The 56,959-nt window shown below is 66.8% G+C and carries 53 protein-coding genes and 1 tRNA gene (1 of these 54 cut by a window edge); 16 read left to right on the plus strand and 38 right to left on the minus strand.

Going from position 1 to position 56,959, the window contains the following annotated elements; translation table 11 throughout:
• Positions 1-274: 274 nt before the first annotated feature.
• Positions 275-1,672 carry a class II 3-deoxy-7-phosphoheptulonate synthase gene (locus BIU82_RS06600; RefSeq protein ID WP_171906513.1) on the minus strand — a complete coding sequence of 466 codons (1,398 nt, stop codon included), beginning with the start codon at positions 1,670-1,672 and terminating at the stop codon, positions 275-277.
• 67 nt (positions 1,673-1,739) lie between these two features.
• Positions 1,740-2,453: a lysophospholipid acyltransferase family protein gene (locus tag BIU82_RS06605; RefSeq protein WP_070348683.1), complete on the minus strand. Its 714-nt coding sequence runs from the start codon at positions 2,451-2,453 to the stop codon at positions 1,740-1,742.
• A 108-nt stretch (positions 2,454-2,561) separates the two neighbouring features.
• Here BIU82_RS06605 and BIU82_RS06610 point away from each other — a divergent pair, with 108 nt between their 5' ends.
• From BIU82_RS06610 to BIU82_RS06620, 3 genes are read left to right on the plus strand one after another with little or no spacing between them, the layout of a single operon-like run.
• The gene (locus tag BIU82_RS06610) at positions 2,562-3,359 is read left to right on the plus strand and encodes an alpha/beta fold hydrolase (protein WP_070348684.1); all 798 of its coding nucleotides are present in this window, start codon (positions 2,562-2,564) and stop codon (positions 3,357-3,359) included.
• Positions 3,356-4,141: an alpha/beta fold hydrolase gene (locus BIU82_RS06615; RefSeq protein ID WP_070348685.1), complete on the plus strand. Its 786-nt coding sequence runs from the start codon at positions 3,356-3,358 to the stop codon at positions 4,139-4,141. The genes BIU82_RS06610 and BIU82_RS06615 overlap by 4 nt, the downstream gene beginning before the upstream one ends.
• Positions 4,138-4,638, plus strand: a complete 501-nt coding sequence (locus BIU82_RS06620) for a hypothetical protein (RefSeq protein ID WP_070348686.1) — start codon at positions 4,138-4,140, stop codon at positions 4,636-4,638. The genes BIU82_RS06615 and BIU82_RS06620 overlap by 4 nt, the downstream gene beginning before the upstream one ends.
• Here the strand turns inward: BIU82_RS06620 and BIU82_RS06625 are convergent, their stop codons facing one another.
• A complete protein-coding gene (locus BIU82_RS06625; RefSeq protein WP_139146531.1) occupies positions 4,639-5,697 on the minus strand; it encodes an ROK family glucokinase in 1,059 nt (352 codons plus the stop codon).
• A 177-nt stretch (positions 5,698-5,874) separates the two neighbouring features.
• Here BIU82_RS06625 and BIU82_RS06630 point away from each other — a divergent pair, with 177 nt between their 5' ends.
• Entirely contained in the window at positions 5,875-7,683 is a 1,809-nt protein-coding gene (locus BIU82_RS06630) for a long-chain fatty acid--CoA ligase (RefSeq protein ID WP_070348687.1), read from the plus strand.
• Between the two features lie 147 nt (positions 7,684-7,830).
• Here the strand turns inward: BIU82_RS06630 and BIU82_RS06635 are convergent, their stop codons facing one another.
• The gene (locus tag BIU82_RS06635; RefSeq protein ID WP_070348688.1) at positions 7,831-11,226 is read right to left on the minus strand and encodes a pyruvate carboxylase; all 3,396 of its coding nucleotides are present in this window, start codon (positions 11,224-11,226) and stop codon (positions 7,831-7,833) included.
• 292 nt (positions 11,227-11,518) lie between these two features.
• On the opposite strand from BIU82_RS06635, the gene BIU82_RS06640 reads away from it, so the two are divergent.
• Positions 11,519-12,361, plus strand: a complete 843-nt coding sequence (locus BIU82_RS06640; RefSeq protein ID WP_070348689.1) for a ParA family protein — start codon at positions 11,519-11,521, stop codon at positions 12,359-12,361.
• 75 nt (positions 12,362-12,436) lie between these two features.
• Here the strand turns inward: BIU82_RS06640 and BIU82_RS06645 are convergent, their stop codons facing one another.
• The 5 genes from BIU82_RS06645 to gcvH form a co-directional block, all read right to left on the minus strand.
• Positions 12,437-13,030 carry a MerR family transcriptional regulator gene (locus BIU82_RS06645; RefSeq protein WP_070348690.1) on the minus strand — a complete coding sequence of 198 codons (594 nt, stop codon included), beginning with the start codon at positions 13,028-13,030 and terminating at the stop codon, positions 12,437-12,439.
• Between the two features lie 240 nt (positions 13,031-13,270).
• Positions 13,271-13,768 (minus strand): bifunctional nuclease family protein, encoded by a 498-nt coding sequence (locus BIU82_RS06650; RefSeq protein WP_070348691.1) that lies wholly within the window; start codon positions 13,766-13,768, stop codon positions 13,271-13,273.
• Positions 13,768-14,490 (minus strand): MerR family transcriptional regulator, encoded by a 723-nt coding sequence (locus tag BIU82_RS06655; protein WP_070348692.1) that lies wholly within the window; start codon positions 14,488-14,490, stop codon positions 13,768-13,770. Before BIU82_RS06655 ends, BIU82_RS06650 begins: the two co-directional genes overlap by 1 nt.
• Positions 14,491-14,507: 17 nt before the next feature.
• Positions 14,508-14,984: an FHA domain-containing protein gene (locus tag BIU82_RS06660; protein ID WP_070348693.1), complete on the minus strand. Its 477-nt coding sequence runs from the start codon at positions 14,982-14,984 to the stop codon at positions 14,508-14,510.
• A 132-nt stretch (positions 14,985-15,116) separates the two neighbouring features.
• Positions 15,117-15,503 (minus strand): glycine cleavage system protein GcvH, encoded by a 387-nt coding sequence (gene gcvH / locus BIU82_RS06665; RefSeq protein WP_070348694.1) that lies wholly within the window; start codon positions 15,501-15,503, stop codon positions 15,117-15,119.
• Positions 15,504-15,655: 152 nt separating this feature from the next.
• Between gcvH and BIU82_RS06670 the strand changes: the two genes are divergently transcribed.
• From BIU82_RS06670 to BIU82_RS06680, 3 genes are all read left to right on the plus strand, one after another.
• Positions 15,656-16,534 (plus strand): DNA-formamidopyrimidine glycosylase family protein, encoded by an 879-nt coding sequence (locus BIU82_RS06670; RefSeq protein ID WP_070348695.1) that lies wholly within the window; start codon positions 15,656-15,658, stop codon positions 16,532-16,534.
• A 57-nt stretch (positions 16,535-16,591) separates the two neighbouring features.
• Entirely contained in the window at positions 16,592-17,260 is a 669-nt protein-coding gene (locus BIU82_RS06675; protein ID WP_070348696.1) for a hypothetical protein, read from the plus strand.
• Between the two features lie 170 nt (positions 17,261-17,430).
• The gene (locus tag BIU82_RS06680) at positions 17,431-17,877 is read left to right on the plus strand and encodes a MarR family transcriptional regulator (RefSeq protein WP_070348697.1); all 447 of its coding nucleotides are present in this window, start codon (positions 17,431-17,433) and stop codon (positions 17,875-17,877) included.
• A gap of 8 nt (positions 17,878-17,885) precedes the next feature.
• Here the strand turns inward: BIU82_RS06680 and BIU82_RS06685 are convergent, their stop codons facing one another.
• Entirely contained in the window at positions 17,886-18,233 is a 348-nt protein-coding gene (locus BIU82_RS06685; RefSeq protein WP_070348698.1) for a zinc ribbon domain-containing protein YjdM, read from the minus strand.
• A complete protein-coding gene (locus BIU82_RS06690; RefSeq protein ID WP_070348699.1) occupies positions 18,226-19,023 on the minus strand; it encodes an SDR family NAD(P)-dependent oxidoreductase in 798 nt (265 codons plus the stop codon). Before BIU82_RS06690 ends, BIU82_RS06685 begins: the two co-directional genes overlap by 8 nt.
• A 161-nt stretch (positions 19,024-19,184) precedes the next feature.
• Between BIU82_RS06690 and BIU82_RS06695 the strand changes: the two genes are divergently transcribed.
• Positions 19,185-20,387: an MFS transporter gene (locus BIU82_RS06695; RefSeq protein ID WP_070348700.1), complete on the plus strand. Its 1,203-nt coding sequence runs from the start codon at positions 19,185-19,187 to the stop codon at positions 20,385-20,387.
• A gap of 95 nt (positions 20,388-20,482) precedes the next feature.
• Here the strand turns inward: BIU82_RS06695 and BIU82_RS06700 are convergent, their stop codons facing one another.
• From BIU82_RS06700 to BIU82_RS06715, 4 genes are all read right to left on the minus strand, one after another.
• Positions 20,483-21,772 carry an MFS transporter gene (locus tag BIU82_RS06700; protein ID WP_216099002.1) on the minus strand — a complete coding sequence of 430 codons (1,290 nt, stop codon included), beginning with the start codon at positions 21,770-21,772 and terminating at the stop codon, positions 20,483-20,485.
• 5 nt (positions 21,773-21,777) lie between these two features.
• The gene (locus tag BIU82_RS06705) at positions 21,778-22,908 is read right to left on the minus strand and encodes a TIM barrel protein (RefSeq protein ID WP_216099003.1); all 1,131 of its coding nucleotides are present in this window, start codon (positions 22,906-22,908) and stop codon (positions 21,778-21,780) included.
• An 84-nt stretch (positions 22,909-22,992) separates the two neighbouring features.
• Positions 22,993-24,495, minus strand: a complete 1,503-nt coding sequence (locus BIU82_RS06710) for a PLP-dependent aminotransferase family protein (RefSeq protein WP_070348702.1) — start codon at positions 24,493-24,495, stop codon at positions 22,993-22,995.
• A gap of 1,059 nt (positions 24,496-25,554) precedes the next feature.
• A tRNA-Pro gene (locus tag BIU82_RS06715) sits at positions 25,555-25,628 on the minus strand.
• 239 nt (positions 25,629-25,867) lie between these two features.
• On the opposite strand from BIU82_RS06715, the gene BIU82_RS06720 reads away from it, so the two are divergent.
• Positions 25,868-26,644 carry a hypothetical protein gene (locus BIU82_RS06720; RefSeq protein ID WP_070348703.1) on the plus strand — a complete coding sequence of 259 codons (777 nt, stop codon included), beginning with the start codon at positions 25,868-25,870 and terminating at the stop codon, positions 26,642-26,644.
• Positions 26,645-26,672: 28 nt separating this feature from the next.
• Here BIU82_RS06720 and BIU82_RS06725 read toward each other — a convergent pair whose 3' ends face one another.
• The 10 genes from BIU82_RS06725 to BIU82_RS06770 all read right to left on the minus strand — a co-directional run bounded on the left by BIU82_RS06725 (position 26,673) and on the right by BIU82_RS06770 (position 37,556).
• Positions 26,673-27,917, minus strand: a complete 1,245-nt coding sequence (locus BIU82_RS06725) for an HNH endonuclease signature motif containing protein (RefSeq protein ID WP_083292231.1) — start codon at positions 27,915-27,917, stop codon at positions 26,673-26,675.
• Between the two features lie 221 nt (positions 27,918-28,138).
• Entirely contained in the window at positions 28,139-29,689 is a 1,551-nt protein-coding gene (der, locus tag BIU82_RS06730) for a ribosome biogenesis GTPase Der (RefSeq protein ID WP_070348704.1), read from the minus strand.
• Positions 29,686-30,336 carry a lysophospholipid acyltransferase family protein gene (locus tag BIU82_RS06735; RefSeq protein ID WP_070348705.1) on the minus strand — a complete coding sequence of 217 codons (651 nt, stop codon included), beginning with the start codon at positions 30,334-30,336 and terminating at the stop codon, positions 29,686-29,688. The genes der and BIU82_RS06735 overlap by 4 nt, the downstream gene beginning before the upstream one ends.
• 49 nt (positions 30,337-30,385) lie before the next feature.
• Positions 30,386-31,099 carry a (d)CMP kinase gene (gene cmk, locus BIU82_RS06740; protein ID WP_070348706.1) on the minus strand — a complete coding sequence of 238 codons (714 nt, stop codon included), beginning with the start codon at positions 31,097-31,099 and terminating at the stop codon, positions 30,386-30,388.
• Positions 31,099-32,211 (minus strand): prephenate dehydrogenase, encoded by a 1,113-nt coding sequence (locus tag BIU82_RS06745; protein WP_070348707.1) that lies wholly within the window; start codon positions 32,209-32,211, stop codon positions 31,099-31,101. The genes cmk and BIU82_RS06745 overlap by 1 nt, the downstream gene beginning before the upstream one ends.
• A 3-nt stretch (positions 32,212-32,214) precedes the next feature.
• A complete protein-coding gene (locus BIU82_RS06750; protein ID WP_070348708.1) occupies positions 32,215-33,411 on the minus strand; it encodes a pseudouridine synthase in 1,197 nt (398 codons plus the stop codon).
• Between the two features lie 90 nt (positions 33,412-33,501).
• On the minus strand, positions 33,502-34,167 hold the full coding sequence (gene scpB, locus BIU82_RS06755) for an SMC-Scp complex subunit ScpB (protein WP_070348709.1): 666 nt from the start codon (positions 34,165-34,167) through the stop codon (positions 33,502-33,504).
• A complete protein-coding gene (locus BIU82_RS06760) occupies positions 34,164-35,057 on the minus strand; it encodes a ScpA family protein (RefSeq protein WP_253182705.1) in 894 nt (297 codons plus the stop codon). Before BIU82_RS06760 ends, scpB begins: the two co-directional genes overlap by 4 nt.
• A 38-nt stretch (positions 35,058-35,095) precedes the next feature.
• Positions 35,096-35,995, minus strand: a complete 900-nt coding sequence (locus tag BIU82_RS06765) for an AAA family ATPase (protein WP_070348711.1) — start codon at positions 35,993-35,995, stop codon at positions 35,096-35,098.
• A 220-nt stretch (positions 35,996-36,215) separates the two neighbouring features.
• On the minus strand, positions 36,216-37,556 hold the full coding sequence (locus tag BIU82_RS06770; protein ID WP_070348712.1) for a cation:dicarboxylase symporter family transporter: 1,341 nt from the start codon (positions 37,554-37,556) through the stop codon (positions 36,216-36,218).
• 135 nt (positions 37,557-37,691) lie between these two features.
• Between BIU82_RS06770 and BIU82_RS06775 the strand changes: the two genes are divergently transcribed.
• Together BIU82_RS06775 and BIU82_RS06780 are read left to right on the plus strand one after the other, a co-directional pair.
• Positions 37,692-39,407: an ATP-binding protein gene (locus BIU82_RS06775; RefSeq protein WP_070348713.1), complete on the plus strand. Its 1,716-nt coding sequence runs from the start codon at positions 37,692-37,694 to the stop codon at positions 39,405-39,407.
• Complete coding sequence (locus BIU82_RS06780) at positions 39,404-40,114, plus strand: response regulator (RefSeq protein ID WP_070348714.1); 711 nt, start codon at positions 39,404-39,406, stop codon at positions 40,112-40,114. The genes BIU82_RS06775 and BIU82_RS06780 overlap by 4 nt, the downstream gene beginning before the upstream one ends.
• On the opposite strand, the gene BIU82_RS06785 is transcribed toward BIU82_RS06780, so the two are convergent.
• Positions 40,111-41,523, minus strand: coding sequence for an FAD-binding oxidoreductase (locus BIU82_RS06785; RefSeq protein WP_070348715.1), 1,413 nt, complete (start codon positions 41,521-41,523; stop codon positions 40,111-40,113). The two genes, BIU82_RS06780 and BIU82_RS06785, sit on opposite strands and share 4 nt — an antisense overlap.
• Before the next feature lie 154 nt (positions 41,524-41,677).
• On the opposite strand from BIU82_RS06785, the gene BIU82_RS06790 reads away from it, so the two are divergent.
• From BIU82_RS06790 to BIU82_RS06805, 4 genes are read left to right on the plus strand one after another with little or no spacing between them, the layout of a single operon-like run.
• Positions 41,678-42,334, plus strand: coding sequence for a GntR family transcriptional regulator (locus BIU82_RS06790; RefSeq protein WP_070348716.1), 657 nt, complete (start codon positions 41,678-41,680; stop codon positions 42,332-42,334).
• A gap of 10 nt (positions 42,335-42,344) precedes the next feature.
• Positions 42,345-43,865: an MmgE/PrpD family protein gene (locus BIU82_RS06795; RefSeq protein WP_070348717.1), complete on the plus strand. Its 1,521-nt coding sequence runs from the start codon at positions 42,345-42,347 to the stop codon at positions 43,863-43,865.
• On the plus strand, positions 43,866-44,765 hold the full coding sequence (gene prpB, locus BIU82_RS06800; RefSeq protein ID WP_070348718.1) for a methylisocitrate lyase: 900 nt from the start codon (positions 43,866-43,868) through the stop codon (positions 44,763-44,765).
• Positions 44,766-44,797: 32 nt separating this feature from the next.
• Positions 44,798-45,937 (plus strand): bifunctional 2-methylcitrate synthase/citrate synthase, encoded by a 1,140-nt coding sequence (locus BIU82_RS06805; protein WP_070348719.1) that lies wholly within the window; start codon positions 44,798-44,800, stop codon positions 45,935-45,937.
• 87 nt (positions 45,938-46,024) lie between these two features.
• On the opposite strand, the gene BIU82_RS06810 is transcribed toward BIU82_RS06805, so the two are convergent.
• The 12 genes from BIU82_RS06810 to BIU82_RS06865 form a co-directional block, all read right to left on the minus strand.
• Positions 46,025-46,504: an 8-oxo-dGTP diphosphatase gene (locus BIU82_RS06810; protein WP_070348720.1), complete on the minus strand. Its 480-nt coding sequence runs from the start codon at positions 46,502-46,504 to the stop codon at positions 46,025-46,027.
• 30 nt (positions 46,505-46,534) lie between these two features.
• Positions 46,535-47,887, minus strand: coding sequence for a hypothetical protein (locus tag BIU82_RS06815; protein WP_070348721.1), 1,353 nt, complete (start codon positions 47,885-47,887; stop codon positions 46,535-46,537).
• Positions 47,888-47,889: 2 nt separating this feature from the next.
• A complete protein-coding gene (locus BIU82_RS06820) occupies positions 47,890-48,393 on the minus strand; it encodes a sigma-70 family RNA polymerase sigma factor (RefSeq protein WP_070348722.1) in 504 nt (167 codons plus the stop codon).
• A 96-nt stretch (positions 48,394-48,489) separates the two neighbouring features.
• A complete protein-coding gene (gene xerD / locus BIU82_RS06825; protein WP_070348723.1) occupies positions 48,490-49,482 on the minus strand; it encodes a site-specific tyrosine recombinase XerD in 993 nt (330 codons plus the stop codon).
• 2 nt (positions 49,483-49,484) lie between these two features.
• A complete protein-coding gene (locus BIU82_RS06830) occupies positions 49,485-50,147 on the minus strand; it encodes an NUDIX hydrolase (RefSeq protein WP_070348724.1) in 663 nt (220 codons plus the stop codon).
• 26 nt (positions 50,148-50,173) lie between these two features.
• Positions 50,174-51,925: a CTP synthase gene (locus BIU82_RS06835; protein ID WP_070348725.1), complete on the minus strand. Its 1,752-nt coding sequence runs from the start codon at positions 51,923-51,925 to the stop codon at positions 50,174-50,176.
• A 129-nt stretch (positions 51,926-52,054) separates the two neighbouring features.
• Positions 52,055-53,794 carry a DNA repair protein RecN gene (gene recN / locus BIU82_RS06840; RefSeq protein WP_070348726.1) on the minus strand — a complete coding sequence of 580 codons (1,740 nt, stop codon included), beginning with the start codon at positions 53,792-53,794 and terminating at the stop codon, positions 52,055-52,057.
• Positions 53,795-53,797: 3 nt separating this feature from the next.
• Entirely contained in the window at positions 53,798-54,829 is a 1,032-nt protein-coding gene (locus BIU82_RS06845; protein ID WP_070348727.1) for an NAD kinase, read from the minus strand.
• Between the two features lie 27 nt (positions 54,830-54,856).
• Positions 54,857-55,663 (minus strand): TlyA family RNA methyltransferase, encoded by an 807-nt coding sequence (locus BIU82_RS06850; protein WP_070348728.1) that lies wholly within the window; start codon positions 55,661-55,663, stop codon positions 54,857-54,859.
• 31 nt (positions 55,664-55,694) lie between these two features.
• The gene (locus tag BIU82_RS06855) at positions 55,695-55,886 is read right to left on the minus strand and encodes a hypothetical protein (protein ID WP_070348729.1); all 192 of its coding nucleotides are present in this window, start codon (positions 55,884-55,886) and stop codon (positions 55,695-55,697) included.
• A 31-nt stretch (positions 55,887-55,917) separates the two neighbouring features.
• A complete protein-coding gene (locus tag BIU82_RS06860; RefSeq protein ID WP_070348730.1) occupies positions 55,918-56,901 on the minus strand; it encodes an HAD-IIA family hydrolase in 984 nt (327 codons plus the stop codon).
• On the minus strand, positions 56,894-56,959 hold the 3' portion of the coding sequence (locus BIU82_RS06865) for a hypothetical protein (RefSeq protein ID WP_070348731.1). Its footprint extends 1,560 nt past the window's final position; only the last 66 of its 1,626 coding nucleotides appear in the window; its start codon lies off the right edge, out of view — the gene reads right to left on this strand; the stop codon is at positions 56,894-56,896. Before BIU82_RS06865 ends, BIU82_RS06860 begins: the two co-directional genes overlap by 8 nt.

Genomic DNA, 56,959 nt, shown 5'->3' on the forward strand with positions numbered 1-56,959 from the left:
CTCTTCCCCGTTTCCCGAGGCCCTTCAACCCAGCCTTCCGAACCCAGGCTGCCCCGGTCGCTGGATTAATCCCGCAAGCTTTAGCAGCCGCCGTCGTGTCCTGCAGACGATCAAACACTACGAAAAATGCGTCCTTATGTTCCTGCCGGTACCAGCCAGAACCTGATGAATCACCGCTTAAACGAACCACGGTCGTTGCAACTCCCGAAGTCAGGGTGTTGCAACGACCGCTAGAACCCGCCCGGATTCCGGGGCCTCATGTGTACGTTCGCGCTTAGTGCTTGGCCAGTGCCCCTGCAACGAGGAAGGCCATTTCCAGCGACTGCATGTGGTTCAGGCGCGGGTCGCAGACGGACTCGTAGCGGTCCAGGAAGGCGTCCTGGTCGATCGGGTCCGCGCCTCCCAGGCACTCGGCGACGTCGTCGCCGGTCATTTCCACGTGCAGGCCGCCCGGAACGGTGCCCAGCGACTGGTGCACTTCGAAGAAACCGCGCACCTCGTCAATGACGTCGTCGAAGTTGCGGGTCTTGTAGCCGTTGGGCGAGGTGACCGTGTTGCCGTGCATCGGGTCGGTCACCCAGAGCACCTGGGCGCCGGAGGCCGTGACCCGTTCGACGACGGCGGGCAGCTTCTCGCGGATGTTCTTCGCACCCATGCGGGTGATGAAGGTGAGGCGGCCCGGTTCGCGGTTCGGGTCCAGCTTGTCGATGAGGCGCAGGGCGTCGTCACCGCTGGTGCCCGGGCCGAGCTTGACGCCGATGGGGTTGCGCACGCGGGACAGGAAGTCCACGTGGGCGTGGTCGAGCTCGCGGGTACGTTCGCCGATCCACAGGAAGTGGCCGGAGGTGTCGTACGGCAGGCCGGTGCGGGAGTCGATACGGGTGAGGGCGCGCTCGTAGTCCAGGAGCAGGGCTTCGTGGCTGGCGAAGAACTCCACGCGCTTCAGGGCTTCGAAGTCCGCGCCGCAGGAGTCCATGAAGCGGATGGCGCGGTCGATGTCCCGGGCCAGGGATTCGTAGCGGGCGTGGGCCGGGTTCTCGGTGAAGCCCTTGTTCCACTGGTGCACCAGGCGGAGGTCCGCGAAGCCGCCCTGGGTGAACGCCCGGATGAGGTTCAAGGTCGAAGCGGAGGTGTGGTACGCCTTGAGCATGCGGCCAGCATCGTGGGCGCGGGATTCCGGGGTGAAGTCGTAGCCGTTGACGATGTCGCCGCGGTATGCGGGCAGCGTGACGCCGTCACGGGTTTCCTCGTTGGAGGAGCGCGGCTTGGCGAACTGGCCGGCCATGCGGCCCATCTTGATGACGGGCATCGCCGCACCGTAGGTCAGGACCACGGCCATCTGCAGGATGGTCTTGACGCGGGCGCTGATCTTGTCAGCGGTGGCGCCTTCGAAGGTTTCCGCGCAGTCACCGCCCTGGAGCAGGAAGGCACGGCCCTGGGCCGCAGCGGCGAGCCGCTCACGCAGGATGTCCACTTCGCCGGCGAAGACGAGTGGCGGCAGCACCGAAAGTTCCTTGACGGAAGCGTCGAAAACGTCCTTGTCCGCCCAAGTGGGCTGCTGCGAGATCGGCAGCTCACGCCAGTCGTCCAGGCCCGGATAGTCAGCGGCGCCGCTCTGCGCGGTGCTGGTCATGGGGCCGGTCATGGAAGGTGCGGGAATTAGCTCAGTCACCCTACAAGACTAGTGGCCCGCCGGGCGCTTTGGGGCACGGCTGCCGTAACCCGGACGCACGGTGCCGTCATACTTTCCCGGGGCGCCCGCCGTCGTCCTCTTTGCCCGCGAGCCGGGCCTTCACATCGGCCGCGTACTCGTCCACGTACTCCTGCCCGGAGAGCCGCATGATCTCGTACATGATGCGGTCGGTGACCTCGCGCTGGACGGTCCGGTCTTCTTCATTTCCGTAGTGTTCGCTGAAGTCCAGGGGCTGGCCGATGATCATGCCGATGCGCCGGATGTTGGGAATCCTCTTGCCGATGGGCTGGACCTTCTCGGTTCCGATCATCGCCACCGGGATCACCGGCACCCGGGTCTGCAGCGCCAGCTTCGCCACGCCGGCCTTGCCACGGTAGAGGCGGGCGTCGGGGCTGCGCGTGCCTTCCGGATAGATGCCCAGCAATCCTCCGCCGTGCAGGACACCGCGTCCGGCCTGCAGCGATACTTCCGAAGCCGCACCGCCGGACCGGTCCATGGGCAGCTGCTTGCTCAGCCGGAAGAACAGGGCAGTCAGGCGGCCCTTGATGCCGGTCCCCGTGAAGTACTCGGACTTGGCCAGGAAGATCACCGGCCTCCGCACCATCAAGGGAAGGAAGATCGAGTCCGAGAAGGACAGGTGGTTCGACGCCAGGATCGCGGCACCGCGCTCTGGAATGTTGTCCAGGCCCTTGATCCACGGACGGAACAGCAGTTTGAGGATCGGACCGATGAAGATCCGTTTCATGACCCAATAGAACACCGTGGTTCCTCCCCGGCGGCATATGAATATGGCCGGACGCTTCCGTTCGGCGCTCACTGCCACCCTAACTCGTGTGTGAATTGACCGGAACAGTGACACGATGGACCCATGACGGAAACCAGCGCGAACCCCGTGCCTTCCGGACCGAAGCCGTTCCGGTACGCCGGGCACGGAGCCAACGCCGGCACCGGAATCGCACTCTGCCACGGCTTCACCGGCAGCCCGCTCAGCATCATGCCCTGGGCAGAACACCTGGCCTCACTGGGCTTCGCGGTCACCGTGCCGCTGCTTCCCGGCCACGGCACGCACTGGAAGGACCTCGCCCGCACCTCCTGGAAGGACTGGTACGGCACCTTCGAAGACAGCTACCTCGAGCTCGCGGCCGGAACGTCCCGCTGCTTCGTCGCCGGCCTATCCATGGGCGGGGCCGTGGCGCTGCGGACCGCTGCCCGCCACCCGGTGGCGGGGGTCGCCGTCGTGAACCCGGGACTGAGTTTCTACGACCGCCGGGTGCGATACATCGCCGCGCTTAAGCACGTCATGCGCACCACGGTGCCGGTGCAGGAGGAAAACCCGACGGCGCCGCACACCGACGACGGCGACTACTCCCTCACGCCGCTTGCAGCGGTGCACGAGCTGAAGAAATTGTTCCGCTCCACCTACCGGGCCCTGCCGGCCCTCACGGCACCGGCTTTGGTCTTCAAATCGGCGGAGGACGCGGTGGTGCCGCCGAGTTCCGTGGAGATGGTCCGCAAGCGCATCGGAAGCAGGGAATTCACGGTCCGCCCCCTGCCGCACAGCGGGCATGTGGCCACGCTGGACGTGGACGCGCCGCTGATCTTCGAAGAATCAGCCGCCTTTTTCCTGCGCCATGCCGCGGACAGAGTAGCCTCGGAGTCATCATGAATTCCCTCCCTGATTTCTCTCCGTTTTCGAGCAGCTTCACCGGCTCCGGGCCCAGCATCGGAGTGGTGATGAGCCATGGATTCACGGGCAGCCCGCACAGCATGCGGCCGTGGGCACGGTACCTCGCCGAAGAGGGTTTCGCCGTGCGCCTGCCATTGCTTCCCGGCCACGGCACCACCTGGCAGGACATGGCCACCCGGCGCTGGCAGGAATGGCACAACGCGGTGGACGCCGCCTACCTTGAACTGCAGTCCGAATGCGACTACGTCTTCGCCGCAGGCATGTCCATGGGCGGCGCCTTGGCACTGCGGATCGGCGCCACCCGGCCGGTGGCCGGGACGATCGTGGTCAACCCGGGCCTGGTGCTCGACGATCCCCGGGCCGTGGTGGTGGGACTCCTCAAGCACGTCATGAAGTCCACGCCGGCCATCGCCAACGACATCCGAAAGCCGGGAGTCGATGAAGGCGCCTACCCCCGCACCCCGGTGGCCGCCGCCCATGAACTGAAGAAAATGTACAAGGACACCTGGGCCCTGCTCCCCCGGATCTCCGCGCCGGTACGTGTCTTCCGCTCCTCGGTGGACCATGTGGTGTCCGATGCCAGCATCCGGCAGCTGCGGCGGCTCGTGACGGCTCCCGTAGAGCTCACGGTCCTGGAAAACAGCTACCACGTGGCAACCCTCGACAACGACGCCCCGGGAATCTTCCAGGCGTCTGCCGAGTTCATCCGGAAGACCGTTGCAGAACTCACGGCCTCCTCACCCGAAGGACAGCACCCATGAACAGGCCCGGACCGGATTCGGCGGACCAGAGCGCGAACAAGGACGACGACGCCGTCTGGCTTGACCTTGTCGCGAGGCTCGAAGCCATGCCGGAGGAGCTCCCGGAAACCGCGGACGACGCCCCCGGGGAACCCGAAACGCCCCGCACCGGCAGCTTCAGCGATTTCGATCCCTTGGGGCTTTCGCGCACCTTCTCCGGCCCGGAAGCCAGCAATCCCGCAGCCCCCGGCCCCCGCGACTACGAGGTGGCCGACGACGAGGAAGGCTTCATCCCGGAGGAACCGCCAAGCCTCGCCGGCACCGAGCCGTTGACCATGCTCGCCTGGCTGGGTGCCATCGGCGGGCCCTTGGGCCTCCTGTTCACTGCCATGTTCTGGCGTTCGGCTCCCCTGCCGGCCGTCCTGGGCATGGTGGCGGCATTCCTCGCCTCCGTGGTCTACCTGATCATGCGTTTACCCCGTGAAAAGGATGACTACGACGACGGCGCCCGCGTCTGACTAGCCGTGCCGCCTGCCGCTGACCCGGGAGAGGTCCGCGGCGCCGATCATCCCCGCCTTGGGGCCGAGTTCCGCCAGCTTGATCGCGGCCGGCGGCCGGAAACCGCGGCCGGTCAGGTTCCGGGCGAAAGCCTGCCGGGCCGGGCCGGCCAGCAGCTCACCGGCGTCGCACAAGCCACCGCCGATCACGAAGGTCCCCGGATCAAGGGCTGCTGCAAGGTTGGCCAGGCCCAGGCCAAGCCACTGCCCCACTTCTTCGAGCAGTTCCTTCGACGCCGGGTCCCCCGCCTTGGCCAGCTGGGACACGGTCAGGCCGGTGATGTCATCCACCACGCCACCGCTGGCCTTCAGCAGTTCGTGCGCCAGGGGTGAGTTACGCCGTGCAAGTTCGCGCGCTTCCCGGCCCAGGGCGTTGCCGGAGGCGTATTGCTCCCAGCAGCCGCGGTTGCCGCATTCACAACGGTGCCCGCCGGGGACGGCCACCTGGTGGCCGAATTCTCCCGCCACTCCGAACCGTCCGCGTTCCAGCCGGCCGTCCATCACCATCGCACCGCCGATGCCGGTTCCCAGGGTGATACACACAAGCCGGCTCTCGCCGCGGCCCGCGCCGAACCGCCACTCGGCCCAGGCGGCGGCATCGGCGTCGTTGACCACCAGCACCGGGCGGCGCAGCATCTCCTGCAGCTTGTCCCGCAGGGGCTCGTTCCGCCAGGCGAGGTGCGGACTGAACAGCACCGTGCCGCCGTCGAGATCCATCCACCCCGCGGCGCCGATGCCCAGCGACGCGATCCGGTGGCGTTCGCCCAGATCCTGCACGAGCTCCACGATCACCCGCTCGACGGCGCGCGGGTCGCGGCCGGGCGTCGCCCGGCGCTGCTCCTCGAGGACCCGGCCTTCGGCGTCGACGACTCCAGCCGCGACTTTCGTCCCGCCGATGTCGATTCCGATCGCCAGCCCCCGGCGGTGCTGGCGTACGGCTCCACGACGGCGGACGGCAGCTGAGCTGGACCAGCGCACTGTGCGGGTGGCGCGGCCTGCGGGCAGGGCGAAATTCAGCATCCCGCCATCTTAATCCGGGCGCCACCGGATCACGCCGCGCACATACGGCCTATTGGCGGAAATCCGGGCTTCACCGTAAAGTTACTCGCCAGTAGGTGAACTCCGACACACCCGGTGACCCGGAGCGTTAGAGTTAGAGCAGCCCTGCATTGGTCTGTTGATATCAAAGGAGCTATCGTGCGTGAAGTCAGTGTTCCGCCCCTGGTGAATGTTGCCCCTGAAACCAACATCACGGACCTCGTGATCCGGCAGGCAAACAAGCCCTCCAACCCCGCCCTGTTCGCCAAGCTGAACGGCGCGGGCCAATGGCAGGACATCCGGGCACGCGAGTTCCTTGCGGATGTGTCCGCCCTGGCAAAGGGCCTGATCGCCAACGGCGTGCAGGCCGGCGACCGGGTGGGCATCATGTCCCGCACGCGCTACGAATGGTCCCTGGTCGACTTCGCCATCTGGTTCGCCGGCGGCATCTCCGTCCCGATCTACGAAACCTCCTCCCCGTCCCAGGTGGCCTGGAACCTCGGCGACTCCGGAGCGGTGGCCGCCTTTGCCGAGGCTGCACACCACGAGGACATCATCCGCCAGGCCGTCGCCGGGCAGGACCTCGGTACCGTGGCCAACGTCTGGCAGCTTGAAGGCGGCGGACTCGATCTCCTCCGGAGCGCCGGCGCCGGTGTCAGCGACGAGGAACTCGAATCCCGCCGCAGCAAGGCCGTCCTGTCGGATACCGCCACGATCATCTACACCTCCGGGACCACCGGCCGCCCCAAGGGCTGCGAACTGAGCCACGGGAATTTCGTGGAACTGTCCGAAAACGCCCTGGCTTCACTGGGCGATGTGGTCAACGAGAACGCGCGGACCATCATGTTCCTGCCGCTCGCCCACGTGTTCGCCCGCTTCATCTCGGTCCTGGCCGTGGCGGCCGGCGCGCAAGTGGCGCACACCCCGGACATCAAGAACCTGCTGTCCGATCTCCAGAGCTTCAAGCCCTCCTTCATCCTGGCCGTGCCCCGCGTATTCGAGAAGGTGTACAACTCGGCGCTCAGCAAGGCCGAAGACGGCGGCAAGGGCGGTATCTTCCACAAGGCGGCAGACACGGCGATCGCGTACTCGAAGGCCCGCCAGTCCGGTTCGGTAGGCCTGGGGCTGCGGCTCAAGCACGCCCTGTTCGACCGCTTGGTCTACGGCAAGCTCCGGGCGGCCATGGGCGGCCAGGTCAGCCACGCGGTCTCCGGCGGCGGCCCGCTCGGTGAACGCCTCGGCCACTTCTTCCAGGGCATCGGCTTGCAGATCCTCGAAGGCTACGGCCTCACGGAGACCACTGCGCCGGTCTCCGTGAACACGCCGTCCCTCATCAAGATCGGCACGGTGGGACGCCCGCTTCCGGGCAACGCCGTCAGGATTGCGGACGACGGCGAAATCCTCGCCAAGGGCGTCTGCGTCATGAAGGGCTACTACAAGCGCGACGACTTGCTGGCCGAAACCTTCGTGGACGGCTGGTTCCGCACCGGCGACATCGGTGAGCTGGACGGCCAAGGCTTCCTGAAGATCACCGGCCGCAAGAAGGAAATCATCGTCACGGCCGGTGGCAAGAACGTGGTTCCTGCCCTGCTTGAGGACCAGATCCGGGCTGACGCCTTGGTGTCCCAGGTCCTGGTGCTCGGCGACAACCGCCCCTTCATCGGCGCCCTGGTGACCCTGGACGAAGAAGCCCTCCCCGGCTGGCTCGAACGCCATGGCCTCCCGGCCGGCACCACCCTCGAGGAAGCGGCCGGAAACAGCGTGGTCCGGGCCGCCGTGCAGGAACTGATCAGCAAGGCCAACCAGTCGGTATCGCAGGCCGAGGCCATCAAGTCCTTCCGGATTGTCGCCTCGGATTTCACGGAAGCGTCGGGGCACCTGACCCCGTCCATGAAGGTCAAGCGCGCGCAGGTCATGAAGGACTTCGAAACCGTCATCGAGGAGATGTACTCGGCGCCGCGCGGCTGACCCGCCGGTGGTTGAGTCTGTTGGTGGTGGTTGAGCCTGTCGAAACCTGGATCTCGACAAGCTCGATCACCAGCCACTCGATCACCGTTCACTGAAGGAGGCCCCGGGCTGCTGCCCGGGGCCTCCTCCATATCTACTGCGGGCCGCCTACTCGACGACGATCAGCAGGTCTCCGCCCTGGACCTGTTCCACGGCGTTGACGGCGATCCGGGAAACAGTGCCGGCCACCGGCGTCGTGATGGATGCTTCCATCTTCATCGCCTCAATGGTGGCAACGGTATCGCCCGCGTTGACGGCATCGCCCACCTTGGCCGTGACGGTCACGGCACCGGCGAACGGAGCGGCCACCTGGCCCGGCTGGGACGGATCGGCCTTCTCCGCCGTCTTGACGTTGCTGACCACGGACTTGTCCCGCACCACCACGGGACGGGACTGGCCGTTGAGCTTGCACAGTACGGTGCGCATGCCCTTTTCGTCGGGTTCGGACACCGCCTCGAGGGAAGCGATCAGGCGCACGCCCTTTTCCAGTTCGATGACGTGTTCAGCGCCGCGCTGCAGGCCGTACAGGTAATCGCGGGTATCCAGCACCGAGAGGTTGCCGTAGCTTTCCACGCTCTTCAGGTAGTCCTTGGTGGGACCGGCGAAGAGCAGGCGGTTCAGCGTCTGGCGGCGGGTAGCGGAGTCGGACTTGAGCGCGGCGCTGTCTTCGGCGCTGAGCTCGACGTCCCGCACCTTGATGCTGCGGCCCTGCAGGGCCTTGGTGCGGAACGGCTCCGGCCAGCCTCCGGGAGGATCGCCGAGTTCGCCGGACAGGAATCCGATGACGGAATCCGGGATGTCGTAGTTCTGCGGGTTCTCGTTGAAGTCGGCAGGATCGGCGTTCAGGCCCACCAGGTGCAGGGCAAGGTCGCCCACCACCTTCGACGATGGCGTGACCTTGACCAGGCGGCCCAGGATGCGGTCGGCGGCGGTGTACATGTCCTCGATGGCTTCGAACTGTTCGCCAAGGCCCAGGGCGATGGCCTGCTGGCGCAGGTTGGACAGCTGGCCGCCCGGGATCTCGTGCTGGTACACACGGCCGGTCGGACCCGGCAGCCCGGATTCGAACGGGGCGTACACCCGGCGCACGGCTTCCCAGTACGGTTCCATCGCGCTGACGGCAGCCAGGTCCAGGCCGGTGTCCCGCGGCGTGTGCGCGAGGGCGGCCACGAGCGCTGAGGCGGACGGCTGGCTGGTGGTGCCTGCGAGCGAGGCGGAGGCGGCGTCGACGGCGTCGACTCCTGCATCCACGGCCGCCAGCAGGGTGGCGAGCTGGCCGCCTGCGGTGTCGTGCGTGTGCAGGTGGACCGGGAGGTCGAAACGCTCGCGCAGTGCCGTGACAAGCTTGGCGGCCGCGGCCGGACGCAGCAGGCCCGCCATGTCCTTGATGGCGAGGATGTGCGCGCCGGCATCCACGATGCGCTGTGCCAGCTCAAGGTAGTAGTCCAGCGTGTAGAGCTTCTCTTCCGGATCCAGCATGTCGCTGGTGTAGCACAGTGCCACTTCCGCGACGGCGGTGCCGGTGGCCCGGACAGCGCGGATGGCCGGAGCCATCTGGTTGACGTCGTTCAGGGCGTCGAAGATGCGGAAGATGTCGATGCCAGTGGCAGCGGCCTCGTTGACGAAGGCCTCGGTGACTTCCTCCGGGTACGGGGTGTAGCCCACCGTGTTGCGGCCGCGGAGCAGCATCTGCAGGCAGACGTTGGGCAAGGCCTTGCGCAGGGCGGCGAGGCGGTCCCAGGGGTCTTCGCCGAGGAAGCGCAGGGCCACGTCGTAGGTGGCACCGCCCCAGGCTTCGACAGAGAGCAGCTGCGGCGTCAGGGCAGCGACGGCCGGGGCTGCGGCCACAAGGTCCCGGGTGCGCACGCGGGTGGCCAGCAGGGACTGGTGAGCGTCGCGGAAGGTGGTATCCGTGACGGCGACGCCGCTCTGCTCGCGCAGCGCCTTGGCGAAGCCTTCGGGGCCCAGTTCCAGCAGCTTCTGGCGCGAACCGGCCGGGATCTCCTTACCTTCGACCGACGGCAGCTTGGCTGCCGGATCGGAGTGGACAGGGAGCTCGCCGTTGGGCTTGTTGACGGTGACGTCGGCCAGCCACGTGAGGAGCTTGGTACCGCGGTCGGCAGACACGCGGGACTTGAGCAGTTCGGGGCGTTCGTCAATGAAGGACGTGGCCACGTTGCCGGCCACGAAGTCTTCGTCGTCCAGCACGGCCTGCAGGAACGGGATGTTGGTGGACACTCCGCGGATGCGGAACTCGGCCAGGGCACGTCGGGCGCGCTTGACGGCGGCCGGGTAGTCGCGTCCGCGGCAGGTGAGCTTGACCAGCATGGAGTCGAAGTGCGGGCTGATTTCGGCACCCGAGTACACGGTGCCGCCGTCGAGCCGCACACCGGCGCCGCCGGCGGAACGGTAACCGGTGATCTTTCCGACGTCCGGGCGGAAGCCGTTGGCCGGGTCCTCGGTGGTGATGCGGCACTGCAGTGCTGCGCCCTTGATGAAAACGCTGTCCTGGCTGAGGCCGAGGTCCGCGAGCGTCTCGCCTGAGGCGATGCGCATCTGGGCCTGGACAAGGTCGACGTCGGTGATCTCTTCGGTGACCGTGTGCTCCACCTGGATGCGCGGGTTCATTTCGATGAAGACGTGCTGTCCGGCGCGTTCGCCGGCAGTGTCCACGAGGAACTCGACGGTACCGGCGTTGACGTAGTTCAGCGCCTTCGCGAAGGCGACCGCGTCGCGGTACAGGGCCTGGCGGATGGAGTCGTCCAGCTGCGGGGCCGGTGCGATCTCGATGACCTTCTGGTGGCGGCGCTGCAGCGAACAGTCGCGCTCGAAGAGGTGGATGACGTTGCCCTCGGCGTCGGCGAGGATCTGCACCTCGATGTGGCGCGGACGCAGCACGGCCTGCTCCAGGAACATCGTGGGATCACCGAAGGCGGCGTCGGCTTCGCGCATGGCGGACTGCAGGGCCTCGGGAAGGGCCTCGCGGGTTTCGACACGGCGCATGCCGCGGCCGCCACCACCTGCGACGGCCTTCGCGAAGATCGGGAAGCCGATCTCGTCCGCAGCGGCGATCAGCTCGTCGATGTCACGGGAGGGGGCGCTGGACTTCAGGACCGGCACGCCAGCCTTGCGGGCGGCCTCGAGCGCCGCAACCTTGTTTCCGGCGAGTTCCAGGACCTCGGCGGGCGGGCCGACGAAGGTGATGCCCTCGGCCTTCGCGGCACGGGCAAGGTCCGGGTTCTCGGAGAGGAAGCCGTAGCCCGGGTAAATGGCGTCCGCCCCGGCTTCCTTCGCTACCCTGACAACCTCCGCAACATCCAGGTAAGCACGGACCGGATGGCCCTCTTCACCAATCAGGTAGGCCTCATCGGCTTTCTGCCGGTGGATCGAATTCCGATCCTCATGGGGGAAAACCGCTACAGTCTTGGCGCCGAGCTCATAGCCGGCGCGAAAGGCACGGATCGCGATTTCGCCGCGATTGGCCACCAGAACTTTGGAAAACATACTTCTCCTGCATCATTGCGGGTGTAACCGGTCGGTGGTCACAGTGTGTAAGAACGGCCCGGACAAACACAAATCTTTGTGTCGACCGTCACAATGACGGCCGTCACGTGAGGTAAACGCCCTCCAATGTGCTAGGAAAACGGACCGCGGCAGGCCCCGAAAACCGTGAAGCCGGGAATCCCCGCCTCCTCCACATAGAATGTTCTGGGGCGTGAGCCAGGCCCCCGTTCCGGCCGGGCCGGGACACTCACCACAGCTACACGGCAACCGGCGTTAGGTTTTGGGTTTTCAAGTGCAAGTAGTCAGCATCAGCAGCCTCAAGGGCGGCGTGGGCAAGACGTCCGTGACGACGGGACTGGCATCGGCGGCACTGGCTGCCGGCATCCCCACCCTTGTTGTAGACCTTGATCCCCACGCGGACGCAACAACAGCACTGGGCGTCCAGCCCACCGAACAGCTCGACATCGGCCGGATGCTGAAGAACCCCCGCCGGGCCCGCCTGAACGAGAATGTGGCAGCCAGCGGCTGGATCGGCCAGATCCCGGCTGCCGGGGGCGAGGCCTCCCCTGCTGAACGCAACGGCCGCCCCGTCCTGGATGTCGCCGTCGGATCCGCCTTCACCGGTATCTATGACCGCCCGGACCTCGGACGCCGCGACCTGCGCAGACTCTCCTCGGTATTGGCCGGGGCCGCCTCGTACGAACTGGTCTTGGTGGACTGCCCTCCGTCACTGAACGGGCTGACCCGCATGGCATGGAACGCGAGCAACCGCGTTGTCCTGGTAGCCGAGCCGGGCCTGTTCTCCGTGGCCGGCACCGAACGCACCATGCGCGCCATCCAGCTCTTCCGCAAGGAATTCGCACCGCAGCTGGCTCCGGCGGGCATCGTTGCCAACCGGGTACGCAGCGGCTCCTCGGAGCACGGCTTCCGCCTCGCCGAGATGGAGTCGATGTTCGGCGAACTCCTGCTCTCGCCGCACATCCCCGAACAAGCGAACTGGCAGCAGATCCAAGGCGCGGCCCACGCCGTGCACCACTGGCCCGGCGATTCCGCCAAAAGCACTGCGAAGCTCTTCGACGCACTTCTGCAGAACCTGTTGGCCTCCAATGGCCAGACCCGCCGTCGCGCCCAGTAATACGCAAAAGCAAGGCCTCCTTCCCGGAACTATCCGGGGAAGGAGGCCTTCTTGGCGTCTTGGGTGTATTCCGGCCTAGCCGGTGCGGCGGGCCGAGCGGCGCTTGCTGAGTTCGTCGTCGGGGAACGTCTGGTCGGCTGCGTGCTCGCTGGGAAGTTCGGCGAGGCTGCCTTCCACCTCGCGCCAAACGCGGCCGACGGCGATGCCGAAGACGCCTTGGCCGCCCTGCACGAGGTCGATCACTTCATCCGCGGAAGTGCATTCATAGACGCTGGCGCCGTCGCTCATGAGGGTGATCTGCGCGAGGTCTTCGACGCCGCGCTCCCGCAGGTGTTCGACGGCGGTGCGGATCTGCTGGAGGGACACCCCGGTATCGAGGAGGCGCTTGACGACCTTGAGGACGAGGATGTCGCGGAAGCTGTAAAGCCGCTGGGAACCGGAGCCGGCGGCACCGCGCACCGCGGGTTCGACGAGGCCGGTACGCGCCCAGTAGTCGAGCTGGCGGTAGGTGATGCCCGCCGCCTTGCACGCGGTGGGGCCACGATAGCCGGCGTCTTCGTCAAGGACGGGAAGGTCCTCGGTGAAAAGAAGACCCTGGGCACCGCTAGCGGGCGCAGCAACACCAATCGAGGCCTGCTTCAGCTCGCCTGCTTCGCCTTTGGGACTCACGTGACCCTCCTTGTCCGAAGTTCCCCTGGGGATGGCGCCTCCACAGCCGACACGAATGGAACGTCAATCGTGTAATTTCAAACGCGTCCGCACTCTCCAGTGTGACTTGCGCAGGCCGTGTATGCAACGGGAACTTGATACCTCCGACGTTAGGCGGGCGGAGGCCCAAGGTCAAAGACGTTTGGGGCATTTTCACGCCGTGTCGAAACTTTCACCTTCGACTTTAACGTTAAGAAGCCCTCAGCCTTCAAAATCCTCGGGTTCGACGTCATCCAGGAACTCGCGGAAACGGCGCATTTCGCGTTCCTCGTCCACGGTGGGCTCGGCTTCCTCGCCGTCGTCGTGCTCGGTGATCCGCACGCCGGCTTCTTCCATCACGGCGTCCGCGCACCAGATGCGGCACTTGGCCCGCAGCGCCAGCGCCAGCGCGTCCGAAGCACGGGAGCTGACGGTGGTGCCGTCGTCGAACTGGAGCTGCCCGTAGAAGATGTTGTCTTCCACGGCCACAATGTTCACAGTGACGATCGCATGGCCGAGGGCCTCCACGACATCCACCAAGAGGTCATGGGTCATGGGCCGGGGCGGGACGACACCCTGCTGGGCCAGGGCGATGGCACTGGCCTCGGGCGTGCCGATCCAAATGGGCACGTGCCGGTCTCCCTGGAGTTCCTTCAGGAGGACCAGCGGCTGGTTGGAGGGGAGCTCGATCCGTACTCCGACAATCTCGACTTCAATCATCACGATTCCATGCGCGAGATCCGGTCCTGCACCAGGGCCCGGTGCAGGGTGAGGCAAAGTTCGCTGATTTCCCGGGCAGCTTCCGCTGCGCGGGCCTGCGAAGCGGCGTCTTTCCGGGACATGAGCGGTCCGACGGCACGCTCCACAAGGCCGAACTCACGCTCAGCCGCCGCCTGGAACGGACGGAGGTGCCGCGGCTCCAGGCCGTGGCCCTCCAACTGGACGCAAGCACGAGCCACCTGCAGGGCGTGCTCATCGAACTTCCCGTTCACATGGCTGATCAGCCCGAAACTGAGCAGCGACTGCAGGAGCGGGACGCTGGCGCCGGACTCGGTGCGCAACTGCTCCTCCGTGAGGGCGCGCGCACGCCCCTTCAGCTCGGCGGCAAGTTCGTCCGAGACGATGCGCGGGGAAACAGTGACTCCCGGCGGGAGGTTCTCTGGCCGTTCGCCGCGGTCGATCGCGTCAAGGTAGTCCTTGATGACCTTCAGCGGCAGGTACTGGTCGCGCTGCAGCGCCAGGACAAAGCGCAGGCGCTCGACGTCGCTGTCCGAGTACTGGCGGTACCCCGCGGGAGTCCGCTTCGGATTGATCAGTCCCTTTTCTTCAAGGAAGCGGATCTTGGACGCGGTCATCGCGGGGAAGTCGTCGCTCAACTGGGCGAGGACCTCGCCGATGTTCAGGACCTGGGGTCCACGCCGTTCCGGCTGGGCAAGTGCCACAGGCAGGTACTCCGGATTCAGGCCTGGCCTGCAGCGCGCGCAGGGCTCAGGTAGAAGGTGAGGCGGAACTTGCCGATCTGGACTTCGCTGCCGTTCTTCAGCTGCACGCTGTCCACACGGTCGTGGTTGACGTAGGTACCGTTCAGGCTGCCGGTATCCACCACCTCGAAGCCGCCGGCGGTGCGGTGGAATTCGACGTGCTTGCGGGAAACCGTGACGTCGTCAAGGAAGATATCGGCGTCCGGGTGGCGGCCCGCCGTCGTGTTGTCCGAGTCGAGCAGGAAGCGGGCGCCGGCGTTCGGGCCGCTGTGCGCGATCAGGAGCGCCGAACCGGGAGGCAGGGCGTCAACTGCTGCGCGCTCTTCGGAGAGCAGCTTGGGGGTGATGCCCGGCTCGCTGCTGATCGGGGTGAGTTGGATCGAGGTGGTCTCCGAGGTCGGCTGTTCCAGTCCTTCGGACCGGCCCGGGACCGGGTTCTGTTCGCCGCCAACCATGGAAATCCTCCTCATCCGCCGGCGGCTCACACAGACGCCGGTTCGCTGCTGCCCGGTTCCGCCGGGCCAAACGGGTTGCTGGTCCGCCGGTTCTCCCGGGGAGGGAGAACCGGCGTTCCTGACCAGTTGGTTTTAGCCTACCTGCTGTTCGTACTCGGATGCACTGAGCAGCGATTCGGTGGCATCTGCTTCGGCAAGCTTGATCTCCAGGAGCCAGCCTTCGCCGTACGGATCGGAGTTGATCAGGGCGGGGTCGCTGTCCAGGGCATCGTTGCGCGCGATGACTTCGCCGCTCACCGGGGCGTAGATGTCGCTGACGCTCTTGGTGGATTCGACTTCGCCCACCACTTCGTTGCCGGTGATGGTGGTGCCGGGCTCGGGCATCTGGACGTAGACGACGTCGCCCAGGGCGTCCTGCGCGAAGTCGGTGATGCCGATGCGGACGACGCCATCGGCGTTGGGGGCAGCCACCCATTCGTGCTCGGCGGTGTAGGAGAGATCGGCAGGAATGTTGCTCATGGGTCGCCTTTCATCGGGACGTTGAGGACCACGACGGCGGAGCAGGCTTCCGCGCCGCCGCTGAAAGTATAGGCACAATCCTCCCGCCTCCCCACGGGTCTCTGGAATGATGGGCGGAAGAGGGTCCGCCCTGCTTTTGGAGGAGCATTGCCATGCCTGAACTTCCCGAACTCACGGCCCTGGCGGCCTGGCTGGACGGGCAGCTTGCAGGGGCCACGGTGGCCAGCCTGCAGTTCCCTACGGCGTTCGCCCTGAAAAACAAAGACGTCTCCCCCGACATTGTTGCCGGACGCACCCTTATCCGGGTGGTGCGGCGCGGAAAGTTCCTGGTTTTTGACACGGATCCCGACGGCGGCGGGCCGGCCCTCGTTGCCAACTTCGGGAAGTCGGGGTGGGTGCGGGTGTCCGGGAAACTTCCCGAGGTCAAGGACGCTCCCGAAGCGGTGTCTGCGGCCAAGCCGGCTGCCGGGCCCATCATGGCCCGCATTGGCCTGGTAAAGGACGGAACGGAGCATGGCGTGGACCTCATGGACTACGGACGATGGAAAGGCCTGGCCGTGCACATCGTCCACGACCCGGAGGTGGTTCCCGGGATCGCGGAGCTCGGCCCGGAAGCGCTGGACCCGGAATTCACACTGGAAGACTTCGCCCGGCTGCTGACCTCAAAGCAACGGATCAAGGACATCATCCGGGACCAGAAAAAGATCGCGGGTATCGGCAACGGCTACAGCGACGAGATTCTGCACGCAGCCAAGCTCTCGCCCCTGGCGCCGGGAGCATCGCTGGACACGGGCTCGGTGGAGCGGCTCTACACCGCCATGCGGCAGGTCCTGAGCGATGCCGCCGGAGAGTTGACGGGGCTCGCACCGGACAAGCTCAAGGCTGCGAAGAAGGCGTCAATGGCAGTCCACGGCCGTAACGGCGAGGACTGCCCGGTCTGCGGAGACACCATCCAGGAACTGGCCTACGTGGGGACCTCCTTCCAATACTGCCCCGGCTGCCAGACCGGCGGGCAGGTCCTGGCCAGGTAACGCCGCCACGGCGGATTTGACAAGGCAGGGAGCCCGCGTTCTGCCATGATGGGTCCCATGACAGAACAAGCACCAGTACCCCCGAAGAAAAAAGGCAACTGGGGCGCCAAGATCATCCTGATCCTTGTCGCGTTGGTCTTCGCCGTCATCTCCTACTTTGCCCTCGCCGCATTCCTTCCCCGCTGGTGGTCCCAGACCATCGGCCAGCAGGTCAACGGCAGCATCTCCGGCGGCATCCTGGCCGGCATGTTCTATGGTTTCGTCTTCACGTTCGCCGCAACCCTCGTAGCGCTGATCGGTTTGAACAAGAAGGTGGGCTGGCCGTTCAAGATTGCCTTGGTGATCCTTGGCGTGGCGATCTCGACGCCGAACCTGCTCACCCTCGCCATCGCACTGGGTTCCGACAACGCGGCCCACGCCGGCCAGCGGGTCCTCGATGTCGATGCACCGGGTTTCCGGACCTCAACGCTGATCTCCGCGATCGCCGGTTTCGCCGCCGCGGTGCTGCTGGTGGTTCTGATCGGCCTGTGGCGCGGCCGGGGACGGAAGATGAAGGCTCTCAAGCAGGCCGAAAAGGAACGCCTCCAGGCAGAGAAAGAGGCTGAACGCGCCGCAGCCGGCCGGCCGACGTCGGGCCCGGCCGCTGCGCTGGGCGACGCGAAGGCGAGGATCACTGATGTCTTCGACGGCTCGCCCGATTTCGACGGGCAGCCGGACCAGAAGTAATTCCCGCAGAGGCCCGTCACCGCATGGTGACGGGCCTCTCGCATGCGCGGGCTGGCTACGTGGGCCGCACGGCCGTAGAATATTAGTTGCACGCGCTCTATATATGGTGGCGCGCACTACAGCCAGGCCACCGCCGGCGCGTTCCCCTCAATCGGCAGGAGTTACAGGAAATGGGCATCAAGGACGACGCCGTGGAAGTCCGCGCGCAAGGCTGGCGGACCCTCGCCGCCCTGCACGCAAGCATCGAAACTGCACTGGAGAAGGCGCTGCAATCAGCCGCCGGCCTGTCCGTGGTGGAGTACACGGTGCTCGACGCCCTGAGCCGGCAGGACGGCTGGCACATGCGCATGCAGCAGCTGGCGCGTGCCACCGCCCTGTCCAGCAGCGCCACCACCCGCCTGGTGAACCGGCTTGAGGACCGCGCATTGCTCACCCGCATCCTCTGCGCCGATGACCGCCGCGGCATTTACACGGAACTGACCGACGCCGGGCAGAAGCTCCTGCTGGCAGCCCGCCCGGTCCACGACGAAGCACTGGAGAAGGCACTCCAGGAAGCCGAAGCCGTTCCGGAGCTGGAACCGCTCGTGCGGGCCCTGGGAGCACTGCAGGCGGTTTAGCTCTTCAGCTAGGCCTTCTTGACGACGCTCGACTTCAGTTGCATGGGGCCGAAGCCGTCCACTTTGCAGTCGATGTCGTGGTCGCCCACGCCATCCACCAGGCGGATGTTGCGGACCTTGGTGCCCACCTTGATGGACGTGGAGCTGCCCTTGACCTTCAGGTCTTTGATGATGGTGACGGTATCGCCATCGCTGAGCACATTGCCCACGGCGTCCTTGATGAGGCGCTCCCCCTGGCTCTCACCTTCGGCCTGAGCCTCCCACTCATGGGCACATTCGGGGCAGACGAGCAGCGCACCCATTTCGTAGGTGTATTCGCTGGAACATTCGGGGCACGGGGGCAGGGATTCACTCACCGTCCAATGATACCGGCGCGGGCCGGTCGAAATTCTGCGAGAACTGCAACGGACCGGCGAGCGCCCCGCCGTCTACCGGGAGCGTGACACCGGTGATCCATGCGGCGTCGCCGGAGGCAAGGAAAGCGATCGCGGAAGCGACATCCTCCGGCTCGCCGACCCTGCCGAGCGGGTACAACGGCGCCAAATGGTCCGGCCCGCCCTGCGCGTCCCAGACCCGGGTGCGGATGGTTCCGGGCGCCACCATGTTGAGGCGGACGCCGTCCGGGCCAAGGGTAACGGCGAGGTTCTTCGCCAAGAGGCCGAGCCCCGCCTTTGCCGCGGAATAGGACTCTCCGCCGAACGCAGCAATTCCGTTGACGGAGCCGACCAGCACCACGGCCCCGCCCCGCGCGCGCAAATGCTGCACTGCCGCGCGGATCAACCGCATGGGGCCGCTGAGGTTGAGGTCGAGGTCGGCGTTCCAGTCCCCGTCACTCATTCCCTCCGCCAGGGGCGGGTGCCTGAGCGCACCGCCGGCGACGTTCACCAGGACGTCCAGCCGCCCGAAACGTGCGACGACGGCGGCAACCGCCGCGTCCACGGAGCCGCGGCCAGTGAGCTCGCAGGACAGCACGAGGCTCCTGCCGCCGTCGGGGTCCAATTCCGCGGCGAGCCGCGCGGCGGCGTCGACATCCAATTCCGCGAGCGCGACGGCGGCACCCTCCGCATAAAGGCGGCGCACCGCGGCGGCGCCGATCCCGTGGCCGGCTCCGGTCACCAGGCAGACCTTGCCTTCGAAGCGCTTCATGATCCTCCTTGATCGTGCGGGGCACGGCGTACGGACGGAACCCAGGCGACGCATCTCACAATATAGTTGCTTGCGCCTGATACTTGCGTGTGCAACTATAGATTCATCGGCGAAATAACCAGCGCCTGCAAATACTTTCCCAGTGTAACAGGAGACCCCTCATGCCTCTCGGCCTACTCGCACTCGCCATCGGCGCGTTCGGCATCGGGCTTACCGAATTCGTCATCATGGGCCTGCTGCCCGAGGTGGCCGCAGACTTCGCAGTCACCGAAGCCGCCGCAGGATGGCTCATTTCCGGATACGCCCTCAGCGTGGTGGTCGGCGCCCTGCTGTTGACCGCAGCCACCACCCGGCTCCCCCGCAAAACCGTCCTGCTCAGCCTGATCGTGCTGTTCATCGTGGGCAACGCGCTGACCGCCCTGGCCGGCAACTACAACGTGGCCATGATCGGCCGCATCATCGCCGCCCTCTGCCACGGCGCCTTCTTCGGCATCGGCTCCGTGGTTGCCGCCAGCCTGGTGGCACCGGCCAAGAAGGCGGGCGCCATCGCCATCATGTTCACCGGCCTCACCGCTGCCAATGTCCTCGGCGTTCCCTTCGGCACCTTCATCGGCCAGCAGTTCGGCTGGCGCGCCACCTTCTGGGCCATCTCGGCGATCGGCGTGCTGGCGTTCATCGGCATCGCAGTCCTAGTTCCCGTGCTCCGCCAGTCGGGCGAACAGATCAGCCTCCGCAGCGAACTGGGCGCCTTCCGCTCCGGCCAGGTATGGCTCTCCCTCTCGGTCACCATCCTCGCCTACGGCGGCATGTTCGGCGCCTTCACCTACATCGCCTACACCCTCACCGAGGTCAGCGGCTTCGCCTCCTCCGCCGTGCCGTGGCTGCTGGTGCTCTTCGGCGCCGGACTGGTGATCGGAAACTGGCTGGGCGGACGCATGGCCGACCGTTCAATCGACGGCACCCTGATCTTCTTCATCGTTGCCCTGATCGTCGTACTGGCGCTGTTCGGCCTCTTCGCCGGATCCCAGCCGGCCACGATCATTGCCCTCTTCCTCATGGGCGGCTTCGGCTTCGGCACCGTTCCCGGCCTGCAGAGCCGGATCATGATCTACGCAGGCCAGGCTCCCACCCTTGCCTCCGGTGCCAACATCGGCGCGTTCAACGTGGGCAACGCCCTGGGCGCCTGGACCGGCGGCCTCGGCATCGCAGCGGGCCTCGGCTACACCTCGCCCATCTGGATCGGGGCCGTCATCACCGCTTCGGCCCTCGTGGTGATGGTGATCGCGGCGATCACCGCCAAGCGGGCAGGCATCCCCGCAAGCCCGGCAGTCGCCGTCGACGATTCAGCGGTTGCTGTGCACTAAGGCCGTACCGTGCGGGCGCCATGCCCGTCTCCGCGTACGACGACGGAACCCCCGGGATATCCCGGGGGTTCCGTTGTGTTCGGGGTTGGCGGAGGTCAGTCCACGATTGCCATGCGGTGCGCCTTGGCGACCCTGGCAAGACCGGTCGACACGAGCGACCCCACGAGTGCGAGCGCGGCGAGCGCGACGAACACGATGTGATAGCCGCTGGCCCCCGGATTGGCATCGAGGATGGCCCCGTAGCCGATGAAGGCGAACATGCCGGGTGCGTAGCCAACCAGGCAGGCGATGCCGAAGGCTGTGCCGCTGATCTGCTCAGGGATGCCCACCTCGTCCATGGGCGCCCAGAACACCCCGCGCATCGTGAAGACGATCAGCGAAAACAGCAGGGTGACGATCATCGCCGGTATTTGGCTTCCGGGATCCGCCGGCAGGAGAAGCAGCACCGTGACCACCGGGATCAAGCACAGGAACGCCACGCGGATGTACCAGCTTGAACTCTTGAACACCTTGTCCGAGAGCACGCCACCGATCGGCCCGCCCAGGATTTTCAGGCCGTACTGGTTGATGATGCCGTAGGCGCCGACCAGCGCGACCGGCAGCCCGTAGACGTAGGTCAGGTACGGGATGAAATAGGTCAGGCCGCAGTACACGACATAGACCATGAACACCGTGAAGCTCACCCACCACAGCTGCGGCAGCCTCGCCGCGCGCCAGATCTCAGCGATGCCGGCTTTCTGCTTCGTCGCTGCCTCCTGTCCCGCCACTGGTTCTTCCGCGCGGGTCCGGAGCAGCAGGAACAACAGCACGCCGACGGCAATGTCGATGATCGCGTAGAAGGCGATGGCCGCGCGGAATCCGCCGGTTCCGGAACCCATCCAGACGAAGATCCCGAGGGCCGAGAACGCCACCGCGGTATCCACGATGCCGCGGCCGCCTTCAAGCAGGCCGAAGAGCCGGCCCTGCTCCTTCGAACCGCCAAGCTGCCGGATGCTCTTGAGCAGCGCAGGCCACACGAGGCAGTCGGAACAGACGGCAAGCAACGCAAAGACGAGAAGCAAAGTGCCGAAACCCGGGAAGGTGCTGAGGTACAGGCCAAGGGTGCCCGTGCCGATCAGGCCGAGGGGAATGAGGATCCTTGTGGAGAAGCGGTCGGCGAGGAAGCCACCCACCACGAAGAGCGCCGTCGCCACGATCGAGTTGATGCTCAGCAAGGTCCCGATCTCAGTGTGGTTGAGCCCCATGGCTTCCTGCATCGGAACGTAGAAGGCGTCCTTGAGGTTGGCGAGTTTGTAGATGGTGCCACCGGCCATGACGAGCAAGGCGAAGCGGATCCACTTGCTCCAGTCAACGGGCTTAGTGGATTTCGCGGGGGTTTGGGTCACCGTAGTCATCGTGCACCTGCCAGGGAGATCGTGGGGTCGAGTTGCGCGGCGGCGATGCTGCGCATGGTGGAAAGCAGCTCCTTGACGTAAGCCACCTGATGGTCGGCCCAGCCGGGCTCAGCGGCGAGGAGATCATCCAGGCTCCAACCGTCCGGAATGCCCGTCGTGCTGAGGTCCCGGTACGGAATGAACGGGTTGTCGCCTTCACCGGCATGACGGAAGGCGGGAGCGTAGTAGAGGTTTTCCTGTTCGAGTGCCAGCGCGATGACCTGGGGTTCGTCGTCGCCGAGCATCAGGAGCTCGAAAAGCATCCGGGCACCGGGCAGGTCGTCCTCGGGGCTGCCCTGCAGGACACCGCGGTGCCCGAAGCCGTCGCCTTCGGGAAGAATGTGGACGCCTTTCAGATGGGCTTGAAGGATATGGGGTGCCAGTGCGGACAGGGCATCCAGCGGGCGCTCGCAGGCGTTGACCATGTTTCCGAAGTCGAACATTGCGTACAGGCGCGGATGGTTGACGCGGCGGAGCAGCTCGGCGATTTCCGTGGAACGAAGTTCTTCATGCTGTTCGAAAGAGAACGTCAGATCATGCTGATCGGCGAGGGCGGCGAGCCGGAGGAGATCCTGTTCAATCCGTTCCATGACCTCGGACAGCTGCCCTTCGAAGCGGGAATACACCCGGATGTTCCGGACACCGAGGATACCCGCGATCCGGACCACCTGATCTACGTCTGCACGCAGGGTGGTGCTGATCTCCAGGTGGATGTCCAGGCCAAGGTTCTCCGCTTTGCGGGCGAACCTGCGCAGTTGTTCATCGCTCATCCGGCCCAAGCTCCGCTCCTCACCATCAAGGAGGTGGATGCATACGCCGGCCAGGCCGTGGCGATGGGCGAAGTCGAGTACGTCGTCGGGCCCGAATCCGCCGTATGTCAGGTTTCCCAGGAGCGCATAGGCGTGGCCGAACAGGCGGACGCCGTCAATCCGGTCAATCAATTTCCGGGCAAGGTCGTCGTCGAGACGGGGCAGGGACGCTATCTCCGCGTCATTGAGGCGCGGGCTGAGAAGCGCCCGGAATTGTTCTTCGGGTGGGGACATGATCGGCTCCTCGGGAAGCGGGTCAGTGGTGGTGGCGAATGTCACGCACTATTTGTACGCCGCCAATGGATGCCGAAAAAGATCCATTATGGCCACTGCCGTTAAGTCCATTCCCGCAGTTAAGCCGTTTCAATATCTCCTGCTGGAACGCTCCCAGCGGTCCCAGGCCGCAGCCATCCGGCCTACCGCATAAGGCATATGCGCTTCGTCCGTCCCTGCGAAGCCGATAAGGAGCGCTGGCGGCAGCCGCCTGGTGAGCCGGTACTCCCCCAGCGGATAGGTGTACACCCCGCCCGCTGCCAGTCCGCGCGCCACGACAATATCGTCAATGTCTTCGCGAAGCCGGCCGACCACATGCAGGCCGGCATCGACCGGGCGGGCCTCGATTCTATGCGCCAGCTGCTGGCCGACCGCCTCAAGCAAGGCATCCTGGCGTCCGGCGTACAGACGGCGGGTGCGGCGAAGGTGGGCGTGCAGGTGTCCTTCGGACAGAAAATCCGCGAGCGCGGCCTGGAGCACCATGGGCGGCGGACGCCCGATGACGGACGACGCCGAGGCAAAGGGCTCCACCAGGTCCTCCGGAAGCACGCAGTATCCGAGCCGGATCGACGGAGAAAGCACCTTGCTGAACGATCCCACGGTGATCACGTGCCTGCTCAGGTCAAGGCCGAACAAGGTAGGCAGGTGCTTCCCCCGGTACCGCAGTTCGCTGTCGCAATCATCTTCGACGATCCAGCTTCCGTTCCGCTGCGCCCACGCGATCCATTCCGCGCGGCGGGCGGGGCTCATCGTCATTCCGAGGGGGTGTTGCCGTGCGGGAGTCAGGCAGGCCAACCGGGCCGGGGACCCGCCCTCGTGCGCTGGCCCGTCCGGAACGACCGCGCCTTCGTCGTCGACCGGGACGCCCTGGACGGGACACCCCAGAGACTGGAAGGCCAAGCGGCCGGAAATATGCCCGGGGTCCTCGACGAGGACCATATCCCCGACGTCCAGGAGAAGGACCGCCAACACGTTGAAGGCCTGCTGCGCTCCAGAGGTGACGACAATCTGCTCTGCTGTACAGCCGAGGCCACGCACATCATTGACGTAGTCTGCGATGGCCTCCCGAAGAGCCCGGTAACCGTGCGGATCGCTGTAGCCGATCATGAGTGGATCGGTGCGCCCCGCGTGGCGTCCCAGGAGGCGCTTCCAGGTGGTTGCCGGAAAGGCCGAGGACGCGATCTGGCTGGCCACGAAGGACTCCGTCTCGGCCGGCGCCCACGAGTAGGGTGCTTCGCTGAACAGATCGGTACCGCGCGACGACGTCGCCGCACTGCGGGCGGACAACGGCGGCCGGGGCATGGGCTGCTGCGGGGCGGCCTCGCTCCACAGCGTGTCCACGTACGTGCCGTCACCGGCCCGCGAGCGCAGGAAGCCCTCAGCGGTGAGCTGTTCGAAAGCCGAGACGACGGTGATCCGTGAGACCCCGAGTTCGGCGACCAGCGTGCGGGTAGAAGGCAGCCTGGTTCCGCTCGGGAGCGCACCGGTGAGGATCTGCATGCGTAATTGACCGTACAGCTGCCGGTGCAGGGGTTGTGAGGCAGCCCGGTCGAGTTCGAGCCCTGCCAGCAAGCGGCCGCCGGCACTCTTCATCGTGCGTGCCGGGAGGCTGGATTCACCATGACGGCCATTTTACGGCGCGGCCCGGCCCGGCCCTCGCCTCCAAGGTCCTGTCCGAGGCCAAGATCGAAACACCCCGCGGGGGACGGCACCTCGGACGGCGCTATGGGCGCCGGGCCGCAGGGCTGCCCGACTAAGGTGCGGGCGGGGGGTGCCTTGGGGAAGACTGTGGCGTTTGGCGACGGGAGTTGGCGTTGGCTGATCGTGGAATCTGGGGCACAAGAAATCGGGTATAGGCATTCAGATGAATCGCTTGGAGGCCACCAACAACCGACAACGGAATCAAGTAGTAAGAAAAGTCTCCATCAATGATAAAGAAGTCATCGATTTCGTTCGGACCATAGATAGTACGGCCATGGCGCGCCGTCGAGAGGTACACCTTCCACGAATTGCCGCTACGCGTGGTCGTCGTCTTGACTTGAACCCTGCGGATTCGGGAATTGTCCAAAACCAAGAGATCATAGCGGCTAGGCTCCAGAGGCCACGAGACGTCGCTACCGCATAGGGTGAACCACGCCGCAGCTAAGAGGGATCCTGCTCGCCGGAGGTGCGCGACATCCATGGCCGTAATGGGCTCCGGCCCTTCGCCTTTAGCCAACTCAATCGTCAGGTGTGAGATGTCGATCCCTAGGCGCGTTGCATGCCCTTGCACCAGTACCATGTCAGCTTCCTTTAGGCGTAGTTCCCTTAGAACGCCCCGCCAATCGGTGGCCGCACTAATCGCTTCGCGTAACCTTTGCTCCGACCATCGGCGCCGCCCTGCGAAATGCTCATAGTCGGCCCCGATACGGTCGGCATGAGCACGCACTGACTGTATTGCGCTTGCGGAAGTCGCGATAAGACCGAGGCCGCGAAGAACGCCGCGCCAGGAGTTCGAGGAAATAACCGCTTCGCGAAGCTGGTCATCTGAGTAGCTGCGTCCCATGCTCATGACGTCACGTTATCTGCCAGCTCGGACAATAAAGCTCACAGAGCTCAAACGGCAGAAACAGAAAATCCCCGACAAACCCTTCTTGTCAGGGATTCTTGCGGTCGGGCTGACAGGATTTGAACCTGCGACCCCCTGACCCCCAGTCAGGTGCGCTACCAAGCTGCGCTACAGCCCGCCTTGCCTGACCGTTATCGCTGTTCGCGGCCGTTCAAGCAACGCGTATCAGCCTATACGAAAGCGGCCCGGATGAGAAATCGAAGGTCCTCCGACACGCCGTGTCGCCACGCACCTAAAGCTGCGGTCAGGAACCGGCGAGCCACCTGCGGTTCAAACCCTGTTCAGTCGGCGTCGTTACGGTTCCGGAGCACCCCAATCCATACCACCCCAGTTCCCCCAACTCGAAAGGCTTCCCCTATGGACCGCCGTCGTTTCTTCACTGCAGCTGCCGCCACCACCGCAGCCGCTTCGATCCCCCTGCTCACGGCCGGCACAGCGCAGGCCGCTTTCTCGGACACCGCGCAGGAGCAAAAGCTCACACGCCTCATGCTGGACGCGCTGAGCCGCGAGCTGGATGATCCGGGGACCGCCGCCGTCGTCGAGCCCTACATCCAGGACATCGGATTCAACTGGCAGCCGCCGGTGACGGGGCTGGAGAACATCGATTACATCGTTGCCTACGCTTTCGGGAACCGCGCCCCGGCTGGTGGCGGCGACCCGTCCAAGGTCCTGTACGAGCCCGGGCCTGTTAACGAAGCCCTCGCGGACACCATCGCCGCGGTCCGCGAGCAGAAGGATGTGCCGGTGTTTGCGCAGTGGGAGATCGCCCGATTCCTTGAAAGCAAGTACGGCATGGACCGCGTGGCGTCCATTGAGCCGGTGATCGGGGCGGATGGCACCATCACCTATCTCAGCACCGACGGCGTTGCCGCCCAGGTTGTTGCCCTCCGTGGAACATCGGGCACGGCCGGTGTGGTGGGTTTCCGCGACCATGTGAAGCGTTGCGTCCAGACCACCTGCGACCGCGGCATGGATGCCTTCGCACCGGCCGGCGTCCAGATGCCGGGCGAGTACGACACGCGGTCCGGCCAGCCGTGGACCCGCCGCCGCGACCTCTACTTGCTGCACGATATGTACGCCCAGTTCGCGGTGCTGCGCCAGAAGGCGATCACTGCGGCGTATCCGAACGGGTAGAACTGCACGGTCCAAGAGCGTTCCCGATTCAGAAGGGCGGCGGCTTGTTGGTGGTGTTTCCCGGCGGATCAGCAGCCGTGGTTGCCGCTGGTGTGGGTGGCTTGTCTGTGTAGTTCCGGCCGGTGAGGCTGGTCCATTCCAGAGTTCCGTTGCCGGTTTGCTTGACGGCCCAGCGGCTGTGATGTTTGAGGACGTGGTGCCGGCGGCAGAGCCCGGCGAGGTTTCCGGTTTCGGTCGGTCCGCCGTGGGCGGCGTCATGGGTGTGATCCAAGTCGAGGTCCCGGGCCGGGATACCGCAGCCGGGAAAACGGCAACGCGAATCCCGGGCAGTGAGCAGGCGCTTGAGGTCCTCACTCGGCCGGTACCTGTCCACCGCCAACACGGCACCGCTGACCGGATCAGTCAACACCCGGTTCCAGGCCGTGGCCTTGCCGGCGAGGTGCTTGGCGGTGGCGGGGTCAATCGGGTGCCGTCCGCTTAGCTCGGCCGAGGCGCGTTCACTGTTCCCATCTATCAGCGTGAGTACCGGGACGGTGACGTCCACCTGGGCCGTAACCGCGGCCAAAAGTCCGTCCGGGGTGTCATGCCCCGTGGGTGCGCCGCCGAGCAGCAAGTCAGCAAACAAATCAGCCCGCAACTGGTCCATGGACCGGGGTTCCTGCACGGACGTGCCTGATTCACCGGAGGCCAGTTCCGTGTGCTTCTTGGCCATCTGAGTCAACCGATCGTGGATCCCGTACGCCACCACGGCGGGAAGGGTCGCAGCAAGTTCGGCCATGCCATCAGGCAACGGGTTCACCCGCACACACCGCCCCGCCACAGCCCGCTCATGCCGGACAGCCAAGGCCTCGGGGTGCACCCTTTCCGCTTCCCGGGCCGCGAGCCGCCGCAGACGGTTCGGCGCCTGCGACTCGGCACACGGAAGCACGGCCGCCTCGTAACCGGCCAAGGTCTCGGGGTCTTCCAGGGAGGTTCCGGCGTCCTGGATCACCCGCGCATGACTCAGGCTGATCCGCCCATCCGCCAAAGCATGGAACGTGGCCGGGAAACGGCCCAGCAACTCCAGGGCCTGGCCCATCTGGCGCTGCACCACCCGGTCGCTCATCCGCGTCGCAGTGGCGATCTCCGCCGCCACCGCACGCTGGGCCAACTCCACCGCGCCCAAACCCGATGGCGAGGCACCAAAGCCAGGTCCGCCGTCGTCGGCCATCACCTCCGCGACCCGCGCCGCCACAGCAAGCGTGTACTCCCTAAACGCCTGCAAACCCGCCATCACAGCCTGTCCTGCAACGTGGAGACCAAATTGTCCAAGGCCACGGCAGGATCAAACACCGCATCACCCTGCGGCGGTGCGTCCTCCAAAACCCCAGTGGCCTCCATAAACCCATCCAAGCAGCAGGGTCAGACATTTTCAGGCCACCGCAAAACCACCCCAAAACAAAACGGCGCGCCTCCCACAAAGGGAGGCGCGCCGTCGAGCGCTAAACCAAGAAACTACTTCTTCCGTCCGCGCTTCTCGCGGACCCGCATGCTGACCTCGATGGGCGTTCCTTCGAAGCCGAAGGTTTCGCGCAGGCGGCGGGTGATGAAGCGGCGGTATCCGGGATCCAGGAAGCCGGTGGTGAACAGCACGAACTTCGGCGGGCGGCTGGAGGCCTGGGTGCCGAAGAGGATGCGGGGCTGCTTGCCGCCGCGGACCGGATGCGGATGCGCTGCCACGAGCTCGCCCAGGAAGGCGTTCAGGCGGCCGGTGGGGATGCGCTTATCCCAACTCTCCAGGGCCTTGTCCAGTGCAGGCACCAGGCGGTCCTTGTGCCAGCCGGTCTTAGCCGAGATGTTGACGCGCGGCGCCCACTCCACGTGTGCCAGGTCCTGCTCGATCTCGCGCTCCAGGTAGCGGCGGCGTTCGTCGTCCAGCAGGTCCCACTTGTTGAACGCGAGCACCAGCGCACGGCCGGATTCGATGGCCAGCTGCAGGATGCGGACGTCCTGTTCGCTGAGCACTTCGTCCACGGCGAGGAGCACGACGGCGACCTCCGCCTTTTCGAGGGCGGCCTGCGTCCGCAGGGAGGCGTAGAAGTCGGCGCCCTGCGCCATGTGCTGGCGGCGGCGGATACCGGCGGTGTCCACGAAGCGCCAGGTGCGGCCGCCGAGCTCGATGAACTCGTCCACGGGATCGCGGGTGGTGCCTGCGAGGTTGTCGACGACGACGCGTTCGGAACCTGCGAGCTTGTTCAGCAGCGAGGACTTACCCACGTTCGGGCGGCCGATGAGCGCGATGCGGCGCGGACCGCCGGAACGGTCGACGCTCTCCACCTCGGAGTACTCCGGAAGGGTCTCGACCACCTTGTCCAGGAGGTCGGCCACGCCACGGCCGTGCAGTGCGGACACCGGGTACGGCTCACCGAAGCCAAGGCCCCAGAGCACGGCGGATTCGGCTTCCTGCGCGAAGTCGTCCACCTTGTTGGCCACCAGGATGACCGGCTTCTTGGACTTGCGCAGCATCTTCATGACGCCCTCGTCCGTGGCAGTGGCGCCAACGGCGGAGTCCACCACGAACAGCACGGCGTCGGCCAGCTCAACGGCCATCTCGGCCTGCTCGGCGACGCGGGCATGGATGCCCTTGGCGTCGTGCTCCCATCCGCCGGTGTCCACCAGCGTGAAGTTCTGGCCGTTCCAGCTGGCCGAGTACATGACGCGGTCGCGGGTCACGCCGGGAACGTCCTCGACGACGGCCTCGCGCCGGCCGAGGATACGGTTCACCAGAGTGGACTTGCCCACGTTCGGGCGGCCGATGATGGCCAGCACCGGGTCCAGCTTGAGCGGGCCATCTTCGCCTTCGTCATCGTAGAGTCCGTCGAGGAGGGCGGCATCGTCCTCGTCGAGTTCGTAGTCTTCCAGGCCGGCACGGAGCGAGGCGGCGCGGAGATCGGCCTCCTCGTCGTCAAGGGCGGCGAGGTTCTCCGCCACCTGGTCGGTGCCGGTGGGCGTGTATTCGTCGTCGCCGGCTCCGTAGGCGCCGGATTTTTGAGTCGTATCGCTCATTGCACTTTCCTTAGTGGTGGTATGTGGGGAAGGGCCTGTCCAGTGACGGCCACGCTGTCCCGGATATGTCCGGCCAGCGCGGCCTGGATCTCGGCCGCCGCCCTGTCCATTGAAACACGACCGGACTCGCCGGCCCGGCGGCTCACGCACAGCGGGGCACCGAAGCTGACGGACAGCCTCCGGCGCAGCTTCGGGATCGAGTCGCGGTGTTCGGCGCCGCTGCGGGTACCGAGGATCGCGACCGGAACCACCGTGGCTCCGGTGGTCAGCGCGAGCCAGGCGACCCCGTTGGCAATGCTTTCGGCTGAGCCGCTCCCCCGCGTCCCTTCAGGCAGGATCCCGACGCAACGGCCGGCGTCGAGCAGCCCCTTGCCCGCCTGCAGGGCGGCGCGGTCGCCGGAGCGGTCCACCGGGATCTGGCCGGAAGCGCGCAGCACCCGCCCCAGGAACCCCGTGAACATCTCCTTCTTGACCAGGATGTGCATGGGCCTCGGGGCGGCGCCGAACATCACCGGCCCGTCCAGGTAGCTGATGTGGTTGCCGGCGAAGATCACCGGGCCTGCCTTGGGGACGTTGGAGCGGCCGCGCACGCTGGTCTTGTACAGCACGTGGTCCAGGATGAAGCCGACGGGCCGGCTCCACAGCATGGTCCACGGCGCCGGCAAAGTGCCCGCAGCGCCCGCGCGTGGGGAACGGTCAGTCACCGTAGATGACCTTGGCCACGATCTCCAGCGCCGTGTCCACGGTCTGCTCGAAATCCAGGTCCGAGGAGTCCAGGGTGACCACGCCGTCGGCCGCGCGGGTGAAGTTCACCACGGTGGAGTCCTTTGCATCGCGCTGGATCACCTGGGCGGCGAGTTCTTCCTGGCTCTGCGTGCCGCCCAGCTGGATGCCGCGGCGGCGCAGCCGGGCCTCCTCACTGGCGGTCAGCAGCATGCGGACTTCGGCGTTGGGCGCGACGACGGTGGTGATGTCCCGGCCTTCGACCACCATGCGGTGGTGGTGCTGGTCGATGAGCTCGCGCTGCCGGCGGATCAGTTCGTTCCGGGCGCCCATGGTGGTGGCGACGGCACTGACCGAGGAAGAGATCCGCGGTTCGCGGATATCCTCGGTGATGTCGACGCCGCCAACGGCCACGTACTCGTGGTTGGGGCTGGTGCTCTGCTCCAGCGGCAGGTCCTCGGCGGCCTGTTCGACGGCGGCGGCGTCCGTCAGGTCCACGCCGGTCTTGAGGCAGTGCCAGGTGAGCGCGCGGTACATCGCGCCAGTGTCCAGGTAGGCGAGCTTGAGGCGGCGGGCCACTTCCTTGCTCACGCTGGACTTGCCCGAACCGGACGGGCCGTCGATGGCGACCACCAGCGGCTTTCCGGGACGGACAACGGTTTCAGGGCCAAAAAGTTCACGTGTCATTACTGGAGTACCCGCCATCCACGGTCGCTGAGGGCTTCTACAAGGAGGTCGTGCTTGTTCGGCAGGACGGACAGCTCCACCATGCCGACGTTCTGCCCGGACGAGTGGTCCAGGCGGAGGTCTTCGACGTTGACGCCGATCTCGCCGATTTCGGTGAGGAGCCGCGCGATCTGGCCGGGCTTGTCGTCCACCAGGACAGTCAGCCAGGAGTAGGCCTGCGGCGGGCCACCGTGCTTGCCCGGGATACGGGCCTGTCCGGCGTTGCCCTCGCTGATCAGCTGGGCCAGGTCCAGGCGGGCGCCCGGTGCCAGCGGATCTTCGAGGGTGCCGATGAGCCGGTTCAGGTCCTCGCGCACGCCATGCAGGATCTCCACGATCCTGCCCGCGTTGCCGCCCAGGATCTGCACCCAGAGGGTGGGGTCGCTGGCGGCGATGCGGGTGGTGTCGCGCAGGCCGTTGCCCGCGAGGGACAGTGCATGCAGCGGGGTTCCCTGCAGGCGGCTGGCCAGCAGGGAGGACATGATCTGCGGCAGGTGGGACACCAGCGCCACGGCTTCGTCGTGTTCCTCGGCGGTGAACTGGGTAACGAACGCGCCCAGGTCCCCGGCCAGGGAGCGCGCAGTCTGCACCGCCTCCGCGCTGCTCTCTTCCGCCGGGCAGATGACCCACGGCATGGAGGTGAACAGCTCGCCGCGGGCAGCAACCGGTCCGGACTTTTCACGTCCGGCCATCGGGTGCGTGCCCACGTAGCGGGACATGTCCACGCCGCGGCTGCGCAGCTCGGCCTGGATGCCTGCCTTCACGCTGGCGATATCGACCACCACCGCGCCGGGGTACTCGCCCAGGGCGCGTTCGACGACGTCGGCCGTCACGTCCGGCGGCGCGGCCACCACCACGAGGCGGGGTCCGCCGTCGGGCTCTAGTTCATCGAGCGGCCGGCCGGCCCCGATGTCCACGGCGACCGCCTGGTTGGTGGGCGACGGGTCCGAAAGGTACACCGGCACGCCGCGGCCGCGCAGGCCCAGGCCGATGCTGGCACCGAGCAGGCCCGTGCCGAAAATGACCACCGGCCCGTCCAGGTGACCGCGGCCGTGCGAGTGGAATGCCGACATGCCTTAGAGCCCCACCGATGCCAGGAGGTGGCCGATTTCCTGCTTGCCGAGGTTGCGGATGCTGCCCTGGCGCTGGTCGCCCAGGCCGATGGGACCGATCTTGACGCGCACCAGGCGCTGGACGGGGAAGCCGACGGCGTCGAACATGCGGCGCACGATGCGGTTCTTGCCCGAGTGCAGCACCACTTCGATCAGCACGTAGCCGGGGGTGGAGTCCACCAGGCGGAAGGAGTCGACGGCGGCAATGCCGTCTTCGAGCTCGACGCCGGCCTTCAGCTTGGCGCCGATGCCGTGCGGGAACGGTGCGCGCACCTGGACCAGGTACGTCTTGGGCACCTCGTAGGAAGGGTGCGTCAGGCGGTTGGCGAGTTCGCCGTCGTTGGTCAGCAGCAGCAGGCCCTCGGTGGCGACATCCAGGCGTCCCACATGGAAGAGGCGTTCGCCGCGGGTCTTGCTGCTCTTGAGGAAGTCGCTGATGCACGGACGGCCCTCGGGGTCTTCCATGGTGGAGACAACGCCCTTGGGCTTGTTGAAGACCATGTAGAGCAGGTTTTCGTCCAGCTGGATGCGGATGCCGTCCACGTGGATCACGGCCGTCTTGGGGTCAACGCGCATGCCGAGTTCGGTGGTGACCTGGCCGTTGACTTCGACTCGGCCTTCGAGGATCAGCTCCTCGCAGACGCGGCGGGATGCCACGCCGGCCTGGGCCATGACCTTCTGCAGGCGCACGCCGTCGGAATCATGCTGGTCCGACTGCGGGACGTTGCCCTTGGGGCCGCGCGTGGTGCGGACCGGGCCGAGGTTCCGGCCGAAGCGTTCGCTGCCGAAGGCGCGGGTGCCTGCGGGCTTGCCGGACTTGGCTTTCGGCGCGCCCGGGGTACCGGGAGCCTTGCCGCTGCCGGGCTTGTTGGAGCCGGGCTTCCGGAAGGTCTTACCACCGGAGGCCTTGCCCGAGGCTGGCTTGCCCGCAGAGGCGCTGCGCTTGCCGAAATCGGCAGCCGTGGTGGGGTTGTCGGGGTCGAAGGGGCGGTCCTCGCGGGGACGGGACGGCCTGGACTGGCCTCCGCCGAAGCCGCGCTTGCCTGCGCCCGAAGCACCGCCGCGGCTGCTGCCGAAGCCGCCGCTGCGTCCGGCGCCGCTTCCGCCGCCGTTGCGTCCCGATCCGTTACGTGGTGAACCCTGGCGTCCCGCCTGTGTCATGACCCGTCCTTTTGTTATGGGCCGGCCGCTGTGGCCGGCCGGGCAGATTGGCTCTGCCCACTGTGTTTAATTCTGCCTTGCGATGAGCGCTTACATGCGCTCGGCGTCGAAGAATTCCTCGATGCCTTCGAGCCCCGGGAGGTGCGGCGACAAGGGCGGCAGCTCCTCAAGGGAAGCAATGCCCATCCGTTCCAGGAAGTACGAGGTGCTCCTGTAAAGGATCGACCCGGACTCAGGATCGGTGCCGGCTTCTTCGACCAGGCCGCGCTGGACGAGGGTCCGCACCACCGAATCGACGTTCACCCCGCGGATGGCCGAAACCCTGGCCCGGGAGACCGGCTGCCGGTACGCGATGACCGCCATGGTTTCCAGTGCTGCCTGGGTCAGCCGCGCCGTCTGGCCGTCGAGAACGAACTTCCCCACGACGTCCGCAAATTCGGCCCGTGAGTAGATCCGCCAACCGCCGGCGACGTTCCGCAACTCAAAACCCCGGGGTGCTGTGCTGGCGCCTGCGTCAGCAGGTGAACCGTCAGCATCCGTGCCCGGGGCCTTAACAGTATAGCCGTCATACTCGCGCTGCAGTTCCGCCAGCAGTTCATCGACGACGGCGGTGCCCAGTCCCAGCCCCGCGGCCAGTTCCTCGGTGCTTGCGGGCTGGTCGATCACCATGAGCACCGCTTCCAGCGCCGCCCGCGCCCCGCCGGGCCGCTCCCCCAGCGCGGCGAGGCCCGCGACGGCGTCCTCGTAGTCACTCATTCTGAATCCTCCGAAGGTGCAGTTGACGCCTCCGCCGGCACGGCCGGGACGTCGTCGTATTCATCATTCAGGGCGTCGCTGCTCCAGCCCTCCGGGCGGCCAGTCCAGCGCACTGTCAGCTCGGACAGCGGCGCGGGCTGCTCGAAGGCGATCACCCGGTCCCGGAACATTTCCAGCAGCGCCAGGAAGCGGACCACCACCACCAGGGTGGATTCGGCGTCGGCCACGAGCGCCCGGAAAGACAGCGGCCGGCCGTGCTGCAGCCGGTAGCCGAGGATCTCGGCCTGTTCCTTGATGCTGACCGGTGCCCCGTGGAGATGATCGACGCCGACCTCCGGCGGAGTGGTGTCCTTCGGCTCCAGCGCCTTGGCGGCGACGGCGGCGAACTGTTCCGGGCTGTGCCGCCAGATGAGCTCCGGCAGCAGGGCCGCGAAGTGCGGTTCGAGGGCCACCTGCCGCGGGAAGCGGTTGGCTTCGCTTTCCAGGGTTTCGCCGAGATGTGCCGCGAGTTGCTTGAACGCCTTGTATTGCAGGAGCCGCGCGAAGAGCAGGTCCCGGGCCTCGAGCAGGGCCACGTCCTCTTCGTCCTCGACCTCGCCTGCGGGCAGCAGCCGCGCGGCCTTGAGGTCCAGCAGTGTTGCGGCAATCACCAGAAATTCGCTGGCCTCGTCCAAGGCCCAGCTTTCGCCAAGCTCTTGGAGACGGCGGATGTACTTGATGAACTCGTCGGTGACCGTGGCCAGCGCCAGCTCGGTGACATCGAGCTTGTGCTTGGCAATCAGGCCGAGCAGCAGGTCGAAAGGCCCGGTGAAGTTGGCCAGCCGGACCTCAAAGCCGCCCTTGCGCGCGGTGGGGCTGTCTTCGGAACTGGGGCTGCCGGCGTCGGGCAGGTCCCCCGCCAGGGTGAGCGGCTCCGTCACGGTGCCTTTTACGGCGCGCCGCCGCGCAGGATCAGTTCCCGGGCCAGGCTGCGGTAGGCGTCGGCACCAGTGTGGTTGCCCGCGTAGCTGGTGATCGGCTCGGCGGCGACGGTGGCATCGGCGAACTTGATGGAGCGCTTGATGACTGTTTCGAAGACCTTGTCGCCGAAGGCCTCGACGAGGCGGGCGATGACTTCGCGGCTGTGCAGCGTGCGGGCGTCGAACATGGTGGCGAGCACGCCGTCCACCTGGAGGCGCGGGTTGAGGCGGTCCTGGACCTTCTCGATGGTCTCCACCAGCAGAGCCACAGCACGCAGGGCGAAGAATTCGCAGATCAGCGGGATGATGACGCCGTGCGCGGCGGTCAGGGCGTTGACGGTCAGCAGGCCGAGGGATGGCTGGCAGTCGATGAGGACCACGTCGTAGTCGTCTTCGACCTTCTTCAACGCACGGTCCAGCACCTGCTCGCGGGCCACTTCGTTGACCAGCTGGACTTCAGCGGCCGAGAGGTCGATGTTGGCGGGCAGCAGGTCAACGCCGTCGACGCCGGTCTGCTGGATGGCGTCCCGGATGTCCACCTTGCGGTCCATCAGGACGTTGTAGACCGTGAGGTCAAGCTCGTGTGGATTGGCGCCGAGACCCGCGGACAGCGCACCCTGGGGGTCGAAGTCAACGAGCAGCACGCGGCGGCCGTATTCGGCGAGCGCGGCGGCGAGGTTGATGGTGGACGTGGTCTTGCCGACCCCGCCCTTCTGGTTGACCATGGCGATGACCCGGGCCGGGCCATGGGAGTCCAAGGGTGCGGGCTCCGGGAATTCGCGGTAGGGACGGCCGGTGGGACCCATGACGGTCTCGTCCAGATCGAAATCCGTGCCTTCCAGCGTAGTTGTACCCCGTTCGCTGCTCACGTCTTTATCCACTCTCTCCACGACGGTCATTTACTGCTCCCAAGCAAGGTTACCGTCCCCGACACGGCATTCCTTGAACCTTGACATTGCCCGCAATTTGAGCCTTGACCTTCTAGTAGAGGTGGAAGGTTTCGGTTGGGAGGCTGTTTTCGACACAAAACCATAAGGCAGGCTCCCCCGCCAGGGAGCCTGCCTTATGTGCTGTTGGCCTGCGGAAATGTCAGGCGGGAACAGCTTCTTTTGCCACCGCTTCGTCAACGGCGGCCTCAGCATGGTGGCTGATCATGGTGGCCTCGTCGAACGGCACTGCGCCGGAAAGGACGGCGCCGACCTGCTGGCGGTCGATCTCCTTGACCCAGGTGCCGATCAGCACGGTAGCCACGGCGTTGCCCGTGAAGTTGGTCAGGGCGCGGGCCTCGGACATGAAGCGGTCGATGCCCACGATCATGCCGACACCGCCCAGCAGTTCGGGCTTGTGGGCCTGAAGGCCGGCGGCCAGGGTGGCCAGGCCCGCACCGGTAACGCCTGCCGCACCCTTGGAGGCAATGATCATGAAGACCAGCAGGGAAACCTGTGCGCCGAGGTCCAGCGGGGTGCCCATGGCATTGGCGACGAACAGGGACGCCATGGTCAGGTAGATCGCGGTGCCGTCCAGGTTGAAGGAGTAACCCGTGGGAACGGTCACGCCGACCACCGGCTTGGACACGCCCAGGTGCTCCATCTTGGCGATGAGGCGCGGCAGGGCTGCTTCCGAAGACGAGGTGGAGAAGATGAGCAGGTATTCGCGCGCCAGGTACTTCATGAGCTGGAAGATGCTCACGCCGGCCACGATCCGCAGGAGGCCGCCGAGGATGATCACGATGAACAGCGCGCAGGTGATGTAGAAGGCGGCCATCAGGGTGAACATGCTCAGGATGGCCTGCGGTCCGGTGGCACCGACGACGGCGGCGATCGCACCGAAGGCGCCGACCGGGGCCAGCCACATGATCATGATCAGGATGCGGAACACGAGGGCTTGGCCGTGCTGAACGGCCTTCAGGATCGGGGCGCCCTGGGCACCCATCTTCTGCAGCGCGAAGCCGACCAGGATCGCGGCAAGCAGGGTGGGCAGCACGGGGATGTCGCCGGGGATGATGCCCAGCAGGAACGCGACTGTGCTGTCCACCTCGGCCTTCTTGCTGGGGTCATAGGCCGTGAGCTTGAGGCCTTCGCCCGGGTGGATCAGGTTGCCCACCACCAGGCCGATGCCCAGGGCGAAGGTGGACATGAGCACGAAGTAGCCCAGCGCGAGGCCGCCCACCTTGCCCACGGTGGCCGCCTTCGCGATGGAGCCGATGCCCAGGACGATGGTGCAGAAGATGACCGGGGCGATCATCATCTTGATGAGCTTGATGAAACCGTCACCGAGGGGCTTCAGCGATTTGCCGACCTCGGGGAACAGCAGGCCGACCACGGCGCCGAGGACGACCGCCGCGATGACGGCGATGTACAGGTAGTGCGACTTGTCCAGGCCCTTGCGCCCGGCCTTCCCGCTGGCAATCTCTCCTCGTTGAGAGGTCATGGCATGCTCCTTTGGATACTCTGGAGGCGCTGCGGCATCTGCACTGCATTTCCTGCGCCGGTGGTGTGAGATCCATCATGGAACCGGGGGTGACGTGGATCACCGTTGTGGTCATATTGGTCATTGGAGGTGCGCTTGATCCGGCGCTGGAGCATTGCCCGCCGCCTGTTCGCGGCCAACGTCCTGTTCGTCCTGGTGCTGAGCGTGGTGCTCGGCGCTGCGGCCATCATCGACGCCCGCCAGCGGACATACGACGACGCCGGACGCCGGATGCAGACCGTCGCCGCCGCGATCGCGGCCAACCCCTTGGTGCTTTCCGCGGCACGGTCGCCTGAGCCCTCCGCCACCCTGCAGCCCTACGCCGCGAAAGTCATGGCGGAGGCCGGCGTCGACTTCGTCACAATCATGGCCCCGGACCGCACCCGCTGGACCCACGCCAACCCTGCGGAAATCGGCAAGCCATACATCGGCACGGTGGATCCCGCGCTCCGCGGCGAGACCTTCACCGAGGTCACCGCCGGGACCTTGGGGCCGTCCGTGCGGACGATCGTTCCGGTGATGGACGACGGCGGCACCGTCCGGGCGCTGGTGGCCGCCGGCGTGACGGTGCGCAATGTGGACATCGCGGCTTCCGGTCGCTTCGGGGCGATCATCGCGCTGTGCGTGGCGCTGCTGGCGGCCGGCTCGCTGGCGTCCTGGTTGCTCGGCCGCTACCTGCGTTCGGTGACCCGCGGCTGGGGGCCCGAGCAACTCGCGCAGCTGTTCGCCTACTACGAATCGGTGCTCCATTCGGTCCGTGAAGGCGTTGTCCTGATCGACACCCGAGGAACGGTGGTCATGTACAACGACCAGGCGGCGGAGCTGCTGGGACTGGAGCCGTCCGACGTCGGGCCCTCCGCCGAAGGGGCGCCGCGCCTGTCCGAACTTCCGTTGGACGGCAGCCTGCGCGAACTGTTCGAATCCGGCCGCACCGCGCACGACGAAATCCACCTCAGCGATTCCCGGATCCTCGTGGTCAACCAGGCGCCGGCCGTCGGGCCCGGACGCCCCGGCGCCCTGGGCCGGCCAGGCGGCCGCGCACCCGTCTTCGGCACGGTGGCAACACTGCGGGACCGCACCGAAATCGAATCGCTCGGCAGCGAACTCGAAACCATGCGCACGCTGTCCGGGGCGTTGCGCGCGCAGACCCACGAGCACGCCAACCGGCTGCACATGATCGTGTCCCTCATGGAACTGGGCCGCACGGATGACGCCCTCGACTTCGCAACGAAGGACCTCGAGCTGAGCCAGCGACTGACCGACGACATCGTGGCCTCGGTGGACGAACCGGTGCTCAGCGCACTGATCATGGGCAAGTCCGCCGAAGCCCATGAACGCGGGGCCGAGCTCAGCGTCTCCGTCACCGGAGAGGACGGCCTGCACGGGCTGGCGGTGCAGGACCTGGTGACCATCCTGGGAAACCTTCTGGACAACGCGCTCGACGCCGCTGCTGCCGCTCCCCCGCCGCGGAAAGTGGCCCTGTCGATCGAAACGGCGCCGGACCGCGTGGTCTTTTCGGTGGCAGACTCCGGTGCCGGGATCGACCCGGCCATCGCGGACGACATCCTCGAATACGGCTTCAGCACCAAAGCTTCCCGAGCACCGGACGGCAGCGCACAGGACGGCAGCACACCAGGCGGCCGCGGAGTGGGGCTGGCGCTGGTGCGGCAGGCCGTGAAGCGCCTGGGCGGTACGCTGTCGATCGACACCGCCGGGCCCAGCAGCGCCGGCCCGCTCACCGGGGCCCTGTTCCGGGTAGTACTGCCCGCACCGGATCCCGCAGCACCGGCTCCCACGAAAGACAGCGAATGAACGATATCCGAGTCCTCGTCGTCGAAGACGAACCGATCGCCGCGGACGCCCATGCCGTCTACGTGGGCCGGCTCGATGGCTTCATCGTCGCCGGCACCGCGCCGGACGGCCAGTCCGCGCTGCGGCTGCTCAACGACTTCGCCGCCGCCGGGCAGCCGGTGGACCTGGTCCTGCTGGACATGAACCTGCCGGACTTGCACGGCCTGGACGTGGCGCGGCGGATGCACGGCGCCGGGCTGCTGGCGGACATCATCGCGATCACCGCGGTCCGCGAGGTGAACATCGTGCGCAGCGCCGTGTCCATCGGCGTCGTGCAGTACCTCATCAAGCCGTTCACCTTCGCCACGTTTGCGGACAAGCTGAACAACTACCGCGCATACCGGGAGCAACTGGCACTCACCGCCCCGGGAAACCGCACCGCCGCGTCGCAAAGCGAGGTGGACCAGGCGTTCGCCAGCCTGCGCACACCGACCGACATGCCGCTCCCCAAGGGCCTGTCCGCCGGAACGCTCGAATCGGTCAAGGAGTACCTCGCAGGGCTCGGGCGGGCCGTATCGGCGAGCGAGCTCACCGAGGCCCTGGGCATGTCCCGGGTCACCGCACGGCGCTACCTCGAATACCTGGCCGACGCCGGAACGGTGGCCCGGAGCCCCCGTTACGGGACCCCGGGCCGGCCGGAAAACGAATACCGCTGGGGCCGGGGCTAAACCGGAGCCGGCGCGGTGTCCGCAGCAGCGCGGAGCGGCTCCACCACAGGCCCGAAGCGGAAGAGGTTCTGCGGATCAAGGGCCGCCTTCGCCTCGGCGAGCCGCCGGTAGCTCTCCGGATCCCAGGCCCGTGACCGGTCGGCGGCGTCCGCCGAATGCCCGTGAAGGTTCACGAAGGTGCGCCCGGTGGACCAGGGTTCCAGGGCAGCCCGAACGCCGTGAAGCGCCTCCTGCAGGGGCGCCATGGTAGGCGGCACGGCGATGCCCGCCATGAAGAAGCTGTAGGCGGCATCGCGCCCGCCAACGCAATCGCTGCCCGGCACTCCGCGCAGTGCGCCGCCCAGCAAACGGAGCTCCGCGATCAGCACCGGACTCTCCACGCCAGCACCAAGGCGGGCGAGGATCGCTTCCCGGGCTCCGGCGTCGATCCCTGAGAGCAGGAAGCCGCACTCCCGGACGGGCACGGGGCTGTCAGGGTCCTGGTGGATGGCGTCGAAGGCGCTGTACGGCAGGGGGCCGGTGCTGTCCATCATCACGGGAGCGCAGGCCCTCATGGGTTCCAGCAGGCGCGCCGCAAGCACGGGATCACCCTGGTGCGCAAAACGGAGGTGGACCAGGAACTTGCCGCGCAGGGGCCCGGGAACCAATTCCATGTCGGGCAGCCGCACGAAGGCCAGCGACGCGGACGCGTCCTCCGGCAGGCCGGGCGCCCAAGCGGCAAAGGCTTCCAACACCTGCGCCGCTGACTCACCCGGGTAGTGAATTCCGCCGCCGTACAAGGCATCATCCGGAAACAGCCGGAATTCGATCGCGGTGACGATTCCGAGGTTTCCCTTGCCGCCGCGCAGCAGGGCGAACAGTTCGGGCTCGCCGGCGGCATCCACCACGCGTAGGGTGCCATCGGCGGTGACGAGGTCAAAGGACACCACATGGTCCGAGGCGAAACCGTACCTGCGGCCCAGCACGGGCAGTCCGCCACCCAGGGTGTAGCCGATGATGCCGACATCGCTGGTGGACCCGGAAAGTCCCATCAGCCCGTGGACGGCCGCGGCGTCGGCAAGGGCCTTCCACTTGACGCCCGCCCCAACCCTGGCTGTCCGCTCGAGCGGGTCGATGCTCAGCTCAAGCATCCGCCGGGTGCTGATGAGGAGGCCGCTTTCGACCATGTTGGTGGCGCCGTGACCCGTCGATTGCACGGCCACCGGTATGTTCCGCGCTGCCGCCCACCGGACTGCCGCGGCGACGTCATCGGCGTCGAGTGCCCCGAAGGCCAAGTCCGGCGCGTGGACGGTGGCGAGGTTGAATGCGGCGGTTTCGGCGGCGAAGCCGGGGTCCGTGGGCAGGAACACCGGGCCGTTCACGGCGAAGCGGAGTTCGGACACATCCTGGAAACTGGGCTGGTTGTGCATGTGCTTCTTTCAGTTGAAGGATGCTCCCCAGCAAGCCTCGCCCAGTTTATCCATCGAGTGGATAGAAGGGAAGGGTTTCCCGGAATGTATACAAAATGTTCGAGTTTGCGGGATTTGCTGGTATTAGAAACCTCCTGTGTATACGCTGGCTCCTATGCGCGCCAGCGACAAAGCCTACGCCTCCCTCCGTGAGGACATCATCGAGTGGCGCCTCGCCCCGGGCACGGTGCTCGGCGAGGTGGAGCAGTCCGCGCGCCTCGGCGTCTCGCGCACCCCGGTCCGGGAGGCGCTCGGCCGGCTCACCGCTGAAGGCCTGACGACGGCGGCAGGCGGCCGCGGCGTCGTCGTCACCGCGATCTCGCTGGAGGACATCGATGAACTGTTCGAGCTCCGCGAAACCCTGGAGGCCAAAGCGGCGGCACTGGCTGCCGTACGCGGCGAGCGCCGCGTCTTCGAACAGCTCCACGCCGAACTGCTGGAGGCGCCCGCGCTCCTGGAAGCCGGCGATCCCGCCCGCCACGAGTACTACGCCCTGGTGGGCCGGCTGGACGACGCCATTGACACCGCAATCTCCAATTCCTACCTGGCCCAGGCCATGCGGAGCCTGCGCGTCCACCTGGTCCGGGTGCGGCGCCTGGCCGCCGACGACGCCGCGCGCCTGGGTGCCGCGGCCGCGGAACACGCCTCCATCGCCGAAGCGATCGCCAGCGGAAACCCGAGACTCGCCGAAGCCGCCACCATCCTGCATCTGCACCGAAGCCTGAGCCACATCAAAAACAGCAACCTCAAAGCCGGCAACACATCCCACTGAAGGAGCCACCTTGGTCAAGAGCCACCACGTCCGCGTCTACAAGAGCGAAGAGAACCTCCCCCGCGAGGAACAGCTCGCGCACAAGATCGCCTCGGTCGCCGTCGACCCCGTTGAGGTCACCCCGGAGGTCACGGAGATGATCATCAACCGGATCATCGACAACGCCTCGGTGGCCATCGCCTCGCTGAACCGGGCACCGATCGTTGCTGCCCGCGCGCAGGCCCTCACGCACGCCCCGAGCAGTGGCGGCAAGGGCGCCTCCGTCTTCGGCATCCAGGACAAGGTCTCCCCCGAATGGGCGGCCTGGGCCAACGGCGTGGCCGTGCGGGAACTGGATTACCACGACACCTTCCTGGCCGCTGACTACTCGCACCCGGGCGACAACATTCCGCCGATCCTGGCCGTGGCCCAGCACGTGGGCTCCTCGGGCGCGGACCTCATCCGGGGCATCGCCACCGGCTACGAAATCCAGGTGAACCTGGTCAAGGCCATCTGCCTGCACAAGCACAAGATCGACCACGTGGCCCACCTCGGCCCCTCCGCGGCGGCCGGCATCGGTACCCTGCTGGGCCTGGACGTGGAGACCATCTTCCAGTCCGTTGGCCAGGCCCTGCACACCACCACCGCCACCCGGCAGTCCCGCAAGGGCGAAATCTCCACCTGGAAGGCGCACGCCCCCGCGTTCGCCGGCAAGATGGCCGTGGAAGCGGCGGACCGTGCGATGCGCGGGCAGACCTCCCCCGTGCCGATTTACGAAGGCGAAGACGGCGTGATCGCCTGGATGCTGGACGGCCCGGATGCCTCCTACGAAGTGCCGCTGCCGGGCCCGGGCGAGGCCAAACGCGCCATCCTGGACACCTACACCAAGGAACACTCCGCCGAATACCAGGCCCAGGCGTGGATCGACCTGGCCCGGAAACTGAACAAGGAACGCCCGGAAGCCACCGACCCGGCCAAGGTGGAGTCGATCCTGATCAAGACCAGCCACCACACCCACTACGTGATCGGCTCGGGCGCCAACGATCCGCAGAAGTACGATCCCACCGCCAGCCGCGAGACCCTGGACCACTCGATCCCGTACATCTTCACGGTTGCCCTGCAGGACGGCGCCTGGCACCACGTGGACTCGTACGCGCCGGAGCGCGCGGGCCGGCCGGACACCGTGGAGCTGTGGCACAAGGTCAGCACCGTGGAAGACCCGGAATGGACCCGCCGCTACCACTCCCTGGACATCGCCGAGAAGGCCTTCGGCGGATCGGTGGTCATCACGCTCACGGACGGCACGGTCATCACCGACGAAATCGCCGTCGCCGACGCGCACCCCCTCGGTGCCCGGCCGTTTGCCCGTGAGCAGTACGTCAACAAGTTCCGCACCCTGGCCGCCGGGCTCGTGGAGGAGGCCGAAATCGAACGGTTCCTCGCCGCCGTCGAGCGCCTGCCGGAACTGGCAGCCGGCGAACTGGAGCAGCTGAACATCACCGCCGCCCCCGGTGTGATCGACCTGGCCAACGCGCCGAAGGGCCTGTTCTAGATGCTGTACTCCAAGAGCACCCCCGAACAGAAGCGGCGCAAGCTGCGGGACATGCTCGCCTCCGGCGACATCCTGCAGTTCCCCGGCGCCTTCAACCCGCTGTCCGCCCGGCTGATCGAGGAGAAAGGCTTCCCAGGCGTCTACATTTCCGGCGCCGTGCTGGCCAACGACCTCGGCCTGCCGGACATCGGCCTCACCACCCTCACCGAAGTCGCGCAGCGGGCCGGACAGATCGCCCGGATGACCGAGCTGCCCTGCCTGGTGGACGCAGACACCGGGTTCGGCGAGCCGATGAACGTGGCACGCACCATCCAGGAACTCGAGAACGCCGGGCTGGCCGGCTGCCACATCGAGGACCAGTTCAACCCGAAGCGCTGCGGCCACCTGGACGGCAAGAGCGTGGTGGACGCCGACACTGCGGCCAAGCGCATCCGCGCCGCCGCCGATGCCCGCCGGGATCCGGACTTCCTGATCATGGCCCGCACGGACATCCGCGCCGTGGAAGGCCTCGAGGCAGCGAAGGACCGTGCCCGTGAACTGGTGGACGCCGGTGCGGACGCGATCTTCCCGGAGGCCATGGCAACCCTGGACGAGTTCAAGGCCATCCGCGACGCCGTGGACGTGCCGGTGCTGGCCAACATGACCGAGTTCGGCAAGAGCGAGCTGTTCACGGTGGAGCAGCTGCAGGACGTCGGGGTGAACATGGTCATCTACCCGGTCACCCTGCTGCGCATTGCGATGGGGGCCGCAGAGCGTACGCTGGAAACGATCAAGGCAACAGGCACCCAGCAGGCGCAAGTGGAGAACATGCTTACCCGCGCCCGGCTCTACGATCTGGTGGACTACGAGTCCTACAACCACTTCGACACAGGCGTTTTCAACTTCCACGTACCCCGATAAGGGACAAACCCCGATGAACGAAGGAGTTCGGCATGGCAGCTGAAGATATCAAGAAGGGGCTGGCCGGCGTCGTCGTGGACTACACCGCGATTTCCAAGGTCAACCCGGACACCAATTCCCTGTTGTACCGCGGCTACCCCGTGCAGGAGCTCGCCGCCCGGTGCAGTTTCGAAGAGGTCGCCTACCTGTTGTGGAACGGTGAACTCCCGACTCCGGAGCAGCTAGCTACTTTCACCGCCCGCGAGCGCGCGGGCCGGGCCCTCGATCCCGTCGTGAAGCAGGTGGTGGACGCCCTGCCGCTGGAATCCCACCCGATGGATGTGTGCCGTACCGCCGCCTCCGTCATGGGTGCCCGGCACCCGCTGGCCGAGGACTCCTCCCCGGAAGCCAACATGAGCAAGGCCGTGGACCTGTTCGCGGCCATGCCTGCGGTGGTGGCCTACGATCAGCGCCGCCGCCGCGGCCAGGAGCCCGTGGAACCGCGCGATGATCTGGGCTATTCGGCCAACTTCCTCTGGATGGCCTTCGGCGAAGACCCGGTGGACGAGGTGGTGGAGGCCTTCAACGTCTCGATGATCCTGTACGCGGAGCACTCCTTCAATGCCTCCACCTTCACGGCCCGCGTGGTCACCTCCACGCTCTCCGATCTGCACTCGGCCGTGACCGCGGCGATCGGCGCGCTGAAGGGACCGCTGCACGGCGGGGCCAACGAAGCTGTGATGCACACCTTCGACGAAATCGGCATCCGCGCCGAGGAATCCATGGAGGAAGCCGCTGCCCGGGCTAAGGCCTGGATGGAGGACGCCTTGGCGCAGAAGAAGAAGGTCATGGGCTTCGGCCACCGCGTCTACAAGCACGGAGATTCCCGGGTGCCAACGATGAAGGCCGCGCTGGACAAGATGATCGCCCACTACGGCCGGCCCGAACTCCTGGGGCTGTACAACGGCCTGGAGCAAGCCATGGACGAGGCCAAGGGCATCAAGCCGAACCTTGACTACCCGGCAGGTCCCACCTACCACCTGATGGGCTTCGACACTCCCACCTTCACCCCGTTGTTCGTGGCCAGCCGCATCACGGGCTGGACCGCGCACATCATGGAACAGCTCGGGTCCAACTCGCTGATCCGTCCGCTGAGCGAATACAACGGCGTGGACGAACGGCACCTTCCTTAGCCATTCGAAGGAAAGAACGACGGCGGGCCGGTCACCTTGCGGTGGCCGGCCCGCCGTCGTCTGCGGTTCCGCGGGCCAGAGGTTCAGTCAGCGGTGCGTTACGTGGCTGACCGTGGCGTTGTCGTGGTTCAGGACGACGTCGATATCCAGCCGGCCGCCTCCCAGCGCCATGGGCAGCCAGTGCTCGGCGTCCTGCCACATACGCTCGACCGGAAGTGCATCCACGTCGAACCATTCCGGCACGATTTCCGGGCTCTCCTCCGGCACACCCTCCCAGCGCTCCGCGGTGAAAAGCCGGGTGCGCATGTTCCACTCGGGCCGGGCCGGAAACACGAACCGGACGGTGCCGGCGTCCACCAGGTCCTCCTCCAGGACAGTCACGCCGGATTCTTCGAAGACCTCACGGCAGGCTGCTTCGGCGTCGCTCTCCCCCGGCTCCACATGGCCGCCCAGGCCCACCACCTTGCCCGCGCCGAAGCCGGTCTTTTTCTGCCCGAGCAGGACGTCGCGGCCGCCGTCGGGACGGTTCCGGACCAGGAAGCACAAGGCGACGGGCGTGAAATGCATGCCCCTACCCTATCGCCGCGGCGGACCCCGCTAACCGACCGAAGAATCGCGTCCCTGGATCGTCAGCGACGTAATCATGGCCTTGACCTGCCGATACTCCTGGCTGTTGCGGTATTCGATGGCCTCGGCCATGCTGCCGAAGACCAGGACCCCTTGTTCCGCAGCTTCGGCGTCCGTGAGGTCCGGGCGCATCTGGGGGCCGCTGGCGAACATGTAGATGGGCGAGTCTTCCTGGCCGTTGACCACGTTGTAGATCAGGCAGGCCTTGCCGTCCGCCCCTCCGATGGTGCTGGTCAAACCGTAGGAAGCGAGAACCTTGCCGTTGCCGGTTTCCATGACCCGGTAGGCGAAGCGTGGAGTCACGCTGTTGGGGACGTCCTTGTTGTACGGCAGTGGCACCTCGGCGTAATCCAGCACCGTGTAGGGCACCGGAGTGGTGCACGACCCGCCGATGCCGCTGCCTTGGTTGCCGTAGGCGAGGTCCGCGAGCTTCTTGCCGGACGCATCATGCACCGTCAGGTTCACGGCGTTCGGAGCGGTATCCGGCTTGGGCTGCACCTTCCAACCGGACGGGTAGCTGAAGCTGACGCGGCCATCAGTGCTCGCGTACCCGTTGGGCAAAGGTTCACCGGCCGGAGGTGCGGCCACCGGGCCTTTGCCCACCAAGCGCTCCCGCAGCTCCACCGGGATCCCCTTGTCCGCGAACTCCTTGTCCATGGCCTGCTGCGCGGTCATGGCCTGGCCGTTCTGCGAGACATCGTTGTTCAGGCCTTGGAACTTCCAGGTGAAGACGCTGGCCCAGTCCTGCTGGAAATCGGTCAGGAAGCGCTTGTTGTCCTGCAGCCTGCCCAGGTTGTACCAGGCGTTGCCGCCGTCCAGGTTCATGGCCCGGGCGCCTTCGTCGGACGTCTCGTAAGCGATCCAGCCTTCGGCGCAGCCGAGCACGGTGTAGTACTTCCAGTTGGCTTCCGGCACGGGGGTGACCGCCCTGACCTGGTCGCTCTTCTGCTGGTCGACGTTCGCCATGGTGCATTCCACGCCGTTGGTGGTCAGCGGCCCGCCGGAGGTTTCCGTCGCCGTGGGGCTGGGTGTCGGTGCCGGGCTTTCGGAGATCGACGGCGTGCCGGTGTTCGCGGGGTCCGGAACCGGCTGCTGGACGAGGTTCCCGCCCACCACGACGGCGGCGGCAACCGCGGCGGCAGCCACGAGTCCCGCCGCGGCGACACGGACAGCGGTGCGCTTGGCGGGCCGGCGGTCCGCCAGGGAGACAACGTTCGGGTCGCTCGAGAACACGATCGAACGGGCGGAGTCGCGGCCGGGGATGGTCTCCGGCTCCTCGACCCGCGGCTTGGCTTCCTTCAAGAGCTGCTCGATGCGGTCCATGGCTAGCCCTTCCGTTCTGTAATGAGGTGTGAGGGGGCGGCTTTAGCGAAAGCCTTCCGTGCCCGGTGCAGGCGGACGGCGGCGGCGGATGGCGAACACTGCAGGCTCTCGGCCAGTTCGGCGGTGCTCAGGTCATCCCAATAGCTGAGCATGAGCACTTCCCTGTCGCGTTCGTTGAGGCGCGTCAGGACGGCGGCGACGGCGGCGCGCTGGCCGTCGTCGGAGGCCTCACCCTGGGTGCGGGCCTCGTCCGTCAGCCGCTCGATGAGCTCTTCCCGGCGGCGCCGGCCCTTGTACTCGTTGCCCAGGACGTTGCGGGCGGTGGCTATCAGCCAGCCGATCCCTGGCGGCTCCTCAAGGCGTTTCTCCCAGACAATGCGGAAAACATCCGCGGCAAGTTCCTCAGCCCGCGCCCTGTCGTTGATGCGGTACGCGATGTAGTGGTAGACGCGGGTGAAGTGCTGGGCGTGCAGCGCCATGAACTCGTGCTCCCTGGCAGCCAACATCTGATCCCCCCGGATTCAAAGGCTTGTGATGATTTTAAAGACTTGGTTTCCCAAGAGGGAGCCGTTCTTACACCAGCTGGAAAAAACTTCCCGGGCTTATCCCAGGGCACGGGGATGCGCGGCCGCGTACACCTCGCGGAGGGTGTCCGCGGTGACCAGGGTGTACACCTGCGTTGTGGTCACGGAGGCGTGGCCGAGGAGCTCCTGGACCACGCGGACATCTGCGCCGCCTTCCAGCAGGTGGGTGGCGAAGGAGTGGCGCAGGGTGTGCGGGGAAACGTCTTTGGTGATGTGGGCTTTCTCGGCGGCGGTCTTCAGGATGGTCCAGGCGCTTTGCCGGCTGATCCTGCCGCCACGGGCGTTGAGGAAGAGCGCCGGCGTGCCTTTGCCCTTGGCGGCGAGTGCGGGCCTGCCCCGCACCAGGTAGGCGCCGACGGCGCGTGCCCCATAGGAGCCGAGCGGCACCAGCCGCTCCTTGGATCCCTTGCCGAACAGCCGCACGATCGCCGGGCCGTCGTCGTCGGGGCCGGCCCCGTCCGGCACGAGGGCGACGTCGTCGACGTCGAGCCCTACTGCTTCGCTGATGCGGGCGCCGGTGGAATAGAGGAACTCGAGGAGGGCGCGGTCGCGGAGCCCGGTAGGGCTGTCCGCTCCGGCGGCTTCGAGGATGCGGGTGACTTCGTCCACGCTGATCGCCTTGGGCAGCCGTTTACCGGGCATCGGCGGGTGGACGTCACTGGCGGGGTCCGCCGTCGTGGTTCCTTCCAAGGCCCAGAACTTGTGGAGGCCGCGCACGGCGACCACGGTCCGCGCGGCAGAGCGCACGCCTAGTGCGGTGGCGCCGTCGGACCCGTCGGAGAGTGCCTGGACGAAGGCGGTGACGTCGTGCCGGGTCACGTTGCCGGGCTTGTCGATGCCGGCTGCGGCGAGGAAGTTCGCGTAACGGGAGAGGTCACGGCGGTAGGCGGACAGGGTGTTGGCGGCAAGCCCGCGTTCCACGCCGAGGTGCTGAAGGTAATCGCTCACCGCCCGGTCCACGGCAGTCGCCGCGCGCGTGTCCTCCCCCGGTTCCCTGCCAGGCTGTGCCATGGTCAGCGCTGGCTGGGGTGGGCGGGCCACGGGGCGTTGCCGGGGCGGAGCCCGGTGAATCCGCCGGTGCGGGCTGCTGCCGCGGCGAGGATCCCGACGACGGCGGACGGGTTGTGCAGCCGGCCCTCCAGGACGGCCGCAACGGCTTCGTCCAAGGACACCCAGCGGAGCTCGATTTCGGCTTCCTCGTCCGTGCGGACGTGGCGTTCGGCTTCCGGTACTTCGGAGAGTCCGCGGGCCAGGTAGATGCGGATTGCCTCGCTGGATGAACCGGGCGAGTTGAAGAAGTCGGCTAGGACGTTCCATTCGGTGGCCTGCAGATCCGCTTCCTCGGCCAACTCCCGGGCGGCGCCGACGACGAAGTCCTCCCCCTCGACGTCCAGCAGCCCCGCGGGAATCTCCCAGAGGTCCATGCCCACGGGGTGCCGGTACTGCTTGAGGAGGAGGATGTCGCCGTCGTCGTTCATGGGCAGGATGGCGACGGCGCCCGGATGGTCGATGTAATCGCGCACCAGGGTGCCGGTGTCCTCGGCAAGCTCGAAGGCATCGCTGACGACATCCCAGATCCGGCCTTGATAGACCGTGCTGGAAGACAAAAGACGGCGCGGGCTCGGTGTATCCGAAAACTGCCGGGAACTGCTGGAAGATTCGGAACTACCGGGCATCGCGCCGTCCTTTGGGGTGCTATGAACTACTTTGCTGCTGCTTTGCCGGCTGCCTTCGCGGCCGGAGCTTCCGCGGAAGCGCCGTTGCGGCGTTCCAGGGCAGCCTTCACCAGGCCTGCGAACAGCGGGTGCGGGCGGGTGGGGCGGGAGCTGAGCTCCGGGTGGGCCTGCGTCGCCACGTAGTACGGGTGTACTTCGCGCGGCAGCTCAACGAACTCCACCAGCTTGCCGTCCGGGGAGGTTCCGGAGAACACCAGGCCGGCTTCGGCGATCTGCGGGCGGAACTTGTTGTTCACCTCGTAGCGGTGGCGGTGGCGTTCGCTGACGGCGGTGGCACCGTAGGTCTCGGCGACGACGGAGCCTTCGTCCAGCTTGGCTTCGTAGAGGCCCAGGCGCATGGTGCCGCCAAGGTCGCCCTTGCCTTCCACGATGTCCAGCTGCTCTTCCATCGTGGCGATGACCGGGTACTTGGAATCCGGTTCGAACTCGCTGGAGGACGCGCCTTCCAGGCCGACCACGTTGCGGGCGTACTCGATCACCATGCACTGCAGGCCGAGGCACAGGCCCAGGACCGGGAGCAAGGTTTCGCGGGCGAACTTGAGGGCGCCGAGCTTGCCTTCCAGGCCGCGGATGCCGAAGCCGCCCGGGACGCAGATGGCGTCCACGCCGGCCAGGGACTTCTTGGCACCTTCGAGGGTTTCGCATTCGTCCGAGGGAACCCAGCGGATCTTGACCTTGGCCTCGTTCGCGAAACCGCCGGCCCGCAGGGCCTCGGTGACGGAAAGGTAGGCGTCCGGCAGGTCGATGTACTTGCCCACCAGGGCGACCTCGACCTCGTGCTTCGGGTTGTGGACAGCTTCGAGCAGCTTGTCCCACTTGCTCCAGTCCACGTCCTTGAACGGCAGGTCCAGGGCACGCACGATGTAGGAGTCCAGGCCCTGGGCGTGCAGGGTCTTGGGGATGTCATAGATGCTCGGGGCGTCGGCGGCGTTGATGACGGCGTCGATGTCGACGTCGCACATGCGGCCGATCTTCTCGCGCATCGCCTCGGGCACTTCGCGGTCCGAACGGATCACGATGGCTTCGGGCTGGATGCCGATGGAGCGCAGCGCCGCAACGGAGTGCTGCGTGGGCTTGGTCTTCAGTTCCTGCGACGGGCCAATGTACGGCACCAGGGAAACATGCAGGAAGAAGGCGTTGTTGCGGCCGATGTCCTGGCGGACCTGGCGGGCGGACTCCAGGAAGGGCTGGGATTCGATGTCGCCCACAGTGCCGCCGATTTCGGTGATGATGACGTCCGGAGCGTTCTTGCCTTCGGCAGGCAGGCGCATGCGGCGCTTGATCTCATCCGTGATGTGCGGGATGACCTGGACGGTATCGCCGAGGTATTCGCCGCGGCGTTCCTTGGCGATGACGGTCGAGTAGATCTGGCCGGTCGTGACGTTGGCCGAGCCCTCGAGGTTCTCGTCGAGGAAGCGCTCGTAGTGTCCGATGTCGAGGTCGGTTTCGGCGCCGTCGTCAGTGACGAAGACTTCGCCGTGCTGGAAGGGATTCATCGTGCCCGGATCCACGTTCAGATAGGGATCGAGCTTCTGCATAGTTACAGACAAACCGCGTGCCCGCAGCAGGTGGCCGAGGCTGGACGCCGTCAGTCCCTTTCCGAGCGAGGACGCCACACCGCCGGTGACAAAGATGTGTTTGGTCGTCTTGGACGAGCCCGGGAACCGGGAATTTACACGGGAATTTGATCGCTGCACCACGGAATTCGAGCTTATCATCAATTGCGCCTCCAAGGGTTCCGCCGCCTGTTTCCCCAAATGCTCAATGCTCTCCCGCGGCCCCTTCCCCGGGCAAGGGGCAAAGCCGGGCAATCGACGTCAACGAGCTGCCGCAGGGCCCGCGGAAGCTCAGGCAGGCTGCGGCAGGAGCTTGGCGTCGTCGAGCAATTCCTGAGCGTGGGCGCGGGCAGACTCGGAATCTTCCTGCCCGGCGAGCATCCTGGCGAGCTCCCGCACGCGCTCTTCCTCGTCGAGCAGCTGCACGTCACTGGAGGTGAATCCGGTGCTGGTTTTGCCGTCCGCGCCGCGCACCGAGGTTTTGGTCACACGGATGTGCTGGTTGGCGAAAGCGGCCACCTGCGGCAGGTGCGTGACCACCAGGACCTGCACGTGCCGGGCCAGCATGGCGAGCCTCCGGCCGATCTCGACGGCGGCCTTGCCGCCCACGCCGGCATCGACCTCGTCGAAGACGAAGGTGGGCACCGGGTCCACTGCGGCGAGGACGACTTCGATGGCGAGCATCACCCGGGACAGCTCACCGCCGGACGCACCCTTGCCGAGGGGACGTGCCGGTGCGCCGGAGTGCGGCTGCAGCAGGAAGGCGACATCGTCCTGGCCGTGCGGGCCGAGTTCGCCGCTGTCCTGCACGTCGATCACCAGGGTGGCGTCCGCCATGGCGAGGGCCGTCAGCTCGGCGCTGACCCGCTCCGACAACCCCTTGGCGGCCTTGCTCCGCAGCTTGCTGATCTTGGCCGCCTGCTTGCGCAGTTCCGCCTCCGCGGCTGCCACCGAAGCTTCGAGGGCTTCGATCCGGGAAGAATCGTCCTGGAGTTCGTCCAGCCGCACCCGGGCGGTCGCGGCCCATTCCAGGACCTCATCGATGCTTGGTGCGTACTTGCGGATCAGCTTGGCCAGCACGGCGCGGCGCTCTTCGATCTCGGCAAGCCGTTCCGGCCCCTCCGAATCAAGCGAGGCCTGGTAGCTGGACAGCTCGGCCGCGATGTCGTTCAGCAGGAAGCCGACCTCGGCGAGCCGGGCCGCTGCGGCACCCAGCGCCTCATCGTGTTCGGCCACCTGCTCGAGGAGCCGCTTGGCGGAATCGACCAAGGTGGTGGCGTCACCGCTGTCACCGTAGTCCTCGGCGATCAGGGCCTGGTGCGCGGCTGCGGCGGCGATCCGCAGCTCCTCCACATTGGCCAGCTTCACCGCTTCGCCCTTGAGGGTGTCATCCTCACCGGGCTGGGGATCCACGGCGTCGATCTCCTCGAGCGCAGCCTGCAGGGACTCGGCCTCGCGCAGCCGGTCCCGGGCTTCGCTGCGCAGCGTGTCCAGTTCGGCCTGTTCAGCCTTCCAGCGGCCGTGCAGTTCCTGGTAACCGCCCAGCACGCCCGCCAGCTCGGAACCCGCGAAACGGTCCAGGGCGTTGCGCTGCGCGGTGACGCTCTTGAGCCGGATCTGCTCCGATTGGCCATGCACCACCACCAGGCTCTCGCCGAGCTCGGCGAGTACGCCCACGGGGGCTGAACGGCCGCCCACGAACGCACGGCTGCGGCCGTCGGCACCCACGGTGCGGGCCAGCAGAAGCTGCGCTCCGCCGTCGAACTCTTCCGCCTCGCCGCCGGCTTCCACCGCGCGTTCGACGGCGACGTGGCCGGGATCCAGGGTCAGCAGCGCCTCCGCGGACGCGGACTTCGCCCCGGTGCGGACCGCGCCGGCGTCGGAGCGGGAGCCCAGCAGAAGCCCGACGGCGGTGACCACCATGGTCTTGCCGGCGCCGGTTTCGCCGGTGACGACGCTCAGCCCGGGGCCGAGCGGCAAGGTGGCGTCGGTGATGACGCCGAGGTCGCGGATGCGCAGTTCCTCGATCATGGATCAGTTCTCCTTCGGGGTGTCGTCGGAGGTTTCGGGTCCGCCTGCACCGGGGTGAGTCGGCCCCGGCAGGGGGCTCGGCGTCGGGGTGCGGACCACCGGGACAGGGCCGGTGTGGATATCGGCCGAGCGCGGCACGGGTCCGCGCCAGCCGTGGATGGGAAGTTCGAACTTGCGCACCAGCCGGGCGGAAAACGGCGTCTGGTGGGTGCGGGCCAGGCGGACGGGACGGCTGGAGCGGGTGACCTCCACTCGGGCTCCGGGCGGCAGGTCCACGGAGCGGCGGCCGTCGCACCAGAGCACGCCCTTGGCGTCGGTGCGGTTGAGGATTTCCACGGCCAGCTTGGACCGCGGCGAGACCACCAGGGGTTTGGCGAACAGGGCGTGGGCGCTGATGGGGACGATCACCAGGGCCTCGACCTCGGGCCACACCACGGGACCGCCGGAGGAGAAGGCGTAGGCGGTGGATCCGGTGGGCGTGGCCAGGACCACGCCGTCGCAGCCGAAGGAGGTGAGCGGGCGTTCGTCCACCTCGGTGACAATTTCGACCATGCGTTCGCGGTCCGCTTTTTCGATGGCGGCTTCGTTGAGGGCCCAGGTGTGCCAGATCTTGCGTCCGCGCACCCAGACCTGGACGTCGATGGTCATGCGTTCCTCGACCGTGTACTCACGGCTGGCGATCCATTCCACGGTCTGGGTGAGGTCTGCCCGCTCGCTTTCGGCAAGGAAGCCCACATGGCCCAGGTTGACCCCGAGCATGGGGAGATCGGTTTCGCGGACCAGTTCCGCGGCGCGCAGGATGGTGCCGTCGCCGCCCAGGACCATGACGAGTTCCACGTCCTCGATCCGTACATCCTCGTGAAGGATCTCGATGGGCTTGTCCACGTGGCCGAAGAAGCGCTCCACGTCCGAGAGCTCGGATTTCTGCATGACCGGCACCAGGCCGGAGGAATGCAGGGCGTCACAGGCATCCCACGCTGCGCGGAGGGATTCTTCCCGCCCGGTGTGGGCAAGGACCAGTACGCGCCTGCTCATGGTGTTCCGTTCCGCTCGTGGCCTGTCTCAGGGCCAGATGTTCGCCAACAGTGCGTCGACGTCCCCGTCGCGCTCTTCGATCTTAGGCAGGACCGCAGACATCCTGCGCTTCATCCACAGGAAGTATTCAACATTTCCGTCCTGGCCGGGCAACGGGCTTTCGGCCAGCCCGCACAATTCCAGCCCGGCAGCCACGGCCGCGCGCGCCACTCCGGCGACCGCCCGCCGTCGTTCGTCCGGGGAGGACACGACGCCGGTGCGGGACAGCCGCTCGCGGCCCACCTCGAACTGCGGCTTCACCATCAGCAGCAGCTCTCCCCCGGGTTCGGTGCACTCAGCAAGCGGCCCGATCACGAGCGTCAGGGAGATGAAGGACAGGTCCGCGACTGTGAGCGCGGCGGGGCCGCCGATCTGCGCGGGATCCATGTAGCGGACGTTCAGTCCCTCGTGCACGACGACGCGCGGATCCTCCCGCAGGACCGGCACCAATTGCCCGTGCCCGACGTCGACCGCCAGCACCTGCGCGGCGCCGCGCTTGAGCAGCACATCGGTGAAGCCTCCGGTCGAGGCTCCTGCGTCGAGGCAGCGCTTGCCGTTGACGGAGACCCCGGGAAAGGCGTCGAGGGCACCGGCGAGCTTGTGTCCGGCACGGCTGACGTAGGCGTCTTCGGCATGCGCCTGCACGTCGAGCGGCGTTGCCTCATCGCATTGGAGGGACGCCTTCCGCAACACGGTGCCGCCGGAACTGACCTTGCCGTCCGCAATGAGTTTGGCCGCATGGGTGCGCGACCTCGCCAGGCCGCGGCTGACGAGTTCCTGGTCAAGTCGTGCCATCGTCTGCTTTCCAGTCCAGCTTTCTTGGGAGTCAGGTGTCTTCGGAATCGAGGGCGGACAGGAGCGCGTCATGGATCTCGGTATAACGGGCCAAGTGCTCCTCCACAGGGAGGCCCGGAAGGTCCGTCAGTCCGCCCGCCACGCTGTCCACCACCGGGTCTCCGCCCGGCTCCGGCGGCTCGGGCCAGGGCACGTTGTCGGGCCCGCCGTTCAGCTCAGTCATGCCAGCAGTCTAGTTTCGGAGCGTGCCGGATTCAGAGCCAGACGACCCGCGGCGCGGTGGCTTCAGCGGCGTCGGGGGTAGCAGCCCACCATGCGGCACAGGCCGCGCGCCAGGAGTCCAGCTCGCTTTCCGGGCCGCTGACAGTGACGGTGCCGTCCTCCACGGAAGCCGTGGAGTTGCCGCAACGGAACACCCCGCCGTCTTCGCTGATGTCCGGGTACGGCTCATAGAGCGCCGTCAGGTCCTGGATCAGGTAGCCGGGGCGCTCCAGGCTGCGGGCAGCCAGGATGGACAGCTTCGTGTCGACGCCGGTCAGCACGGCCGCCGTCGCGAAACCCGCCCGGTTGCCGCCCAGGATGTCGGTGTCAAGACGGTCGCCCACCACAAGGGGGCGTTCGGAGCCGAGCCGCTTGGCGGCGGCGTGGAACAGGGGCGCTTCCGGCTTGCCGGCAACCCGTGGAGTCTTGCCCGTGGCAGCGGCGACGGCCGCAACGAGGGTGCCGTTCCCCGGTGCCATGCCGCGGGCCTGCGGGATGGACATGTCCGTATTCGTGGCCACCCACAACGCCCCGTCGGCAATCACATAGGACGCTTCAGCGAGGTGCTTCCAGCCGATTTCCGGGTTGAAGCCCTGAACCACGGCCACCGGTTCCCCGGCAGCGTCATGGACCGGGACAAGGCCCACCAGCTCGATTTCGTGGGCCAGCGCGGCGCTGCCGGTCACCAGGACATGCGAGCCCGGGGCCAGCAATTCGGCCAGGAGCACCGCCGCGGCCTGCGAGGAGCTCACCACCTGGTGGTCTTCGGCAGGGGCGCCGAGTTCGCGGAGGTGCGCGGCCACCTGGGCCGGGGTGCGCGAAGCATTGTTCGTCACGTACCCCAGGCCCACGCCGGCTTCCCCGAGGCGGGACAAGGACTCCACAGCGCCGGGAATGGCGTGCGGACCCGCGTACACCACGCCGTCCAGGTCGGACAGCACGGAATCGAAGCCGGCGATCAGGGAGGCGTCAGCCATCCTGGCGGCTTTCCGCGGTTTCCTCGCTGCCTTCGCCCTCTTCCAGCACGTCTTCTTC

Origin of the sequence: Arthrobacter sp. SW1 (assembly GCF_001766675.1) — a bacterium.
Taxonomy (GTDB): Bacteria; Actinomycetota; Actinomycetes; order Actinomycetales; family Micrococcaceae; genus Arthrobacter.

Bases quoted from the DNA above. Each gene is read 5' to 3' on its own strand.
- gcvH (WP_070348694.1), bottom strand. From the start codon at position 15,503: ATGAGCAACATTCCTGCCGATCTCTCCTACACCGCCGAGCACGAATGG.
- BIU82_RS06785 (WP_070348715.1), bottom strand. From the start codon at position 41,523: ATGCACAACCAGCCCAGTTTCCAGGATGTGTCCGAACTCCGCTTCGCC.
- BIU82_RS06845 (WP_070348727.1), bottom strand. From the start codon at position 54,829: ATGAGCAGGCGCGTACTGGTCCTTGCCCACACCGGGCGGGAAGAATCC.
- BIU82_RS06860 (WP_070348730.1), bottom strand. From the start codon at position 56,901: ATGGCTGACGCCTCCCTGATCGCCGGCTTCGATTCCGTGCTGTCCGAC.
- BIU82_RS06710 (WP_070348702.1), bottom strand. From the start codon at position 24,495: ATGAAGAGTGCCGGCGGCCGCTTGCTGGCAGGGCTCGAACTCGACCGG.
- cmk (WP_070348706.1), bottom strand. From the start codon at position 31,099: ATGACACGTGAACTTTTTGGCCCTGAAACCGTTGTCCGTCCCGGAAAG.
- BIU82_RS06780 (WP_070348714.1), top strand. From the start codon at position 39,404: ATGAACGATATCCGAGTCCTCGTCGTCGAAGACGAACCGATCGCCGCG.
- BIU82_RS06725 (WP_083292231.1), bottom strand. From the start codon at position 27,917: ATGGCGGGTTTGCAGGCGTTTAGGGAGTACACGCTTGCTGTGGCGGCG.
- BIU82_RS06635 (WP_070348688.1), bottom strand. From the start codon at position 11,226: ATGTTTTCCAAAGTTCTGGTGGCCAATCGCGGCGAAATCGCGATCCGT.
- BIU82_RS06750 (WP_070348708.1), bottom strand. From the start codon at position 33,411: ATGACACAGGCGGGACGCCAGGGTTCACCACGTAACGGATCGGGACGC.
- BIU82_RS06805 (WP_070348719.1), top strand. From the start codon at position 44,798: ATGGCAGCTGAAGATATCAAGAAGGGGCTGGCCGGCGTCGTCGTGGAC.
- BIU82_RS06690 (WP_070348699.1), bottom strand. From the start codon at position 19,023: ATGAAGCGCTTCGAAGGCAAGGTCTGCCTGGTGACCGGAGCCGGCCAC.
- BIU82_RS06720 (WP_070348703.1), top strand. From the start codon at position 25,868: ATGGACCGCCGTCGTTTCTTCACTGCAGCTGCCGCCACCACCGCAGCC.
- prpB (WP_070348718.1), top strand. From the start codon at position 43,866: ATGCTGTACTCCAAGAGCACCCCCGAACAGAAGCGGCGCAAGCTGCGG.
- BIU82_RS06830 (WP_070348724.1), bottom strand. From the start codon at position 50,147: ATGCCCGGTAGTTCCGAATCTTCCAGCAGTTCCCGGCAGTTTTCGGAT.
- BIU82_RS06855 (WP_070348729.1), bottom strand. From the start codon at position 55,886: ATGACTGAGCTGAACGGCGGGCCCGACAACGTGCCCTGGCCCGAGCCG.
- BIU82_RS06615 (WP_070348685.1), top strand. From the start codon at position 3,356: ATGAATTCCCTCCCTGATTTCTCTCCGTTTTCGAGCAGCTTCACCGGC.
- BIU82_RS06610 (WP_070348684.1), top strand. From the start codon at position 2,562: ATGACGGAAACCAGCGCGAACCCCGTGCCTTCCGGACCGAAGCCGTTC.
- BIU82_RS06745 (WP_070348707.1), bottom strand. From the start codon at position 32,211: ATGTCGGCATTCCACTCGCACGGCCGCGGTCACCTGGACGGGCCGGTG.
- scpB (WP_070348709.1), bottom strand. From the start codon at position 34,167: ATGAGTGACTACGAGGACGCCGTCGCGGGCCTCGCCGCGCTGGGGGAG.
- der (WP_070348704.1), bottom strand. From the start codon at position 29,689: ATGAGCGATACGACTCAAAAATCCGGCGCCTACGGAGCCGGCGACGAC.
- BIU82_RS06670 (WP_070348695.1), top strand. From the start codon at position 15,656: ATGCCTGAACTTCCCGAACTCACGGCCCTGGCGGCCTGGCTGGACGGG.
- BIU82_RS06675 (WP_070348696.1), top strand. From the start codon at position 16,592: ATGACAGAACAAGCACCAGTACCCCCGAAGAAAAAAGGCAACTGGGGC.
- BIU82_RS06680 (WP_070348697.1), top strand. From the start codon at position 17,431: ATGGGCATCAAGGACGACGCCGTGGAAGTCCGCGCGCAAGGCTGGCGG.
- xerD (WP_070348723.1), bottom strand. From the start codon at position 49,482: ATGGCACAGCCTGGCAGGGAACCGGGGGAGGACACGCGCGCGGCGACT.
- BIU82_RS06660 (WP_070348693.1), bottom strand. From the start codon at position 14,984: ATGGTTGGCGGCGAACAGAACCCGGTCCCGGGCCGGTCCGAAGGACTG.
- BIU82_RS06620 (WP_070348686.1), top strand. From the start codon at position 4,138: ATGAACAGGCCCGGACCGGATTCGGCGGACCAGAGCGCGAACAAGGAC.
- BIU82_RS06735 (WP_070348705.1), bottom strand. From the start codon at position 30,336: ATGCTGTGGAGCCGGCCCGTCGGCTTCATCCTGGACCACGTGCTGTAC.
- BIU82_RS06790 (WP_070348716.1), top strand. From the start codon at position 41,678: ATGCGCGCCAGCGACAAAGCCTACGCCTCCCTCCGTGAGGACATCATC.
- BIU82_RS06810 (WP_070348720.1), bottom strand. From the start codon at position 46,504: ATGCATTTCACGCCCGTCGCCTTGTGCTTCCTGGTCCGGAACCGTCCC.
- BIU82_RS06625 (WP_139146531.1), bottom strand. From the start codon at position 5,697: ATGCTGAATTTCGCCCTGCCCGCAGGCCGCGCCACCCGCACAGTGCGC.
- recN (WP_070348726.1), bottom strand. From the start codon at position 53,794: ATGATCGAGGAACTGCGCATCCGCGACCTCGGCGTCATCACCGACGCC.
- BIU82_RS06850 (WP_070348728.1), bottom strand. From the start codon at position 55,663: ATGGCACGACTTGACCAGGAACTCGTCAGCCGCGGCCTGGCGAGGTCG.
- BIU82_RS06815 (WP_070348721.1), bottom strand. From the start codon at position 47,887: ATGGACCGCATCGAGCAGCTCTTGAAGGAAGCCAAGCCGCGGGTCGAG.
- BIU82_RS06820 (WP_070348722.1), bottom strand. From the start codon at position 48,393: ATGTTGGCTGCCAGGGAGCACGAGTTCATGGCGCTGCACGCCCAGCAC.
- BIU82_RS06695 (WP_070348700.1), top strand. From the start codon at position 19,185: ATGCCTCTCGGCCTACTCGCACTCGCCATCGGCGCGTTCGGCATCGGG.
- BIU82_RS06835 (WP_070348725.1), bottom strand. From the start codon at position 51,925: ATGATAAGCTCGAATTCCGTGGTGCAGCGATCAAATTCCCGTGTAAAT.
- BIU82_RS06770 (WP_070348712.1), bottom strand. From the start codon at position 37,556: ATGACCTCTCAACGAGGAGAGATTGCCAGCGGGAAGGCCGGGCGCAAG.
- BIU82_RS06650 (WP_070348691.1), bottom strand. From the start codon at position 13,768: ATGATTGAAGTCGAGATTGTCGGAGTACGGATCGAGCTCCCCTCCAAC.